This is a genomic window from Bradyrhizobium sp. 147 (assembly GCF_023073935.1).
In the GTDB taxonomy this organism is placed as follows: Bacteria; Pseudomonadota; Alphaproteobacteria; order Rhizobiales; family Xanthobacteraceae; genus Bradyrhizobium.
Genome location: NZ_JADPKL010000144.1, coordinates 1 through 55817 on the forward strand (window position 1 = coordinate 1; position 55817 = coordinate 55817).

The window sequence follows — 55817 nt, forward strand, 5'->3', positions numbered from 1 at the left end:
AACTCGCTTTCCACGGCATCTACACCTCCCGCAGAACAAAAGCGGAAAGTGTAACCCGTCTGTCCGGTACGAAATGTCACCTATGTCTCGGGCCGCTCACAACAGCTTGGACGTTTCATTCCGACACGTCGCGCTTCATCGACGACGATCGGCGCTTGTCCCGTGCTTTCGGCAAGACGGCCACACGTGGTCAGTGAAAACGATCGCAATGGTCTGAGCAGTGGCGCGCCCCTGCTGGCATGGTCGATGACCTGAGCCTGGCTCAGGCTCTTCGCTGGTTGAGATACCGAAGCGCGAGCCTGATGAAATTGTGCACCACCATTGACGTCTCGTCCGCCCTGAACACCAGAAACACGTCGGCTGTGGGCGGCGAGGGCCTGATCGGGCGGAATACGATGTCCGTGGTTGTGAACCGCTCAATCGACTGCGGCACGAGTGCCACACCAAAACCTGCGGCAATCAGACTTGGGATCGACTGGGCATCGACGACTTGCTGGGAAACCTTTGGGAGAAAGCCGGCGTCGACACAGCACTTCTGCACGTAGCGGGCGAAATCGGAGCTGTCCGGATCTAGGACGACGTGATCCTCGGAGGCGAGATCGCCGAGGGCGATGCGTCTGCGTTGCGCCAGCCGATGGCTGCGGGGCAGGGCCAGAACGACCTCTTCGCGCCACGCCAGCTTGCTGGTCAGGTCGCGCTCGGCGGGAACACCGCGAATGAGACAGATGTTGGTGGCACGGCTGAGGAGCGCGGCGATTTGCAGCGACGGCGCCTGCTCATGCACCGTCATCTTGACCAATGGCGCAACCTTCCGATAGGCCGCGAGCAGCTCGGCGAGACGACCGCGCAGGATGGAGCCGGTCGCCCCGACATCCAGCGTTCCGACCAAGCCGGCGCCGATCGACCGAACCTCGTCTTCCGTGGCTTTGACCTGCTGCAGGATCGCGCGCCCCCGCACCAGCATGGCTTCGCCGGCCTGCGTCAACTCGACCCTGCGGCTGGTCCTGTAGAGGAGCTGGGTGCCGAGTTCGGCCTCGAGCGCCTGGATATGTTGGCTGAGCGGCGGCTGCGAGAGGTTCAGCCGTCGGGCGGCAAGGGTGAAGCTGCGCTCTTCGGCCACCGCGATGAAGTACCGGAGCTGGCGCAGATCCATAGTGAAACCCTATCAATCGTGTCGTTCTATATATTGGACTCGGCAGCGAGGCTGGTCAACGAATGACCGATGGAGACCTCGCGCGTGCTGCCGCGACCGAACGGCTCCATCCGCGGCGACTTCACGTCGCCGCCAACGCTAAGAGTGGCGAAGGCTAAAGGCCGATTAAGCCAGACAAATGGAAGCCCAGGGAGCGAGGAAAGCCATGCCCAAGATTTTCAAGTCACTCTTCTTCCAAGTGGTCGTTGCACTCGCGGCCGGCATCGCTCTCGGCATGGCCTATCCGGACACTGCATTGCAGATGAAGCCGCTGGGCGACGGCTTTATCAAACTCATCAAGATGCTGGTGCCCGTCATCGTGTTTTGCGTGGTGGTGCAGGGAATATCGGCGGCCGGCGACCTTTCAAAGGTTGGAAGGGTGGGCATCCGCTCGCTTCTCTATTTCGAGATCGTCACCACCATCGCCTTGGTGTTCGGCATCGCGCTTGCTTACTATTTCCAGCCCGGCGCCGGAATGAACATCGATCCAAGGACGCTGGACGCCAAGGCGCTTAGCGGGTTCAGCCAGACCGCCGCTCAGGTCGCCGGCGGGGGCGTCTCCGAATTCCTGATGAAGCTCATCCCGTCGACCATCGTCGGAGCCTTCAGCTCCGGGGATGTTCTGCAGGTCCTGATCGTCTCGATCATGTTTGGTTGTGCCATGTCGTTGTGCGGCGAGCGCGCGAGGCCAGTCGTCGATTTCGTCGAGCGGGTGAACGAGATCATCTTCAAGATGATGAACTTCGTCGTCCGGCTCGCCCCGCTCGGCGTCTTCGGTGCGATCGCCTTCACTGTCGGCAAATATGGCATCGGTTCACTGAAGCAGCTCGGGGGGCTTGTTGCCCTGTTCTATCTGGCGGTGTTCTTCTTCGTGGTCGTCGTGCTCGGAACGATCATGCGGCTCTCGGGCTTCAGCCTGTTCAAGTTGCTGGTCTATCTGCGTGAAGAGCTGATGATCGTTCTCGGCACGGCCGCAGGCGACAGCGTGCTTCCGCAGACCATGCGCAAGCTCGAACAGCTCGGGATCAAGCGGTCGACGGTCGGTTTGGTCATTCCGACAGGGTACTCATTCAATCTGGATGCCTTCTCGATCTACTTGACCTTGGCGGCGGTCTTCATTGCACAGGCGACGAACACACCGCTCGCCACGGGCGATCTCCTGGCGATCCTCGGCGTCGCGTTGCTCACCTCCAAGGGAGCTCATGGCGTCCCGGGCTCGGCCATTGTCGTCCTCGCGGCGACGCTGGCAGCCATTCCGGCCATCCCGGCGATCGGACTGGTGCTGATCTTGTCGGTGGACTGGTTCATCGGAATCGCCCGCGCGCTCGGCAATTATGTCGGAAACTGCGTTGCCACGGTGGTCGTCGCCTCGTGGGAGGGGGACCTCGATCGCGCGAAGGCGCATCGCATTCTCGATGGTGAGATCGTTCCTTCAAGCGAGAACGTGCAAATCGATCCGGCCGGCCCGAACGCTCCCGTCGCGGGCCTGCAGACGCTTTGAACGCAGAGGCATGTGGTTGATATGGCAAAACTCTCGGTCGAGCCCTTGACGAGGCAAGCCTTCGCTCCGTTCGGAGAGGTCGTCGAAACGGAAGGGTTAACGCCCCTGTCGATCAACCAGGGATATGCCGTGCGCTACAACGACCTCGCCAATATCGATGTCGGTGCGGACGGCGGACAAATCAACTTCAGCTGGTTTGTCGCCTCTGCGCGGCCCGCGCCGATCGTAATTCGCTTGATGGAGCGCCATCCACTTGGAAGCCAGCTATTCATGCCCCTGAACGGAGGAAACTGGCTGGTCGTCGTTTGCACCGACCCACACACAGCCTCGAGTTATCGGGCGTTCGCTGCCAATGGCAACCAAGGCGTGAACTATGCCCGAAACTGCTGGCACCACCCGCTTCTGGTGGTCAAGGACGCAAGCTCGTTCCTTGTCGTCGATCGAAAGGGGGGTGGTAACAATCTCGAAGAATATTGGCTGGACGAGACGATGCAACTCGATCCCAAGACGGCCGCAAGCTGACCCCCCGTAACGTCCACGAGGCTCGATGATGTCATCGCAAACCTATCACATCCCGCAAGGGGGCCTTCCGCCCCAGACGGATCTTCTAAGTGGCCGGGCGGTCTTTACCAACGCCTACGCGGTCATCCCCAACGGCGTGCAGCGCGACATCGTCGTCAGCCACCTGCCGCACTGGGAGGACACGCGCGTCTGGGTGCTGGCGCGACCGCTCTCCGGATTCGCGGAGACGTTCTCCCATTATCTTATGGAGATCGCGCGGGATGGAGGAAGCGAAGTTCCCGAACCCGACAAAGACGCCGAGGGCGCGTTGTTCGTCGTGGGCGGCAGGTTGCTCCTCAAATTGGCGGACGAGGAGCATGAGCTCAGGCCCGGCGGCTTCGCCTATCTGCCACCCGGCTGCGCCTGGAGCATTCGCAACCGGGGCCAGAGCCCGGCGCAGCTTCACTGGATCCGCAAGCTGTATCAGCGCGTGCCCGGATTGGCGGAGCCCGAGGCGATTGTGACCCATGCAGACTCGGTTGAACCGGTACCGATGCCGGGCACTGAGGGAAGGTGGGCGACCACGCGCTTCATCGATCCGGCCGACATGCGGCATGACATGCACATCAATATCGTCACGTTCGAGCCGGGTGCGACGATCCCCTTTGCAGAGACGCACGTCATGGAGCACGGATTGTATGTCCTCGAGGGCAAGGCCGTGTACCGCCTTAATCGGGACTGGGTCGAAGTCGAGGCCGGAGACTATATGTGGCTGCGCGCCTTCTGCCCGCAGGCGTGCTACGCAGGAGGCCCCGGTCGGTTTCGCTATCTGCTTTACAAGGATGTCAACCGGCACATGAATCTGCGGCAGGGAGCTCCGCTGATTTAACCTTGAGTAACGTCGGTTTTGGGCAAGCCGGCTTTGGCTAGAACCGACGATCCGGGCCGGGCCGCAGACTTCCCACTCGGCGCGACGCCGAATATGTGGGCGCGCCCGGGCGATCAATCCGCTCAGGAACCATCGCCGCAAGCACGAGTTTCCCGGTCGGGCGGGGCGAAGGTCACACGAGGCCGACCGTGCAAGACGACATGCGTGTGCGCTCCACGGCGCAGATCGCGGGCCATCCCATTCATCCGATGCTGGTGCCGATCCCGATCGCGTGCTTCATCGGGGCGCTGCTGACCGACATCGCCTATGTCGCGAGCGCCGAGGTCATGTGGGCGAATTTTTCCGCCTGGCTTCTGCTCTTCGGCGTCATCTTCGGCGTGCTCGCGGCCATTGCAGGCCTCACTGATTTCCTCGGCAACCGACTGGTGCGGGCGCAGCCGCCGGCGTGGCCGCATCTGATCGGCAACGCTGTGGCGCTGATCCTTGCGATCTTCAATACGATGATTCACATGCGCGATGCCTGGACCTCGGTGTGGCCCACCGGGCTCGCTCTTTCGGTGATTACCGTGCTGATCCTGCCCGTCACCGGCTGGCTCGGCTGGGCCATGGTGTATCGCCACGGCGTCGGAGTTGCACGATGATGGCAAAGCTCACCCGCGCGCTGCTGTGCTCTTCGTTGCTGTGTCTGGCCGGCTGCAATGACGGCAATGGCGATCCCAAGGCGCAAATCGGCCCCAATCCGACGCTGCCGGATATCCAGCAATATCTGCTGCCGCCGGTCCACATCGCCCGCATCGTCGGCTGGAAGAAGGACGAGACACCGACCGTTGCGCAGGGCTTGCAGGCCAAGGCGTTCGCAACCGGGTTGCAGCATCCGCGATCCCTCTATGTGCTGCCCAATGGCGACGTGCTGGTGGTGGAGTCCAAGGCGCCGAAGGGCGCCTCGATCAAGCGCCCCAAGGAAATCGTGATGGGATATGTCGAGTCCTGGGCGACCTCGGGCGGCGGCGACAGCGGGCCGGGTAACCGCATCACGCTCCTGCGCGACAGCAATGGCGACGGCGTGCCTGACACCCAAAGCGTCTTCCTCGACCATCTCAACTCGCCGTTCGGCGTCGCGCTGGTTGGCAACGATCTCTATGTCGCCAACACCGACGCGATCGTGAAATATCCCTACACCGAGGGCGACACGAAGATCACCGCACCCGGCACGGTGCTGACGCCGCTGCCAGGCGGGCCGATCAATCATCATTGGACCAAGAGCCTGGTCGCTAGCCCCGACGGCTCAAAGCTCTATGCCGGCGTCGGCTCCAACAGCAACATCACCGAGAACGGCATGGAGGCCGAGCACAATCGCGCCGCCATCCTCGAGGTCGATCGTGCCAGTGGCCGCTGGCGCCTCTTCGCAAGCGGCCTGCGCAATCCGAACGGCCTCAGCTTCGAGCCACAGACCGGCGCATTGTGGACAGTGGTGAACGAGCGCGACGAGATCGGTCCCGATCTCGTGCCCGACTACATGACGTCCGTCAGGGACGGCGGCTTCTACGGCTGGCCTTACAGCTATTGGGGCCAGCACGTCGATCCCCGCGTCAAGCCGGAGCGGCCGGACCTCGTCGCTAAGGCGATCGTGCCGGACTATGCCCTGAGCTCGCATGTCGCCCCGCTGGGGATGGCTTTCTCCGCCGGCACCAGCCTGCCGGCCGCCTATCGCAACGGCGCTTTCGTCGGGGAGCACGGCAGTTGGAACCGGCAGGTGCTGAACGGCTACAAGGTCGTGTTCGTGCCTTTTGCGGACGGCAAGCCGAGCGGACCGGCGCAGGACGTTGTCACCGGCTTCCTCAACAGCGACAATCACGCGCGTGGACGCCCCGTTGGCGTTGCCATCGACAAGACCGGCGCGCTGCTGGTCGCCGACGACAGCGGCAACACCGTGTGGCGGGTGACGGCGGCGCATCCGCAGCTGACGCAACGTTAGGCGCGCCCGCGCGTTATCGGGCAGACGATCTCTGAACGCAAAGCCGGGAGTTTGGACAATGGGTCTTGCTCAATACGCCGTCGTGCCGGTGCAGGACGAATGGGGCGTGCTGCACGACGGGGACGTCAAGAGCCGATACGCTACCAAGGAAGCTGCATTCGAGTCGGCGGTTGCCGCGGCATCCTTGGCCCTTCGTGAGGGACATGAAGTCCATGTCAGCGTGCCCGGCCGTGACGCAGGCGAGACCGCGCTCGGTGTCTAGGGGCCGCGGAATAGCATCTAGAGGAGGCCACGATGACCAAGCCTCGTGAGCAGAATGGCGTCGAGCCGCCGCTGTCCGAAGACGACATCCAGCGCGATCAGCTCGGCCCGCGCGGCGTCCCGGATGCGCCAGACCCCGCCAAAATGACCCCGCAGCGCGAAAAGAAGACGCCGAAGCATATCGCGCCGGGCCACACGTCCTGACACGGGCGTGCTCTGCGGCTGGCGCCGCGGTGCCATTCGGAACCGATATTCCCGCAAGCTGAGTCTACCGGTAAAACGGGCTTGCTGGCGCGATCCGCGCCCGGCGGGCAGGCGATATCGGGAATGCGGTTCTTGAAGTCTGACAGCAGGCTAATCGGCGTCCTGCTGGTGCTCGCGATCACGCAGCTGGTCGGGTGGGGCACGATCGGGCTTCCCGCCATTGTCGGGCGCGATCTTGCAGCCGATCTGGGCATGAGCCTGCCGGCGGTATTCGCGGGGACATCCGTTCTTTACGTCGCGATGGGACTGTGCGCCCCCTGGCTCGCCAAGTCCTTTGCGCGGCATGGCGCGCGGCCGATCATGATGATCGGCACGGTCGTGACCGCGCCGGGCTTCGTGCTGCTGTCGCTGGCGCGCGAGCCGATGCTCTATTTCACGGCCTGGATCGTGCTCGGCATCGCCGGCAGCGCGACCTTGTCGACCGGCGCCTATATCATGCTGAACGAGGTCGCCGGTAGGCAGGCCAAGAGCGCGATCGGCGCGCTCATGCTGGTGACGGGACTGTCCAACAGCATCTTCTGGCCGGCCACCTCGTTCCTGAGCAGTCACCTCGGCTGGCGTGGAACATGCCTCGTCTATGCAGCCACGACGCTCCTCGTTTCGCTTCCGCTCTATGCGTTCGCGGCTCCGCGTCGGAGAGGCGCGGATAGCGATGGCGGTGCGCCGGCCGAACCTGTAGAGCCTGCAATTGCGCGGAGCACGTTCCGTCTCGTCGTTGCCGCGATCACCCTCAATGCCTTCGTCAATTTCGGCGTTTCCGCCATTCTCATCGAGCTGCTCCGCGCGGAGGGGCTGGCGCCAGCACAGGCCATTGCCTTTGGCTCGATGCTCGGTGTGATCCAGGTCAGCGCGCGCGGACTGGACTTCCTTGGAGGCGGGCGATGGGACGGCATCACGACCGGCCTCGTCGCAGGCACGGCATTGCCCGTGGCGATGCTGCTCCTGATGATCAGCGAGGGTACGACCTGGGCGGTCGCGGTCTTCATCCTGCTCTATGGCGCCGGCAGCGGCGCGATGGCGGTGGCGCGCGCGACCATCCCGCTGGTGTTCTACGATCAGGCCGAGTTCGCCAAGGCGATGTCGATGATCGCGCTGCCGCTCAATCTCGCCTCCGCAATCTCGCCGCCGCTCCTCGTCGGATTGCTCACGGAGTTTGGCAGCCGCGCTGCGCTCGGTCTCACCTTCGTCTGCTCCTGCGCAACCGTGCTGATCCTGGTCCTGCTCGGGCGGCGGCGGCCGCGAACCGCTGCTGCAGCCCTGACCTAAGACAATCTTCGCGGCGCGGAATTCGACATCAGGCCGATCCTGCTGCCGGGCGGGGATGGCCGTATGCCGCCAGTGCAGTGCTCGACGCCCGAAAATGGTGTATCCGCGGGGTGCGCGGCCAGAGCTCTCGAGCCGCCGCGCCAAGATCCCAGTTCCCCGGAGGAAATCGACATGTCGGCTTTGCCGCTTTCAGGCATCAAGATCCTTGACCTTACCCGCGTGCTCGCGGGGCCGCTGTCGGCGCAGATGCTGGGAGACCTCGGTGCGGAGGTCATCAAGATCGAGCGGCCGGGCACCGGCGACGACGCGCGCGCCTTCGGCCCGCCTTACCTGACCGATCCCGAGGGCAAGGCGAACAACAACAACTCGTTCTACCTCTGCGCCAACCGCAACAAGAAATCGGTCACCGTCAACATCGCCAAGCCCGAGGGGCAGGCGATCATCCGCGAGCTCGCCAAGGACGTCGACGTCTTCATGGAGAATTACAAGGTCGGCGATCTCAAGCGCTACGGCCTCGACTATGAATCGATCAAGGCGATCAATCCCGGCATCATCTATTGCTCGGTGACCGGCTTCGGCCAGACCGGCCCATACGCGCCGCGCGCCGGCTACGACGCGATTTTGCAGGCGATGGGCGGGTTGATGAGCGTCACCGGCCATATCGATGGCGAGCCGGGCGAGGGCCCGATGAAGGTCGGTCCTTCCATCGTCGACTACATGACCGGCATGAATTCATCGATCGGGATTCTCTCCGCGCTCTACCACCGTGACGCCAATGGCGGGGCGGGACAGCACATCGACGTCTGCCTGTTCGATACCGTCATCGCATCCCTGTCGCACTGGCTCCAGATCTACCTCGTCAACGGCAAGACCCCGCCGCGCCGCGGCACCTGGGGCAATGGCGGCATGCCGGCCGGCGTGTTCCGCTGCACCGATGGCGAGCTGATGCTGGTGGTCGGCAATGACGGCCAGTTCCAGCGCACCTGCGCCGTGCTCGGCGCGTCCGAGCTCGCCAGCGATCCGCGCTTCATCAAGAACAACGACCGCGTCGTGCACGGCAAGGAGATCATGGCGATCTTCGCCGGCCTGTTCCTGAAAAAGCCGGTAGCCTATTGGCTGGAAAAGCTGGAGCAGGCCGGCGTGCCCTCAGGGCCGATCAACAATTTCGAGCAGGTGTTTTCCGATCCGCACGTCCAGTCGCGCGGCATGCGGGTGAAGGTCAATCATCCCTTCGAGCCCGATCTGTCGCTGGTTCGCAACGCGCTCACTTTGTCGGAGACGCCGATCAACGACTATCGCGCGCCGCCGCTCTTGGGCGAGCATACTGAGGAGGTGCTCGCCGGCAAGCTCGGCTATGGTGCAGGCAGGATCGAGGAGCTGAAGCAGCACGGGATCATTTAGCGGTCGCTTCGCTCTGTCCGCGAGCCCAACTCGCATCGAGCAAGCCGGCGCGAGCCGGCTTGCGTGAAGCTTGTGCGCAATCCCCAGATAATCCCGATCCGTAGTCGCACAGGCTTTCGCTTCGCGCCCGATTCTGATCCGATCTTCCCACTTCAGCTCGGGAGGGAAACGAATGTCCTACACGATCGGGTTCCAGGCCAAGAACCAGAAGGGTATTCTGGCGACCGAGGCGGCCACCGCCAATCAGGCCGTCGCCATCATTGCCGCGCTGCGGCAAAGTTCCGATGAGATCAAGTTCATCCGTTCGCCCCAAGAAGGTGAGATGGGCATCGAGATGCTGCTGCTGCTGGCCAAGGAAGAGGCCGAGGAGATGCCGCAGCGGGCGTAACCCCCTGCACACGAAATTCCGACGTCTCCCGCAGCGGGAAGTGAGGCCGTATCGGCCCTGAGCGAGCCTGTTTGATCAGCGCGCGTTGCGTGCCAGCGCCGGCGCCGGCGCCTTCGTCTCGCTCCGGCCCGCCGTCAGCGCCATCGTCGCGACGCGGACGACGCGCGCGACCACGTCCTCGACGTTATCGAGGTCGCATTTGCCCTCCGACAGCTTCGTCAGCCGCTCGCTCTCACGGATGGTGTGGTGCGCCATGGCGAGCGCGAAGTTCAGGCCCCAATAGATATCGACCTCGCTGCGGTCGGGCAGGGACCTGCGCATCGCGCCGGCAAATTTGCGCAAATGGTCGATCTCGCGGTTCTTGATGCGGCGAATCGGCGGCACGGACTCGATCGAGGCGCGGATCATGAAGCGCGCCGCGGTCGAGCGCTGGTTCTCGGGGCCGAGGCAGCCGCGCAGGGTGGGTCCGACCAGCGCGCGCAAGATGACCTCAATCGGTGCGCAGCCGCCGCCCTGTTCTTCCGCCGCCTTCAATTCGCGCAGGCGCTCGCGATTGGTCGCGATCGAGCGCGAGACGAACAATTCCGCGATCAATTCATCCTTCGAGCCGAAATGATAGTTCACCGCGGCCAGATTCACATTGGCCGCCGCGACGATGTCGCGCAGCGTCACGTCGCCGAAGCCGCGATCGGCATAGAGCCGTTCGGCGGCGGCGAGAATGGCAGACCTCGTATGATCGCTGGCCATGGGTGCCCTGGATGAGGGGAGTTGCAATTCAAACAGTTGTATGAAACTATCGTTTGAAGGTCGGAATTGTCAATCCGCAATCGGGACTCGTTCGCAACTCGCGATTCCGTTCCGAACGGCCGCAAGGCGCGCGCATTCGCGCTTGCGGGCGGCGCGCGGCGGCAGGACAGTTCGGCGCCAGAGAAATTGTTCAAAAAGCAAAACGAGGAGCGTCCCATGGATTTCGATCTGTCGCCCAAGCAGAAGGAATGGCTCGACCGCGTGCGGTCTTTCATGACCAAGCACGTGCGCCCGGCGGTGCCGGTCTACGACCAGCAGGACAAGAGCGGCGACCGCTGGAAGGTGATTCCGATTCTGGAAGACCTCAAGAAGAAGGCCAGGGCGGAAGGCCTGTGGAACATGTTCATGCCGCCGTCCGAGCACGAGGACGACGAATTCCGCGGCGCGGGACTGACCAATCTCGAATACGCGCTGCTGTCGGAAGAGATGGGCCGCATCACCTGGGCTTCGGAAGTATTCAACTGCTCGGCGCCCGACACCGGCAACATGGAAGTCTTCATCCGCTACGGCACCAAGGAGCAGAAGCGCAAATGGCTGCGCCCGCTGATGGACGGCGAGATCCGCTCCGCCTTCCTGATGACGGAACCGGCGGTGGCCTCGTCGGACGCCACCAACATCGAGACCCGCATCGAGAAGGACGGTGATTACTACGTCATCAACGGCCGCAAATGGTGGTCGTCCGGCGTCGGCGATCCCCGCTGCAAGATCGCGATCCTGATGGGCAAGACCGATTTCAAGGCGGCCAAGCACCAGCAGCAGTCGCAGATCCTGGTTCCGCTCGACACGCCCGGCATCAAGGTCGAGAAGATGCTGCCCGTGTTCGGCTTCGACGATGCGCCGCACGGCCATGCTCAGGTGCTGCTCGAGAACGTGAGGGTGCCGAAGGAGAACATCCTGTTAGGGGAAGGCCGCGGTTTCGAGATCGCGCAGGGCCGGCTCGGCCCTGGCCGCATCCATCACTGCATGCGCACGATCGGCAAGGCCGAGGAGGCGCTGGAGAAGATGGTGAAGCGGCTCGCCTCGCGCACCGCCTTCGGCAAGAAGATCGTCGAGCACTCGGTGTGGGAGCAGCGCATTGGCGAGGCCCGCACCAATATCGAGATGACGCGTCTTCTGTGCCTCAAGGCGGCCGACATGATGGACAAGGTCGGCAACAAGACTGCGCAGGCCGAGATCGCCATGATCAAGGTCGCAGCTCCCAATATGGCGCTGAAGATCATCGACGAGGCGATCCAGGCCTTTGGCGGCGCGGGCGTGTCGGACGAGGCCGGCCTTGCCAAGGACTACGCCCACATTCGCACGCTGAGGCTCGCCGACGGTCCGGACGAGGTGCACAATCGCGCCATTGCCAGACTTGAACTTCGGAAGTATGCAAACTCTCCAAGTCACTAAAATTAAGCGGGAGAGCCGGACGGCGCTCCCGACTTGAAGAAACGACAGGGCATGATCCGCGTCGGATGACCGCTTGACGCAAGTGCGTCAGTGGTTACCGATTAGGATCATGCTCGACCTGAAATGGTCGGGACTGAAGAGGGAGCGTCACCGTGGCTGACGGCGTCAGGAAAGACGAGGAGTTCTCGGGCACCAAGCCAGTCGAGGAGCGGCATCGTTTCGACGAGCTGCGGCTCGAGGCCTGGATGCGCGACAACGTCGAAGGCTATGAGGGCCCGCTGGTCGTGCTCCAGTTCAAGGGCGGCCAGTCCAACCCGACCTACCGGCTCGACACGCCGAACCGTTCCTATGTGATGCGTCGAAAGCCATTCGGCAAATTGCTGCCTTCGGCGCACGCCGTCGATCGCGAATACCGCGTGATTGCAGCGCTTGGAAAGCAAGGCTTTCCGGTCGCACGCGCCTATGCGCTGTGCCAGGACGATAGCGTCATCGGCGCTGCCTTCTACATCATGTCGATGGAAGAGGGCCGCGTGTTCTGGGATCCAACGCTGCCGAGCCAGAATGCCGATGTGCGCCGAAAGATCTTCACCAGCAAGATCGAGACGCTGGCGAAGCTCCACATGTTCGATCCGGTTGCGATCGGCCTCGGCGACTTCGGTAAGCCCGGCAATTATTTCGCGCGCCAGATCGACCGCTGGACCAAGCAGTACCGCGCCTCCGAAACCCAGCACATTCCTGAGTTCGAGAAGGTGGCCGAATGGCTGCCCAAGACCGTGCCGGAGCAGGCGCGCGTCTCCATCGTCCACGGCGACTATCGCCTCGACAACATGATTTTCCACGCGACGGAACCGCGGGTGCAGGCGGTGCTGGACTGGGAGCTGTCGACGCTCGGCGATCCCATGGCCGACTTCACCTATCTGTTGATGCAGTGGATCATGCCGGGCCTCGAGGGCGTCGACCTCAAGGCGCTCAACATCCCGAGCCTGGAAGAGGCCGCGCAAATCTACTGCAACGTGACCAAGATGAGCGTGCCGGACCTCAACTGGTACTTCTCCTACAATCTGTTCCGCCTCGCTGGTATCACGCAGGGTATCGCCGGCCGTATCCGCGACGGCACCGCCGCCAACGCCAAGGCGCTGGAGTCGGCCAAGCGCACCGTGCCGCTGTCAAAGGCCTCATGGGACTACGCGCAGAAGGCGGGCGCGGTATAGGAAGGGCGAAGGCGCGGCCGCTGGCCGCGCTTTTTTGTTTGCGTCGCCGTCCCCAAACACGCGATGTCAGTGCCCGCGAAGGCGGGCAATCAAGTATTCCAGAGGCAGCACCGCCTGGACCGAGATGTCGCGGCGTACTGGATGCCGAGCACGGCTTGATGGTTGGCCAGATCGAGGCCGGCTGCTTGTGCCGGTGGACTATTCGCCGTCGCAAAGCCTGCTAGGTTAATCCGCCCCGTGGAGCCCGTGCATGATCGATCTGACCACCCTGCTCACCTACATCATCATCGTGCTCGGCTTTGTGTTCATCCCTGGACCAGCCACGCTCCTCACCATGGCGCGCGCGGCCAGTTCCGGAACGAAGGTTGGCATTGCGACAGGGGCGGGGATCGCTGCGGGAGACATCGTCCACACAACGATGGCGATCGTCGGCCTCTCGGCGATCATCGCTACGTCGGCACTCTTGTTCAGCATCGTCAAATATGCGGGGGCAGCCTTCCTCATTTACCTCGGCATTCGCGCGATGCTGGAAAAGGCTCCACTGGGAATCAGCGCCCGGACCTTGGCGATCACTGCGGGTCAAGCGTTCCGACAGGCGATCCTGGCGGAGGTGCTGAATCCGAAGACCGCGCTGTTCTTTCTCGCCTTCCTGCCGCAGTTCGTCCGGTCGGACAACGGGCCGGTCGTGCTTCAGCTTGGAATTCTGGGAGCCATATTCGTGTTGCTCGGCCTCGTCAGCACCGTCGTATTCGCCGTCGGTGCGGGACGTCTTGGCAACCTCGTTCGCCGCCACCCGGCCATTGTCAGGTGGCAAGGCAAGTTGGTCGGCGCAGTTTACTGCGCCGTCGGTGTGCGGCTGGCCTTGCAGGAGCGCTGATGTTGTAGGGCCCGGTGAGCGAAGCAATAGCCGGGACGGCGGTCTCGCATCTCGCTTCGCTCATGCCGGCGGTTCCGTATGCTAGCGCTCTACTCCCTCACACAATGCGCAATCAGCCTCTCCACGAACGCCGCGCACTTCTCCAGCTCCGCCATCTCGACGAACTCGTCCGGCGTATGCGCCTGCGCGATCGATCCCGGGCCGATCACCACCGAGGGAATATCGGCCATGCTGGCGAACAGGCTCGCCTCGGTGCCGAACGCGACCTTGGCGTGGTCGTTGCGCCCTGCAAGGCTCTTGGCCAGCGTGACGATGGCCGCGTCGGCGGCCGTGTCGAGCGCGGGATAGTCGAGGATTTCCTCGAAATCGATGCCGCACTCCGGATGCTGTTTGTTCATCAGGGGCTCGAGCTCGGCCTTGGCCCAGGCGACGATCGCATCGGTCACCTCTTTGGACTCGGTGATGCCGATGCCGCGGCATTCGAAATCCACCGTGCAAGTATCCGGCACGATGTTCAGCGCGGCGCCGCCATGCACGATGCTGGTGAGCAGCGTCGAGTGCGGAACGTCGTAAAGGCTGTCCGTTGATCGCGCGGCCGCGAGTTTTACCGCGCGACGACGGATTTCGGTGATCAGTTCTGCGGCATATTCGATCGCGTTGACGCCGTCGGGCGCGATCGAGGAATGGCGGGCGAGGCCGCGAAACGTGGCGCGGACACCGTGCTTGCCTTTGTGGCCGATGATGACCTTCATCTCGGTCGGCTCGCCGACAAAGCAGCCGAGCGGTTTTACGCGTTTCTTCGCCACCTCGCGCAGCATCGGCCGCACGCCGACGCAGCCGATCTCCTCGTCATAGGAGATCGCCAGATGAATCGGCGTCTTGAGCTTCGCCTCCACGATCTCCGGCACCATCGCGAGGCACACCGCGACAAAGCCCTTCATGTCGGTGGTGCCGCGGCCGTAGAGCCTGCCGTCACGCTCGACGAGCTTGAACGGATCGTGGCTCCAGTCCTGGCCGACCACGGGCACGACATCGGTGTGGCCCGACAGCACCAGGCCGGGACGGTCCTCCGGTCCAATGGTGACCCACAGCGAGGCTTTCTCGCCGGTCTCATCGACGATGCGCTCGCCCTTGATGCCGAACGCGGCGAGATAGCTTTCGATATGGGTGATCAGAGGCAGGTTGGTGCGGTCGCTGACGGTGTCGAAAGCAACGAGGTCGGCGAGCAGCTTGCGGATGCGGTCGGGTCTTGAGCTTGGCATTTTCAGGATCTTGTCAGGAGATTGCGGAAGCCGAGGCAGCTTGCAGGAACATACCAGCGCGGCGGCGGGATGGGCAAATGCACCCACAGCTGTCATTCCGGGCTCGCGACTTCGTCGCCCCGGAATGACGAGGGGAAGGCTACAAGGCCTTGTGTTGCGTGATGGGCAAAACACGCCAGCGCTGGGTCAACGTGCGCCATCCAAAATATTCCGCTTTACCGAAATTCGGAAATCGCGTATGTGTCGCGGCAACCCGGCCCAAGCAAGAGGGGCGTATCGCGATCGTCACGACACGCGGGCCGGGCGGCGGTGGACGCAGGTTACATCGGCGCGAAGAACTTCGCAGGGCGGAGAGCCGTGAGCGAAGAGCTTCGCGCACTCGACCGGTGTGATCGGCGTACGGCGAAATCGTGTGGTCCTGGCGCCCGGGGTCTGTGCGCCAAGTCTTGCGGTGATGTGAGCGGCCCAACCGGACCGCGGCATCAGTCATCGGCAAGGCGACGGGGGCAATAGTGCATCGCTCCCCGAGGAGAGCGCGACATAAGCCGTTCCAACCATCCGCGCAGGGAAGGCCGGGTGTCTCCGGTTGCCCTGTTGTCCGCTATGCATGAAGCACACGCAACCTGCTCTTGGCATGGCGGTCCATGGGAGCCAACCGGCTCCCGGTCTTCCCTGCGCCCTCTTTCAATTATGAGGGCAAGGCACCGAAGCAAAGCTCGGGCGAACAAGCCGCGAGGATGCGAAGGTGTGTCTGCAATGAAGACGCGGGCTAAGGAGTAGCACTCTCACTCCCAACTTGGTCATTGCGAGCGCAGCGAAGCAATCCAAAAATGTATCCGCGGAAAGATTCTGGATTGCTTCGCGGAGCCTGTCACCGGACCGCGCTTCGCGCGGACCCGTTGGCTCGCAAAGACGACGTTGAGCCAGCTGTGCGCAAAAACTCCGGGTTCTTGTTAAACCGGCTTGCCCGTATACGGCATCGATGCCGTCAGGCCGCCGTCGACCGGGAATGCCTGACCATTCACGTACGAGGCCTCGTCGCTGGCCAAAAACAGTCCCATCGCCGCGAGCTCGTGCGGCTGGCCGGGACGCTTGAGCGGGTTGAGCTGGCCGATCTTGTCTTGAGTGCCGCGCTCCTTGGCGCGGTCGAAGATCGGTTTGGTCATGCCGGTCTCGATCAGGCCAGGGCACACCGCGTTGATGCGCACGCCGGTGCCGGTGAGCGAATAGGCTGTGGTCTGCACCAGGCTGATCACGCCCGCCTTGCTCGCCGCATAGGGATGTCCGCTGGCGCCGGCCTTGAGGCCGGCGACGGACGCCGTCAGCACGATCGCGCCGGACTGCTGCTTGACCATGTGCGGCATCGCGTATTTCACGGCGAGGAAGGGCCCGATGAGGTTGACGCGCAAAATCTCCTGCCAGTGCTCCACCGTCTGCTCGGCGAGCGGGATGAGCCCGCCCGAGACGCCGGCATTGGCCCAGATCACGTCGAGCCGGCCGTGCGCCTTCACCGCCTTGTCGATCATCGCGACGACGTCCGTCTCGGAGCCGGCATCCGCGATCATGGCTTCCGCGATGCCGCCGGCCTTCTTGACCTCCTCGACGGTCTCCTTCACCGCTTCGGTGCGATCGACGGCGATGAGCTTTGCGCCTTCCCTGGTGAAAAGCAGCGCAGCGGCGCGGCCGATGCCGCTGCCGGCGCCGGTGATGATGACGGATTTGCCTTGCAAGCGGCCCATGCGCTTCTCCCTTTGGCTCGCACGCGGCCCTTGCCGCGCGACGGAATTTCAAACAACATTTCAAACGGCAAAGTGTCTTGAGACACGTTCGCTACTGACGTACAGCGACATAACGCGGGATGGAAGGGTTTCGATGGCAGGCGCAGACAGGCCGAATGTGGTCACGACACGGTGGTGGTGGGTCCGGCACGCGCCGGTGCGCAATGACGGCGGCAACATCTACGGCCAGTCCGACATCGCCTGCGACATCAGCGACACCTATGTATTCAACGCTGTTGCCAAGGTGCTGCCACGCAACGCAGTCTGGTATTCGAGCAATCTAATGCGCACACATCAGACGGCCGCGGCGATCTGGGCAACAGGCTTTCCACGGCCTGCGTCGATGAAATGGGAAGCGGATCTCGCCGAGCAGAATCTCGGCCGTTGGCAGGGCATGAACCGCGCCGAGTTCATCGCGAGCCGCCCCGTCGGCGCCAGCTGGTTCGCCGACATCAATGAGCCTGCGCCCGGCGGCGAAAGTTTCATGGACCTCTATAATCGCACGCGACGCACCATCGAACGGATCAATGTGGAAGCGGCCGGGCAGGACATCATCGCGGTCGCGCATGGTGGCACCATCAAGGCGGCCGTCGGCCTTGCGCTCGGCGGCTTGCCGGAGCAGGGACTCGCATTCGATATCGACAATTGCTCGGTGACGCGGCTCGATCATTTCGCAAGCCCCGAGCGCACGGTCTGGCGGTTGCCGATGGTGAACCAGCAGCCGTGGATCGCCGATGCTGCGCACGCAGCGATGCACCAGCCTGCGGGACCGGAAGTCAAGAAGCTTGCGTGAGCCGTTGTCCCGCCGCGCGCCTGCGGCGTAAGGTTCAAAGCCAAGTCAAATCATACTCTCGGAGAGAAACATGACCTTGTTCGACATGAAGGGGAAAGTTGCCGTCATCACCGGCTCGACCCGCGGCATCGGGCTCGCGATCGCCGAGCGCATGGCCGAGCACGGCGCCAAGGTGGTGATCTCCTCGCGCAAGGCCGACGTTTGCGAGCAGGTGGCCAATAGCATCAACGATAGATTCGGCAAGGGCACCGCGGTCGCGATCGCCGCCAACATCTCCTCAAAAGAGAATCTGCAAAACCTCGTCGACGAGAGCAACCGCGCTTTCGGCAAGATCGACGTGCTGGTCTGCAACGCGGCGTCGAACCCGTACTACGGTCCGCTCGCCGGCATCTCCGACGATCAGTTCAGAAAAATCCTCGACAACAATATCGTCGCCAACAATTGGCTGATCTCGATGGTGGTGCCGCAGATGATCGAGCGCAAGGACGGCTCGATCATCATCGTCTCGTCAATCGGCGGCCTCAAGGGCTCGACCATCCTCGGTGCCTACGCGATCTCGAAAGCCGCCGACATGCAGCTCGCGCGCAATCTCGCCTGCGAATACGGCAAGCACAATATCCGCGTGAACTGCATCGCGCCCGGCCTGATCAAGACCGATTTTGCGAAAGCGCTTTGGGACAATCCGGAGAATCTGAAAGCCTCGACCTCGCGCTCGCCTCTCTTGCGCATCGGCATGCCCGACGAGATCGCGGGCGCGGCGGTGTTCCTGGGCTCTGCGGCCGGCGACTTCATGACCGGGCAGACCATGGTGATCGACGGCGGCGCGACGATCAGTTGAAGCTTTGGCGTCATCCCGGGGCACGCGAAGCGTGAACCCGGGATCTCGAGATTCTCAAGGTGCGCAATTGCGCACCATAGTTCGATGCTTTGCATCGAACCCGGAATGACCCTTCGGGTCACTCCACCGCCGCGTAAACCAGATCCCGCACCAGCGTGCGCGTATAGTCGCGTTGGCCTGGGCCTTGGCTCATGAACACCGCGAACAGATCCTCCTTCGGATCGATCCAGAAGAACGTGCCCGCAATGCCGCTCCAGAAATACTGGCCTATGCTGCCGGGGAAGGGCGCAATGCCGGCCTCACGGCGCACGGCAAAGCCGAGACCGAAGCCGTGGCCGGGCGACAGCAGCGTGCCATTTGTTGCAACATGCGGCCCGAGATGATCGGACGCCATCAGCTCCAGCGTCTTGCGGCCGATGATCCTGTTGCCGTCGAGCGTGCCGCCGTTGCGCAGCATCAGGCAGAAGCGGGCATAATCCATCGTGGTCGAGACCAGCCCGCCGCCACCGGACTGCATCACCGGCTGCTCGAGCATGTTGAAGAGCGCGACCTTGTCGCCGGTCCAGGGATCGGCCGCGAACGGTTCGGCGAGGCGGCCGGCATTGGTCTCGGACGTCGCAAAGCCGGTCTCGGCCATCTGCAAGGGCGCGAGGACGCGTTCGGCAAGGTACGCGCCGAGCGATTTGCCGCTGACGACTTCGATGATGCGGCCGAGGATGTCGGTGGAGCGGCTGTAGTTGAACTCGTCGCCGGGATGGCAGATCAACGGAAAGCTCGCCACCAGCGCGGCGTGCTCGGCATTGGTGATCTTGCGGCTGCGGACGCGGGACTCCTGGTAGAGCTTGTGCACGGGGCCGTCGCCCTGGTGCTCGTAGGTCAGGCCCGAGGTGTGACGGAGCAGGTCCTGCACCGTCATCGGCCGCCTCGGCGGAACCAGGTCGAGCCGGCCGCCGCTGACCACGCCGACCTTTTGCTCGGCGAACTCCGGAATGAACTTGGCGACCGCGTCGCTGAGAAGGAGATGGCCATCCTCGATCAGCGCCATGATAGCGACCGAGACAATCGGCTTGGTCATCGAGAAGATCCGGAAGATCGAATCGCGCGCCATCGGCGCCGCACCCGCCGGGCTCTGCCGTCCTAGCGCCTCGAACCAGCCGATTTCGCCGCGGCGGGCCACCAGCACGGTGACGCCGGGAACGGTTCCCTTGTCGATCTCGCGCTTGAATGCGTCCGACATGGCCCGGAGGCGGGGACGCGACAGCCCGAGCGTCTCGGGGCGGGCTTCCGGCAGAGGCGGGGTCTGCGGCGCGATCGTGGCGTGTTGGGCGGCTGTGGCGGTCATGGGCGCTCCCGGTTGCTCTTGATTATCTGGAATGGACTGTGGCCCCAAAACCCCGGCACAAACAAGCGAAGCCGGCGCGGTTCACCCTTGCAAACCGGCCGTCCCCTGTGCTTGAAAGCGGCCCTGATCCTAAGGCGACGCGGGGTCTGTAGGAGTGTAGCTCAATTGGTAGAGCACCGGTCTCCAAAACCGGGGGTCGCAGGTTCGAGCCCTGCCACTCCTGCCAGCAAAATCAATTAGGCGGCTCGATCCGCTCGCTTGCGGCGCAAGCCGTCCCCATATCTTGACCTTTGGCCCCATCCGCAGTATTTACCCCGCACTCGCAGCCGGCCCGTTAGACGCGGATTTCCGGCGCGGCTTTGAATCCCCGAACAATCGAGCCCGGTTTCCGGCTCATCCTTCAGACGAGGGCTGGGCCAAAGGCGGCTGTTCGGATCCCTTTGAAATCAGTAGCCGTCTTGCGACGGACGTTGGACATCAAACGATGGCAGTCAGCCCGTTCAAGTTCTTGCAGGAAGTGCGCTCGGAGACCGCCAAGGTCACCTGGCCGACCCGTCGTGAGACCACGATCACCACCATCATGGTGTTCGTCATGGTCGCCGTGGCCTCGGTCTTCTTCTTCGCCGCAGACCAGATCATCCGTTACCTCATCACCTTCCTTCTGGGCATCCACTGATGGCAACAGCAACCGCTCAAGTGTCCGACAAGCGCTGGTACATCGTCCACGCCTATTCGAACTTCGAGAAGAAGGTCGCCGAATCGATCCGCGAGCAGGCCAAGCAGCGCGGGCTCGAGGAGCTGTTCGAGCTGGTACTGGTGCCGACCGAGAAGGTCACGGAAGTGCGCCGCGGCCGCAAGATCGACGCCGAGCGCAAGTTCTTCCCCGGCTATGTGCTGGTGAAGATGAAGCTGACCGACGAGGCGTTCCATCTGATCAAGAACACGCCGAAGGTGACGGGATTCCTCGGCGCCGAGAACAAGCCGATGCCGATCTCGGAAGCCGAGGCTATGCGCATCCTGCATCAGGTGCAGGAGGGCGTGGAACGGCCGAAGGCGTCGGTCTCGTTCGAAATCGGCGAGAACGTGCGCGTTGCCGACGGCCCGTTCGCCTCGTTCTCGGGTGTGGTCGAGGAAATCGACGAGGCGCGCTCGCGCGTGAAGGTCGCGGTGTCGATCTTCGGCCGCGCCACGCCGGTCGAACTGGAATTCGGTCAGGTCGAGAAGGTCTGACCGGGTAGGCGTGAGACTTCGGTCTTGCGCAGCAAGAGGCCGTGGGAGGGAGAGGGCGGTTGCCAGCCGCATCCGACCCAGACCACGAACCTGAAACCGCCGGCGGATATGCCGGCACAACAGGAGTGATACATGGCAAAGAAAGTGACCGGATACCTGAAGCTTCAGGTCCCGGCCGGTGCGGCGAATCCTTCGCCCCCGATCGGTCCCGCGCTCGGTCAGCGCGGTCTCAACATCATGGAGTTCTGCAAGGCGTTCAACGCGCAGACCCAGAAGGAAGAGAAGAACACCCCAATCCCGGTGGTCATTACCATCTATGCGGACCGTTCCTTCACTTTCGAGATGAAGACGCCGCCGATGTCCTACTTCCTCAAGCAGGCCGCCAAGATCCAGTCCGGCTCGAAGGCGCCGGGCCGTGACAAGGCGGGCAAGGTGACCAAGGCGCAGGTGCGCGAGATCGCCGAGAAGAAGATGAAGGACTTGAATTGCGACAGCATCGAATCGGCCATGAAGATGGTCGAGGGCTCCGCCCGTTCGATGGGTCTGGAAGTTGCGGGGTAAGCGGTCATGGCAATCGGAAAGCGTTTGAACAAAGCCCGCGAAGGTATTGACCGCGAAAAGCTTTACCCGCTCGCGGACGCCATCAAGATGGTCAAGGAACGCGCCAAGGCGAAGTTCGACGAGACCATCGAGGTCGCGATCAATCTCGGCGTCGATCCGCGTCACGCCGACCAGATGGTTCGCGGCGTCGTGACCCTGCCGAACGGCACCGGCCGTACGCTCCGCGTCGGCGTGTTCGCCCGTGGCGCCAAGGCCGACGAGGCCAAGGCGGCGGGTGCTGACGTCGTCGGCGCCGAGGACCTGGTCGAGAAGGTGCAGAACGGCTCGATCGATTTCGACCGCTGCATTGCAACCCCCGACATGATGCCGCTGGTCGGCCGCCTCGGTAAGGTGCTCGGCCCGCGCGGCCTGATGCCGAACCCGAAGATCGGCACCGTGACCATGGATGTCACCGGCGCGGTGAAGGGTGCCAAGGGTGGCTCGGTCGAGTTCCGTGTGGAGAAGGCCGGCATCCTGCAGGCCGGCGTCGGCAAGGCGTCGTTCTCCGAGGAGAAGCTGGTTGAGAACATCAAGGCCCTGGCAGACGCCGTCTCCAAGGCGAAGCCGGCCGGCTCCAAGGGCACCTACATCCAGCGCGTTGCGGTGTCCTCGACGATGGGCCCCGGCGTGAAGGTCGAGCCGGGCACCATCCTCGGCTAGGGCTTGCCTCGGCTGAGATTTGCAAAATCCATGAGGGGCGGAATTGGGCAACCGATTCCGCCCCTCGTCGTTTGTGACCGCGTTCACGGGAAACAAGAACAATGGCTGACAAGGTCCTGATCTACTCCCGCTTTCCCAAGACGATGATGGTGCGTTTCGCCGAGCGCTTCGAACTGCTCGACACTGGCGGCAAGCCCGCGCGCGAGGTGTTTTCGGCTGACGAGCTCGGCGGCATCCGCGCGGTACTGACGGCAGGCGGCACCCCGCTGGGAGCGGAGGCGATGGACCTGTTTCCCAAGCTCGGTGCGATTGTCTGCTACGGCACCGGCTATGACGGCGTCGACTTGGAGGCGGCCGCCGCGCGCAAGGTTGCGGTCGGCCACAGTCCGGGCGCCAACGCAGCTTCGGTCGCCGATATTGCGATGACCCTGATGCTGGCGACGACGAGGCGGATCCTGGTTGCCGACCAATATGTCCGCAGCGGCGATTGGGCGGCGTCAAAACCCTCGCCGATGATGCGGCCACAGACGGGCATGCCCGGCCGCCGCATCGGCGTCTACGGCATGGGTGAGATCGGCCGCAAGATCGCGGCGCGCTGCGCCGCTTTCGAGAGCGAAGTCGGCTATTTCAGCCGCACCAAATACGATTTGCCATATCAATATTTCCCGTCACTGGAAGAACTCGCCGACTGGTGCAGCGTGCTGATGATTGCGGTCCGGGCCGGAGCCGAGACCCAGCACGTCGTCAGCGCCGACATCCTGAGGCGCCTTGGCGCGGACGGGTATGTCGTCAATATCTCCCGCGGCTCGGTCATCGACGAGAAGGCCCTGGTCGCGGCGCTGACGGACAAGACCATCGCCGGCGCCGGCCTCGACGTCTATGAGAGGGAACCGCACGCGCCCGACGCGCTGACCGCGCTGCCCAATGTGGTGCTCGCCCCTCATCTCGGCGGCCATACCCTCGAATCGCACGTCGCCATGCAGAATTGCGTGCTGGCCAACCTGACCGCATTTTTCGATGGCAGGCCGCTGCCCTATGAGGTCAAAAAGGCCTGAAGCGATCCTTCTCTGCCCTAATTGGTCAAACGCTTGCGGCAACGGATTGGAACTGGTGTGAATTTTGCTCTTGGCAAGCCGGCTCCGAGCGGTTAAAGAGCCGCTTCCGGACGTGCCGACCTCGGCTGGCGCGTTCGTGCTCGCATTCCGAAAACCCGACACGACAGGAGATCATTCCTTTCCAGGACGTCCGTAAGGATTTTCCGGACAAGGAAAGAGAGCCCTTCATTTGGTGGAATGCGGACAGAGGTCGGACGGTTCGCCGGCTGACCTTGTCCTGTCCAAGACTGCAGGCGCCCGCGGGGAATTTCGATTTCTCAACGGCTTAATCGCATGGCCTGCATAGACGGGTGAAGACCGGATTTCACTTCGCGCCCCAGCTTCAAACTGGTTTCGCGAAACGGGGTCTGGTTCGGACCTCGACACGCCGTGGGCCTCATGGGCTCCCGGAGGGCAGGCTTTGAATTGTCGTCTTGCCCGGCGTGTCCGATGGGTTTGGCCCGGAGGTTCAGGTTTGGGCGGGAGGATGGGTGCAACCCGGCGGTCCCGCTTCTCGCGATGACCGCCAACCGGAGAGAGCTTGCTGTGGAACGAGCGGCAAAAAAGGAAGCGGTCGAACAGCTCAACGAGGTCTTCAAGACCACGAGCGTCGCGATCGTTGCTCAATATTCCGGCCTCACCGTTGCCCAGATGCAGAAGCTGCGCACGCAGATGAAGCAGGCTGGCGCCTCGGTGAAGGTCTCGAAGAACCGTCTCGCCAAAATTGCTCTTGAAGGCACTGACGTCGTTGCCATCGGCCCCATGCTGAAGGGGCCGACCGTGATCGCGACTTCCAACGATCCGGTAGCGGCGCCAAAGGTCGCCATCGAATTCGCCAAGGCGAACGAAAAGTTCGTCATCGTCGGCGGCTCGATGGGCAAGACCGTCCTGAATGTCGACGGGGTGAAGGCGCTTGCCTCGCTGCCGTCGCTTGACGAACTGCGCGGCAAGATCGTCGGCCTCATCGTGGCCCCGGCGACCAAGCTCGCTCAGCTCGCCAACGCGCCCGCGGGCAAGCTCGCGCGCGTCATCCAGGCTCATGCCTCAAAGGGCGAAGCGGCCTGACGCCCTTCGCAAAACTCAAACCCGAACCAGACTTACACGTAAGGAAACTGAACAATGGCTGACTTGCAGAAGATCGTTGACGACCTCTCGAGCCTCACCGTGCTCGAAGCTGCCGAACTCGCGAAGCTCCTCGAAGAGAAGTGGGGTGTTTCGGCTGCCGCGGCTGTCGCCGTGGCTGGCCCGGCCGCTGGCGGCGCCGCTGCCGCTCCGGCGGAAGAGAAGACCGAGTTCACGGTCGTTCTCGCCAGCGCTGGCGACAAGAAGATCGAGGTCATCAAGGAAGTCCGCGCCATCACCGGTCTCGGCCTGAAGGAAGCAAAGGACCTCGTCGAGGGTGCTCCGAAGCCGCTGAAGGAAGGCGTGAACAAGGAAGAAGCCGAGAAGATCAAGGCGCAGATCGAGAAGGCTGGCGCCAAGGTCGAGCTCAAGTAAGCGCAGCTTGCTGGTGAGGTCCCGGGCGAGCATCAGCGCGACCCGGGGTCTTGGTCCGCTCCTCATCAAAGGGGTGAGCCGGATGCAAAAGGCGTGCGACGGAACGTCCCGACGCAGGCCGAACACGAAAAAGTGTGGGGATTTGAGGGTTTACCCCTCGAATCTCCACTATTGTCGCCCCATATCGGGTCGGCAGCACGAAAGCGCGGTGGGCAGGGACGGATTTCCCTGTAAGCCGTTGGGAGAGCAGGCTATTTCGGGCTTTTGCAGTCCGTGAAGACAATCGTTGTGACGGGCGGGCGCGCTTCTGCGCCCCGCGCGTCGTTTTGCGTTTTGAAGGTCTGAAGAACAGATTCAGGACATTCCCGCCTGAACTGAGCTTCTGGCCCCCAAGACGGGTTCGAAAAAATTCAACCCGGGAGCGGCGGCAGCCGCGTTCCGGACGGCGCGCCCAAGCGGGCGACGAAATGAGAGGCCACGATGGCGCAGCAGACATTCACCGGTCGCAAACGCGTTCGCAAGTTCTTCGGACACATCAAGGAAGTCGCCGAGATGCCGAACCTCATCGAGGTTCAGAAGGCGTCGTATGACCAGTTCCTGATGGTCGACGAACCGCCGGGCGGCCGTCTTGACGAGGGTCTGCAGGCGGTGTTCCGCTCGGTCTTTCCGATCTCCGACTTCTCGGGCACCTCGATGCTGGAATTCGTCCGCTACGAGTTCGAGCAGCCGAAATACGACGTCGACGAGTGCCGCCAGCGCGGCATGACCTTCGCGGCTCCGCTCAAGGTAACGCTGCGCCTCATCGTATTCGATATCGACGAGGAAACCGGCGCGAAGTCGGTGAAGGACATCAAGGAGCAGGACGTCTACATGGGCGACATCCCGCTCATGACGATGAACGGCACCTTCATCGTCAACGGCACCGAGCGCGTCATCGTCTCGCAGATGCACCGTTCGCCCGGCGTGTTCTTCGACCACGACAAGGGCAAGACCCATTCCTCGGGCAAGCTGCTGTTCGCCGCCCGCGTGATCCCGTACCGCGGCTCCTGGCTCGACATCGAGTTCGACGCCAAGGACATCGTCTATGCGCGTATCGACCGTCGCCGCAAGATTCCGGTGACGTCGCTGATGTTCGCGCTCGGCCTCGACGGCGAGGCGATCCTGTCCACGTTCTACAAGAAGATCCTCTACAAGCGGACCAAGGAAGGCTGGCGCGTTCCGTTCGACGCCAATCGCTTCCGCGGCTACTCGACCGTCAACGATCTGGTCGACGCCGATACCGGCAAGGTCGTGCTCGAGGCCGGCAAGAAGCTCACCGTCCGTGCCGCCCGCCAGCTCCAAGAGAAGGGGCTGAAGGCGCTGCGCATGGCCGATGAGGAACTGGTCGGCAACTACGTCGCCGAAGACCTCGTCAATCCGAAGACGGGCGAGATCCACGCTGAAGCCGGCGAGGAAATCACCGACAAGCTGATGAAGGCGCTCAACGAGCAGGGCTACAAGGAGCTGCCGCTGCTCGACATCGACCACGTCAATGTCGGCCCCTACATTCGCAACACGCTCTCGGCCGACAAGAACATGACGCGTGAGGACGCGCTGTTCGACATCTACCGTGTCATGCGTCCGGGCGAGCCGCCGACGCTGGAATCGGCGCAGGCCATGTTCCAGTCGCTGTTCTTCGACGCCGAGCGCTACGACCTCTCCGCGGTCGGCCGCGTCAAGATGAACATGCGCCTCGACCTCGATGCGCCCGATACTCAGCGTACCCTGCGCAAGGAAGACATCCTCTCCGTCATCAAGACGCTGGTGGATTTGCGCGACGGCAAGGGCGAGATCGACGACATCGACCATCTCGGCAACCGCCGCGTGCGTTCGGTCGGCGAGCTCATGGAGAACCAGTACCGCATCGGCCTCCTGCGCATGGAGCGCGCGATCAAGGAGCGCATGTCCTCGGTCGACATCGACACGGTGATGCCGCAGGACCTGATCAACGCCAAGCCGGCGGCCGCCGCCGTGCGCGAGTTCTTCGGCTCCTCGCAGCTCTCGCAGTTCATGGACCAGACCAACCCGCTCAGCGAGATCACCCACAAGCGACGCCTGTCGGCGCTCGGACCGGGCGGTCTGACCCGCGAGCGTGCCGGCTTCGAGGTGCGCGACGTGCATCCGACGCATTACGGCCGCATCTGCCCGATCGAGACGCCGGAAGGCCCGAACATCGGCCTGATCAACTCGCTCGCGACCTTCGCGCGCGTGAACAAGTACGGCTTCGTCGAGACGCCGTACCGCAAGGTCAAGGACGGCCGAGTCACCGACGAGGTCGTGTACCTCTCGGCGATGGAGGAGGGCCGCTACACGGTCGCGCAGGCCAACGTGCCGCTCGACCCGAAGGGCCGTTTCACCGAAGACCTCGTGGTCTGTCGTCACGCCGGCGAAGTCTTGCCGGTGACGCCCGACAAGGTCGACTACATGGACGTGTCGCCGAAGCAGCTCGTTTCGGTGGCCGCGGCGCTGATCCCGTTCCTCGAGAACGACGACGCCAACCGCGCGCTGATGGGCTCGAACATGCAGCGCCAGGCGGTGCCGCTGGTTCGCGCCGAGGCGCCGTTCGTCGGCACCGGCATGGAAGGCGTGGTTGCGCGTGACTCGGGTGCCGCGATCGCGGCGCGCCGTTCGGGCGTGATCGACCAGATCGACGCGACCCGCGTCGTCATCCGCGCCACCGAAGATCTCGATCCGACCAAGTCGGGCGTCGATATCTACCGGCTGATGAAGTATCAGCGCTCCAACCAGTCGACCTGCATCAACCAGCGTCCGCTGGTGAAGGTCGGCGACGTCGTCAAGAAGGGCGACATCATCGCCGACGGTCCCTCGACCGATCTCGGCGAGCTCGCTCTGGGGCGCAACGTGCTGGTCGCGTTCATGCCGTGGAACGGCTACAACTTCGAAGACTCGATCCTGCTCTCCGAACGGATCGTGAAGGAAGACGTCTTCACCTCGATCCACATCGAGGAGTTCGAGGTGATGGCCCGCGACACCAAGCTCGGGCCCGAGGAAATCACCCGCGACATTCCGAACGTCTCGGAAGAAGCGCTGAAGAACCTCGACGAAGCCGGTATCGTCTACATTGGTGCGGAAGTGCGCGCCGGCGACATCCTGGTGGGCAAGATCACGCCGAAGGGTGAAAGCCCGATGACGCCGGAAGAGAAGCTCCTGCGCGCCATCTTCGGCGAGAAGGCTTCCGACGTTCGCGACACCTCGCTGCGCGTTCCTCCGGGCGTGCAGGGCACCATCGTCGAAGTGCGCGTGTTCAACCGTCACGGCGTCGACAAGGACGAGCGTGCGCTGGCGATCGAGCGGGAAGAGATCGAGCGTCTGGCCAAGGACCGCGACGACGAGCAGGCGATCCTCGACCGCAACGTCTACAACCGTCTTGCCGAGCTGCTCGAAGGGCGGCAGGGCATCGCCGGTCCGAAGGGCTTCAAGAAGGACACCAAGATCACCCGTGCGGTGCTCGAGGAGTACCCGAAGTCGCAGTGGTGGCTGTTCGCTTCGCCGAACGACAAGCTGATGGCCGAGATCGAGGCCATGCGGAAGCAGTACGACGAGTCGAAGAAGGGGCTGGAACAGCGCTTCCTCGACAAGGTCGAGAAGCTTCAGCGCGGCGACGAATTGCCGCCCGGCGTGATGAAGATGGTCAAGGTGTTCGTCGCGGTGAAGCGCAAGATCCAGCCCGGCGACAAGATGGCCGGTCGCCACGGCAACAAGGGCGTGGTGTCCAAGATCGTGCCGATCGAGGACATGCCGTTCCTCGAAGACGGCACGCATGCCGACATCGTGCTCAATCCGCTGGGCGTGCCCTCGCGCATGAACGTCGGACAGATTCTCGAGACCCATCTCGGCTGGGCCTGTGCCGGCCTCGGCAAGCGGATCGGCCAGACGGTCGATGCTTACCTGTCGAAGCAGGACATCAAGCCGCTGAAGGAAACCTTGAAGAAGGTCTATGGCGAGGACGAGACGATCAAGTCGCTCAACGACAGCGAACTGATCGAGCTCGGCCACAATCTGAGCCGCGGCGTGCCGATTGCGACGCCGGTGTTCGACGGCGCCAAGGAAGCCGACATCGAGGAGATGCTGAAGCTCGCCGGTCTCGACGCTTCGGGGCAGTCGACCGTCTATGACGGCCGTACCGGCGATCCGTTCGATCGCAAGGTGACGGTCGGCTACATCTACATGCTCAAGCTGCACCATCTCGTCGACGACAAGATCCACGCGCGTTCGATCGGTCCGTACTCGCTCGTCACCCAGCAGCCACTGGGCGGCAAGGCGCAGTTCGGCGGCCAGCGCTTCGGCGAAATGGAGGTGTGGGCGCTCGAGGCTTACGGCGCGGCGTACACGCTCCAGGAGATGCTGACGGTGAAGTCGGACGACGTCGCCGGCCGCACCAAAGTGTACGAGGCGATCGTGCGCGGCGACGACACGTTCGAGGCCGGTATTCCGGAATCGTTCAACGTGCTGGTCAAGGAAATGCGCTCGCTCGGCCTCAACGTCGACCTGCACAACTCCAAGATGGGACCGGCGCCGACGTCGGAAGCGGCCGAGTAATTCGACCTGTCGTGCCCGGCCTTCGCGGCCGGGCATTGGCGCCCCGCCTGAGGCCTTGAGGGCAGGGCGCCCCGCTAAGTGATTTTCGAATTTGCGGCCGGAGGCGACCGGCACGCGAGGAGAAGACGATGAACCAAGAAATTATGAATCTCTTCAACCCGACGACGCCGGCTCAGGTCTTCGACCAGATCCGGATCTCGATCGCGTCTCCAGAGAAGATTCTGTCCTGGTCCTACGGCGAGATCAAGAAGCCGGAGACCATTAACTACCGTACCTTCAAGCCCGAGCGCGATGGCCTGTTCTGCGCCCGAATCTTCGGGCCGATCAAGGATTACGAGTGCTTGTGCGGCAAGTACAAGCGCATGAAGTACAAGGGCATCATCTGCGAGAAGTGCTCGGTCGAGGTGACGCTGTCGCGCGTCCGGCGCGAGCGCATGGGCCATATCGAGCTCGCAGCCCCCGTCGCCCATATCTGGTTCCTGAAGTCGCTGCCCTCGCGCATCGGCCTCCTGCTGGACATGACGCTGAAGGATCTCGAGCGGATCCTCTACTTCGAATATTACGTCGTGCTGGAGCCGGGCCTCACCGCGCTGAAGGACCGTCAGCTCTTGTCGGAAGACGAGTATCTGAAGGCGCAGGACGAGTACGGCCAGGATTCCTTCACCGCCATGATCGGCGCGGAAGCGATCCGCGAGCTGCTCAAGGGCATGGACCTCGAGAAGCTCGAGGCCTCGTTGCGCCTCGAGATGCAGGAGACCGACTCCGACATCAAGCACAAGAAGCTCGCCAAGCGCCTGAAGATCGTGGAAGCGTTCCGCCATTCCGGCAACAAGCCGGAATGGATGATCATGACCGTGGTCCCGGTGATCCCGCCGGACCTGCGTCCGCTGGTGCCGCTGGACGGCGGCCGCTTTGCGACCTCGGACCTCAACGACCTCTACCGCCGCGTCATCAACCGCAACAACCGCTTGAAGCGGCTGATGGAGCTGCGCGCGCCCGACATCATCATCCGCAACGAGAAGCGCATGCTTCAGGAAGCGGTCGATGCGCTGTTCGACAACGGCCGCCGCGGCCGCGTCATCACCGGCGCCAACAAGCGCCCGCTGAAGTCGCTCGCCGACATGCTCAAGGGCAAGCAGGGTCGCTTCCGTCAGAACCTGCTCGGCAAGCGCGTCGACTATTCGGGTCGTTCGGTGATCGTGGTCGGTCCCGAGCTGCGTCTGCATCAGTGCGGCCTGCCGAAGAAGATGGCGCTCGAGCTCTTCAAGCCGTTCATCTATTCGCGGCTCGACGCCAAGGGTCTGTCCACCACCGTGAAGCAGGCCAAGAAGCTGGTCGAGAAGGAGCGGCCCGAGGTCTGGGACATCCTGGACGAGGTGATCCGCGAGCATCCGGTGCTGCTCAACCGCGCACCGACGCTGCACCGCCTCGGCATCCAGGCGTTCGAGCCCGTGCTGATCGAGGGCAAGGCGATCCAGCTGCACCCGCTGGTCTGCTCCGCGTTCAACGCCGACTTCGACGGCGACCAGATGGCCGTGCACGTTCCGCTGTCGCTCGAAGCGCAGCTGGAAGCGCGCGTGCTGATGATGTCGACCAACAACATCCTGCATCCGGCGAACGGCCAGCCGATCATCGTGCCGTCGCAGGACATCGTGCTGGGTCTGTACTACGTCTCGATCATGCGCGAAGGCCTGCCCGGCGAGGGCAAGGTCTTCGGCGACATGGCCGAGCTCGAGCACGCGCTACACGCCAAGGTCATCCACCTCCACACCAAGATCAAGTATCGGTGGGAAGGCATGGACGAGACCGGCAAGGTCTCCAGGCGCTGGATCGAGACCACCGCCGGCCGCGTGATGCTGGGCAATCTGCTGCCGAAGAATCCGCGGATCTCGTACGAGATCATCAACAAGCTGATGACCAAGCGCGAGATCTCGGGCGTGATCGACCAGGTCTACCGTCATTGCGGCCAGAAGGAGACGGTGATCTTCTGCGACCGCATCATGGCGCTCGGCTTCTACAACGCGTTCAAGGCCGGCATCTCGTTCGGCAAGGACGACATGGTCGTGCCGCACGGCAAGTGGAAGATCGTCGATACTACCCGTACGCTGGCGAAGGATTTCGAGCAGCAGTACAACGACGGCCTGATCACTCATGGCGAGAAGTACAACAAGGTCGTCGACGCCTGGTCGAAGGCCACGGAAGAAATCGCCAAGGCGATGATGAAGGAGATCTCCGCCACCAAGAAGACGGCGAGCGGAGCCGACGCCGACATCAACTCGATCTACATGATGGCTCACTCCGGTGCCCGCGGTTCGCCGGCCCAGATGCGCCAGCTCGCCGGCATGCGCGGCCTGATGGCCAAGCCGTCGGGTGAGATCATCGAGACGCCGATCATCTCGAACTTCAAGGAAGGCCTCTCGGTGCTCGAGTACTTCAACTCGACCCACGGCGCCCGCAAGGGCCTCGCGGACACCGCGTTGAAGACCGCGAACTCCGGCTACCTGACCCGTCGTCTAGTCGACGTGGCGCAGGACTGCATCATCACGCAGAGCGACTGCGGCACCAAGCTCGGCATCAAGATGCGTGCCATCGTCGATGCCGGCACCGTGGTCGCCTCGCTCGGTTCGCGCATCCTCGGACGCACGGCCTGCGAAGACGTGCGTGACAGCTCGGGCAAGGTGATCATCAAGCGCGACACGCTGATGGAAGAGAGCCATCTGGATGCCATCCAGCAGGGTGGCGTGCAGGAGGTGAAGATCCGCTCGGCACTGACCTGCGAGCTCGTCAACGGCATCTGCGGTAAGTGCTACGGCCGCGATCTCGCCCGCGGCACGCCGGTCAACCACGGCGAAGCGGTCGGCGTCATCGCGGCGCAGTCCATCGGCGAGCCGGGCACCCAGCTCACCATGCGCACCTTCCACATTGGCGGTGCGGCGCAGCTCAACGAGCAGTCCTTCGTCGAAGCTAACTTCGACGGCAAGATCGTGATCAGGAACAAGGCCATCGCCCGCAACAGCGAAGGTCACCTGATCGCGATGGTGCGCAACATGGTGGTGGCGATCGTCGATGCCGACGGTACCGAGCGTGCGACGCACCGTATCCAGTACGGCTCGCGCCTGCACGTCGACGAGGGTGACAACGTCAAGCGCGGCCAGCGCATTGTCGAGTGGGATCCCTATACCCGTCCGCTCCTCACCGAGGTCGAGGGCACCATCGGCTTCGAGGATCTGGTCGAAGGACAGTCGATCTCGGAAACGCTGGACGAGGCCACCGGCATCGCCAAGCGCGTGGTCATCGACTGGCGTTCGACCCGCGGCGGTTCGGACCTGCGTCCGGCCATCGTGGTCAAGGGCAAGGACGGCAAGGTGCTCAAGCTCGCCCGTGGCGGCGATGCCCGCTACATGCTGTCGGTCGACGCCATTCTCTCGGTCGACATCGGAGCCAAGGTTCAGCCGGGCGACATCCTCGCCCGTATCTCGACCGAAAGCGCCAAGACGCGCGACATCACCGGCGGTCTGCCGCGGGTGGCGGAGCTGTTCGAGGCACGGCGTCCGAAGGATGCGGCGATCATCGCCGAGATCGCGGGCACCATCCGGTTCGGCCGCGACTACAAGAACAAGCGTCGCATCTCGATCGAGCCGATGGACAAGACCGAGGAGCCGCGCGAGTACCTGATCCCGAAAGGCAAGCACATCCACCTTCAGGACGGCGACGTCGTCGAAAAGGGCGACTTCATCGTGGAAGGCAACCCGGCGCCGCACGACATCCTGGCGATCAAGGGCATCGAGGAACTCGCGGCCTATCTGGTCAACGAGATCCAGGAGGTCTACCGGCTCCAGGGCGTGCTCATCAACGACAAGCACATCGAGGTGATTGTTCGCCAGATGCTCCAGAAGGTGGAAGTCACCGACCAGGGCGACACGGACATGATCTCGGGCGAGCAGGTCGACAAGATCGAGTTCGACGCGCTGAACGAGAAGGCCAGGGAAGAGGGCAAGAAGCCCGCCACGGGAACGCCGGTTCTGCTCGGCATCACCAAGGCGAGCCTCCAGACCCGCTCGTTCTTCTCGGCTGCCTCGTTCCAGGAGACCACCCGCGTCCTCACGGAAGCGGCGGTCAACGGCAAGATCGATCCGCTCGAGGGTCTCAAGGAGAACGTCATCGTCGGCCGGCTGATCCCGGCAGGCACCGGCGCCTCCATGGCCAAGATCCGCGAAGTCGCCATGAAGCGCGACAAGCTGATCCTCGACGAGCGCGAGAAGCAGGCGGCCGTCGTGTCGCCGGCCCCAGAAGCGGAGCCGATGGCGCTGCCGCCGGCGGAATGATGCTTCATCCGTAGGAATACCGAGGACAATGAAAAGGCCGGCTTTTGCCGGCCTTTTTGCTGCTTTCCCTGTTTATTGCGATGCGGGATCAGCTCTTGTTCATCTTTCCTTCAGCCGCAAAAGCGCTTCTGCTAGGAGAGCTTAGGCCGGTGGTCCCGTGTCGGGGGCAGGGCCGGAGACCACGGAACTCACATGCTTGATCTTGCAATCGTAGGCGGCGGCCCCGGCGGGCTGATGAGCGCTTGGTATCTGAAGCGCAAGCTCGGCGACCTCTGCCGCGTCACCATCTTCGAGGCATCCGATCGGCTCGGCGGCAAGATCGTCACGCGCAAATTCGATTCTGCGCCCGCGATGTACGAGGCCGGCGTGGCCGAGATCTACGACTACTCGATGACCGGCCCCGATCCGCTGCGCGAGCTGATCCAGCATTTCGGGCTGCAGACCATTCCGATGGATGCCGAGCAGGTGCAGTTCGGCGGCGAGCTCCTCAACGACGTCGCGGGCATGCGCCGTAAATTCGGCGCCAAGACCGCGGCCGCGATCGAAGCATTCCGCAAGCGCTGTACCGAGGTGATGTCGCCGATCGAATATTACGAGGGCGTCGGCGCGCACGACAACGAGAACCCCTGGGCCTACAAGACCGCCGAGCAGGTGCTCGACGAGGAGGTCGAGGACGAGACGGCAAAGCGTTTCTTCAAGGTCATGGCGCGCTCGGACATTGCGACCGAGAGCCACAACACCAACGGCCTCAATGCGCTCAAGAACTATCTGATGGACGTCGACGGCTATATCGGCCTCTATTCCATCCAGAACGGCAACGAGCAGCTGATCGAGTGCCTGCAGTCGGAAGTCAATGCCGACATTCAGCTCAACCACCGGGTGCTCACCGTCGGCAAGGCGCCGACCGGTCGCTACCAGCTCAAGATGATGAACGGCAGGGGGCCCGAGACGCGCGATTTCGATCTCGTGCTGATGTGCCTGCCGCATTCCTGGCTCGCCACCGTCGGCTGGGAAGGCGAGCAGCTGCGCAAGTCGATGGTCAAGCACGTCTCTTACTTCGACCGCCCCGCGCATTACCTGCGCGTCTCGATCCTGTTCGACGAGCCGTTCTGGGGCGAGAAGATTTCCGGCGCCTGGTTCATGTCGGAGGCCTTCGGCGGCTGCTGCGTCTACAACGAGGGCGCGCGCCATGACGTCGGCAAGCATGGCGTCTTGAACTGGCTCATTGCCGGCTCTGACGCGCTGGCCTTTGCCAATCTGTCGGACCAGGAGCTGATCGACGCGGCGCTGAAATCGCTGCCGGCATTCCTCGGCAACGCGCGTTCGCATTTCATGGAAGGCAAGATCCACCGCTGGCTGTCGTCGGTGAACGCGTTGCCGGGCGGTCTGCCGGTGCGCGACGTGATGACCAATCACCGGCCCGAGCCGAAGGAGCATCCCGGCATCGTCGTGGTCGGCGACTATCTGTTTGACTCGACGTTGAACGGTCTGCTCGACTCCTCGGATGCGGCGACCGACATCATTCTGACCGAGATGATGCGGCTGCGCCGCGAGCGCGCGCAGGAGGACAAGCCGCGCTCCGACAAGATCGACCGCGATTATTTCGAGAACTATCGCGGCCTCGGTCCCTATCACGAGGCGTGGCGCCACTTCACCGATCCCGATTATCTCACCAAGCTGGTCGGCATCGTCTGGGGCGAGGCGAAGGGCGCCAAGCTGCTGGTCGCGGGCTCCGCCAGCGGCGAGCTGGTCGGTGCACTGCGCGATCGCGGCATCGATGCATGGGGAATCGAGAACAACCGCGCCATTCATGCCAAGACGCCGAAGGCACTGAAGAAGTACAACAAGCTCGGCTCGATCACAGACATGCCGTTCAAGGAGGGTGCGTTCGACTTCGTGTTCGAGACCAGCCTCTGCCACGTTTCCCCGAAACAGGTGGCCCGCGCGATCCGCGAGCTGAATCGTGTGGTCAAGACCGGCGTCGTGTTCGGCTCGATCACCTCGGACATGGCGCCGGCACTGATCGACCGCTACGACCTGCTGCGCGGGGTCAAGAAGCTCGGCACCTGGTGGGAATGGTCCGAACTGTTCTTCGGCAACGGCTTCGATCTGTCGATGCACCGCAAGGACTGCACCGATGCGCTCTGGGAGGCCACGCTCGCCGCCAACAAGGGGCCGGGCCAGTGGTATGCCGACGCTGACAGCTTGCGCTATTCCTTCTTCGACAAGGTCAAGGACGAGGACGACGACTAGCAAGCCGCGCCCCCCGGATCTGCCAATTGTTTTGCCGAATTCATCTTGATCGCATAGAATCGGTGCAATAGCGGTTGCCGCTATTCCTGCTTTCTCTGCGGTCATGCCGGCCGTCAGCATCGGTTGGTTTCATGGCGTCCAAGCCCCTCTCGCCCGACAAACAGAAGCCCGCCGCGGAAGAGGCGGCCGAGCGCGACGACAAGCTCGCCCCCAGCGCCAAGCCGGACCTCGAGGACGATGAGGAAGACGAAGGCAAGGGGAAGGATGAGCTGGAGCTCGATGAGGACGATGAGGACGAGGATCTCGTCATCTTTACTGCGCGCGAGGCTGCCGGCGCGCTCGCCACCATCGTCGGGTTCGTCAGGCCCTATCTGACCAATTACAAGCGCATGCTGTCATTCGTGGCGTTCGGCGTCTTGGTCGAGACGCTGTTCAACGTCATCATGCCGCTCAGCCTGAAGTACCTCATCGACGACGCGCTCGGCGAGGAGGACTTCCAGGCTCTCTACAAGATCCTCGGCGTGCTCGCGGTCGCCGGCATCTTCACCTCGATCGTCGCGGTCTGGTACGAGCGCTGGGACGCGCGGCTCGCTGCCTGCATCATTTCCGATGTGCGCAAACGCCTGTTCGAGCACGTCCAGGATCTGCCGGCCGCCTATTTCGGCCGCACCAAGCGCGGCGAGATCCTGTCGCGCTTTTCCGTCGATCTCTCGGCCTTCGAAGGTTCGGTCAAGACCTTTGCAAATAGCGCAGCGCTGCCGTTCCTGGAACTGATCGCCGGCATCATCCTGATGGTGTTCCTGAACTGGCAGCTCGCGGCGGTCGCGCTGCTGGTGTTCCCGATCACGCTGATCGGCCCGCGCATCCTCACTCCGAAGGCGGTGCAGGCCAATTACGAGCAGAAGCTCAACGAGAGTGCGCTGCTCGGCATGGTGCAGGAGAACGTGGCGGCCCAGGCCGTGATCAAGGCGTTCAGCCTGCAGCGCAAGATGTTCGGCTTCTTCACCTTCCGCAACGACGAGACGCGCAACAAGATCGCCTCCGCCGCGTTCCTGTCGACCATGGTGGAGCGGACGGTCACCATCTCGGTGCTGCTCCTGCACCTGGTCGTGCTCGCGATCGGCGCATATCTGGCGACCAAGGGCCAGATCACGATCGGCACCTTCGTCACCTTCGAGAGCGCGTTCTGGGAAGTCTCCTACAACATCGCCCATGTGATGCATTTCATCCCGGTGTCGATCTCCTCGGCCGCCGCGATCCGGCACATTCAGGAACTGCTCGACGAACCGACGCGCGGCGCCGATCGCCCCGGCGCGCCCGACCTGCCACGCATCACCCACGACATCACCTTCGACCGTGTGACGTTCCAATACGAAGGCAGCCAGACGCCGGTGCTGGACAATCTCAGCCTCAAGCTCAATGCCGGCAAGCGCATTGCCATCGTCGGTCCGTCCGGCTCCGGCAAGAGCACGCTGCTCAATCTGATCCTCCGGCTCTACGTGCCCGACGAAGGCCGCCTCACCATCGACGGCGTCGACGTCCGCAAGGTGACGCTGGATTCGCTGCGCCGGAGCATGGCGGTGGTGTTTCAGGAGAACATGCTGTTCAACATGTCGATCCGCGAGAACATCCGGCTCGGCAAGGAGGGCGCAACCGATGAGGAGGTGGAGGAGGCGGCCAAGAAGGCCGAGATCCACCGCTACATCATGGGCCTGCCGCAGCGATACGACACCCCGGTCGGCGAGCGCGGCGATACGCTTTCGGGCGGCCAGCGCCAGCGCATCGCGATTGCGCGCGCGATCATCCGTAATCCGTCGGTGCTGCTGCTGGATGAAGCCACCTCGGCGCTCGACCAGACCACGGAAGCCGCGATCAACCGCACGCTGCTGAAGGTCGCCAAGGGCCGCACCATGATCTGGTCGACCCACCGCCTGACCTCGGTGGTCGAGATGGACGAGATCATCGTGATATCAGGGGGCAAGGCGATTGAGCGCGGCTCCCATGCCGAGCTGCTCGCCGGCAACGGCACCTATCGCAAGCTGTGGAACGACCAGGTCCACCAGCCCCATGGCGCGGTGGCTTACGCCGACGACGGCAGCGACGATGATGACGAGGATGAAGACCTCGAGGACGATGAGGACGACGAGGAGGAGTGACCGGGGTCGTTCGGCTGCAAAGGAATCGCCGTGCGCGATCCATGTCGCCTCGCCCAAGAACGCGGACCCCGGCACCGAGTCGGTGATTCCCTGATGCACGGCGTTCGGCCGACGCGAAGCCGCAGATTTTCGGCGCTTGGATTGGCCGCGCCGGCCCCTTGCGGCTCGACCAACGCCAGCCGAAAATTCAGGCGAGACGGGGCATCGTGGCAAGCCTCGGAAGGCTGGAAAGCCTGCCACGAGCCAGCGGATTGGTGTGTGGGCGGGAAAACACGCTCACTTTGGTAATAAAGCTACATTTAGTCCGGGTATAATTGTCTTCGGACCTAGCAAATCGAGCGCTTCATTCCCATGTCAGGCAGGGGCGGTGAGGTGGCCGAGGGGCTATTTCTGCAGGCGCCTGAAGCGCTTTGTGACTGTCGTTTCACCTTGACTTGATCGATTCTCACTTATAGAAAGCGCCTCACTTAACGACAGGCGGTGAGCATCGCCAGCGTCGGAACGGGCCACCCGTTTGATCCCTCAGGGGGTCGCCAAGGCGGGCACCAACCTCGACGAATGCCGCTCAAACGCTGTCGATCATAGCTAGGCAATGCCAGTGCGATTTTAGTTCTCTTGAGCACGTTCTCATGAGATCGAACTCGGATGCATGACCTCAGTGCGCGGGCCACGGCATTGTGCTGACCGGTCCAATACTGCGGTCCTCTGTGGCGTCGAAGCGCTTTCCGCTCGGTGATGGAGCGGTTGGCGCAATTTCGCTTTGTGCGGATTGATCTGCGCAAGGCGGCTCCGTCGGGCCGGTAGCTCGAAAGAATTTGCGGTCCCGGCAACGGGCCGCGGCAAGACAGCGGACCCGGAAGGGGCCGCGGCAGAACAAAGGGTAAGGCCAGGATGCCGACGATCAACCAGCTGATCGCTCAACCGCGGGAAGTGCAGAAGTCGCGCAAGAAGGTGCCGGCGCTGCAGCAGTCGCCGCAGAAGCGTGGTGTTTGCACCCGCGTCTACACCACCACTCCGAAGAAGCCGAACTCGGCGCTTCGTAAGGTCGCCAAGGTGCGCCTGACCAACGGCTTCGAGGTGATCGGCTACATCCCCGGCGAAGGTCATAACCTCCAGGAGCACTCGGTGGTCATGATCCGCGGCGGCCGCGTCAAGGACTTGCCCGGCGTGCGCTACCACATCCTCCGCGGCGTTCTGGATACCCAGGGCGTCAAGAACCGTAAGCAGCGTCGTTCGAAGTACGGCGCCAAGCGTCCGAAGTAAGCGGGAACCTCGTCCATGTCTCGTCGCCATTCTGCTGAAAAGCGTGAAGTCCTTCCCGATCCGAAGTTCGGGAACATCATCGTCACGAAGTTCATGAACTCGGTGATGTATGCCGGCAAGAAGTCGGTCGCCGAGGGCATCGTCTACGGTGCGTTCGGTATCATCGAAACCAAGACCAAGCAGAACCCGCTTGGCGTGTTCGAGCAGGCGCTCGAGAACGTCATGCCGACGATCGAAGTGCGTTCCCGCCGCGTCGGCGGCGCGACCTACCAGGTTCCGGTCGAGGTTCGCTCGACCCGCCGGCAGGCTCTGGGCATTCGCTGGCTGATCGCGGCCGCGCGCGAGCGCAACGAGAAGACGATGACCGAGCGGCTCTCGGCGGAGCTTTTGGATGCGTCGAACAACCGGGGGAACGCCGTCAAGAAGCGCGAAGACGTGCACCGCATGGCGGAAGCCAACCGCGCCTTCTCGCACTATCGCTGGTAACGGCGAAACAAACGGACTCGCAAGGAACACCCCATGCCCCGCCAACATGCCATCGAGGACTACCGTAATTTCGGTATCATGGCGCATATCGACGCCGGCAAGACGACGACGACCGAGCGTATCCTCTATTACACCGGCAAGAGCCACAAGATCGGCGAAGTGCACGAAGGTGCCGCGACGATGGACTGGATGGAGCAGGAGCAGGAGCGTGGCATCACGATCACCTCGGCTGCGACTACCGCGTTCTGGAACGGCAAGCGCCTGAACATCATCGACACGCCCGGCCACGTCGACTTCACCATCGAAGTCGAGCGCAGCTTGCGCGTGCTCGACGGCGCCGTCTGCGTGCTCGACTCGAACCAGGGCGTCGAGCCCCAGACCGAGACGGTCTGGCGCCAGGGCGACAAGTACAAGGTTCCGCGCATCGTCTTCGCCAACAAGATGGACAAGATCGGTGCGGACTTCTTCAAGTGCCTGGCTGACATCGTCGATCGCCTCGGCGCCAAGCCCGTCGCGATCCAGCTTCCGATCGGTGCCGAGAACAACTTCAAGGGTCTCGTCGACCTCGTGAAGATGAAGGGCGTCGTCTGGAACGATGAATCGCTCGGCGCGAAATTCGACTATGTCGACATTCCGGAAGAGCTCGTCGACCAGGCCAAGGAATACCGCGAGAAGATGGTGGAAGCCGCCGTCGAGCTCGACGACGACGCCATGGCCGCTTATCTCGACGGCAAGGAGCCGGACGAGGCGACGTTGAAGCGGCTGATCCGCAAGGCGGTGCTGACCGGCGCGTTCTATCCCGTGCTGTGCGGCTCGGCCTTCAAGAACAAGGGCGTGCAGCCGCTGCTCGACGCCGTCGTCGACTATCTGCCGTCGCCGCTCGATGTGCCCGCGATCAAGGGCACCGACGACAAGGGCAACGAAGTCGTGCGCAAGGCGGACGACAAGGAGCCGTTGGCGCTGCTCGCGTTCAAGATCATGGACGACCCGTTCGTCGGCACCATCACCTTCTGCCGCATCTACTCCGGCGTTCTGCAGAGCGGCACCGGCGTCGTGAACTCGACCCGCGAGAAGAAGGAGCGCATCGGGCGCATGCTGTTGATGCATGCGAACAACCGCGAGGACATCAAGGAAGCCTATGCCGGCGACATCGTCGCGCTGGCCGGCCTGAAGGAAGCGCGCACCGGTGACACGTTGTGCGATCCCGACAAGCAGGTGATCCTGGAGAAGATGGAATTCCCCGAGCCGGTTATCGAGATCGCGATCGAGCCGAAGTCCAAGGCTGACCAGGAGAAGCTGGGCGTGGCGCTGGCCAAGCTCGCCGCGGAGGATCCGTCCTTCCGCGTGTCGACCGACCACGAGTCCGGCCAGACCATCCTCAAGGGCATGGGCGAACTTCATCTCGACATCAAGGTCGACATCCTCAAGCGCACCTACAAGGTCGACGCCAACATCGGTGCGCCGCAGGTGGCGTTCCGTGAGCGCATCACCAAGCGGGTGGAGCACAGCTACACCCACAAGAAGCAGACCGGCGGTACCGGCCAGTTCGCGGCCGTGTCGTTCATCGTCGAGCCAAACGAGCCCGGCAAGGGCTTCGAGTTCGAATCGAAGGTCGTCGGCGGCGCGGTGCCGAAGGAATACATCCCCGGCGTCGAGAAGGGCCTGGAGAGCGTGCTGTCATCGGGCGTGGTCGCTGGCTTCCCCGTGGTCGACGTCAAGGTGACGCTCGTCGACGGCAAGTATCACGACGTCGACTCGTCGGCGCTCGCCTTCGAAATCGCCTCGCGCGCCTGCTTCCGCGAAGCGCTCCAGATGGGCAAGTCCGTCCTGCTCGAGCCGATCATGAAGGTCGAAGTGGTGACCCCGGAAGACTACACCGGCTCGGTCATCGGCGACCTGAACTCCCGGCGCGGTCAGATCCAGGGTCAGGACATGCGCGGCAACGCCAACGTCATCAATGCGATGGTGCCGCTCATGAACATGTTCGGTTACGTGAACAATCTGCGCTCGATGAGCCAGGGTCGCGCGACCTTCACCATGCAGTTCGACCACTACGCAGAAGCGCCGGCCAACGTGTCGGCAGAAGTCCAGAAGAAGTTTGCCTGATTGTCGTCGGTCTCAAGCTGACGATTGAACGGAGAGTCAAATGGCCAAAGCAAAGTTTGAACGTAACAAGCCGCACTGCAACATCGGCACCATCGGTCACGTCGACCATGGCAAGACGTCGCTGACCGCGGCGATCACCAAGATCCTCGCCGAGACCGGCGGCGCGACGTTCACCGCGTACGACCAGATCGACAAGGCGCCGGAAGAGAAGGCGCGCGGCATCACCATCTCGACCGCCCACGTCGAGTACGAGACGAAGAACCGCCACTACGCCCACGTCGACTGCCCCGGCCACGCCGACTACGTCAAGAACATGATCACCGGCGCCGCCCAGATGGACGGTGCGATCCTGGTCGTGTCGGCCGCTGACGGCCCGATGCCGCAGACCCGCGAGCACATCCTGCTCGCCCGTCAGGTCGGCGTGCCCGCGCTCGTCGTGTTCCTCAACAAGTGCGACATGGTTGACGATCCGGAGCTGCTCGAGCTCGTCGAACTCGAAGTTCGCGAGCTGCTCTCGAAGTACGAATTCCCCGGCGACAAGATTCCGATCATCAAGGGTTCGGCGCTCGCCGCTCTCGAAGATTCCGACAAGAAGCTCGGCCACGACGCCATCCTCGAGCTGATGCGCAACGTCGACGAGTACATCCCGCAGCCGGAGCGTCCGATCGACCAGCCGTTCCTGATGCCGGTTGAAGACGTGTTCTCGATCTCAGGCCGCGGCACCGTCGTGACCGGCCGTGTCGAGCGCGGCGTCGTCAAGGTTGGCGAGGAAATCGAGATCGTCGGTCTGCGCGCGACCCAGAAGACCACCGTCACCGGCGTCGAAATGTTCCGCAAGCTGCTGGATCAGGGCCAGGCCGGCGACAACATCGGCGCGCTGCTCCGCGGCACCAAGCGCGAGGACGTCGAGCGCGGCCAGGTTCTGGCCAAGCCCGGTTCGGTCAAGCCGCACACCAAGTTCAAGGCCGAGGCCTACATCCTCACCAAGGAAGAGGGCGGTCGCCACACCCCGTTCTTCACCAACTACCGTCCGCAGTTCTACTTCCGCACCACCGACGTGACCGGTGTCGTGCACCTGCCGGAAGGCACCGAGATGGTGATGCCGGGCGACAACATCGCGATGGAAGTGCACCTGATCGTGCCGATCGCGATGGAGGAGAAGCTCCGCTTCGCGATCCGCGAAGGCGGCCGCACCGTCGGTGCCGGCGTCGTCGCCTCGATCATCGAGTAAACAAGCGAATAGGGAATGGTGAGTGGCGAATAGGGAATTCTATTTCGCTGCTCGCTACTCGCCACTCTACTCAAAGAAAGCACGGCAATGAACGGCCAAAACATTCGTATCCGTCTCAAGGCGTTCGACCATCGTATCCTCGATACGTCGACCCGTGAGATCGTGAACACGGCGAAGCGCACCGGCGCGCAGGTCCGCGGACCCATTCCGCTGCCCACCCGCATCGAGAAGTTCACCGTCAACCGTTCGCCCCACGTCGACAAGAAGAGCCGCGAACAGTTCGAGATGCGCACTCACAAGCGCCTGCTCGACATCGTCGATCCGACCCCGCAGACCGTCGATGCTTTGATGAAGCTCGACCTTGCCGCCGGTGTCGACGTCGAGATCAAGCTCTAAGATTTTGGATCCCGTTCGCGTCAAGCGGACAGAAAGAACAGGAAGCAAGCCGATGCGCTCCGGAGTGATCGCACAAAAGGTCGGGATGACGCGGGTCTTCACGGAGGCCGGCGAACATATTCCCGTGACCGTGCTGAAGCTCGGCAATTGCCAGGTCGTAGGCCACCGCACCGAAGAGAAGAATGGTTACGTCGCGCTCCAGCTCGGTTCTGGCAGCCGCAAGACCGTTTACATGCCCAAGGCCGAGCGCGGTCAGTTCGCCGTCGCCAAGGTCGAGCCGAAGCGCCGGGTCGAGGAATTCCGCGTCACCGCGGATGCCATGATCCCGGTCGGCGCCGAGATCCAGGCCGATCACTTCGTCGTCGGCCAGTTCGTCGACGTGACCGGCACCTCCGTCGGTAAGGGGTTTGCCGGCGGTATGAAGCGCTGGAACTTCGGCGGTCTGCGCGCCACGCACGGTGTGTCGATCTCGCACCGCTCGATCGGTTCGACCGGTGGCCGTCAGGACCCCGGCAAGACCTGGAAGAACAAGAAGATGCCCGGCCACATGGGTGTCGATCGCATCACCACGCTCAATCTTCGTGTCGTCCAGACCGATGTCGAGCGCGGCCTGATCCTCGTCGAAGGCGCCGTTCCCGGCTCCAAGGGCGGCTGGATCCGCGTGCGCGACGCCGTCAAGAAGCCGCTGCCGAAGGAAGCTCCGAAGCCCGGCAAGTTCAAGGTTGCTGGCGAAGCGGAAGCCGCCCCGGCTGCGCAGGAGGCGTGAGATGGAATTGAAGGTCACGACCCTCGAAGGTAAGGAAGCCGGCTCGGTCCAGCTTTCCGACGCCATTTTCGGCCTTGAGCCGCGCGAGGACATCATCGCGCGCTGCGTGCAGTGGCAGCTCAACAAGCGCCAGGCCGGCACGCACAAGGCCAAGGGCCGCGCCGAGATCTGGCGCACCGGCAAGAAGATGTACAAGCAGAAGGGCACCGGCGGTGCTCGTCACGGCTCGGCCCGCGTGCCGCAGTTCCGTGGCGGCGGCCGTGCCTTCGGCCCGGTGGTGCGCTCGCACGCCACCGACCTGCCGAAGAAGGTCCGCGCGCTCGCGCTGAAGCATGCGCTCTCGGCCAAGGCCAAGGACGGCGATCTCGTCGTGATCGAGAAGGCCGCGCTGGAAGCCGCCAAGACCAAGGCGCTGCTCGGTCACTTCTCGGGCTTGGGACTCACCAACGCGCTGATCATCGACGGTGCCGAGCTCAACAACGGATTTGCCGCGGCCGCGCGTAACATCCCGAACATGGACGTGCTGCCGATCCAGGGCATCAACGTCTATGACATCCTGCGCCGTCAGAAGCTCGTTCTGACCAAGGCCGCCATCGATGCGCTGGAGGCGCGCTTCAAATGACGAAGAACATCGAGCCTCGCCACTACGACGTGATCCTGTCGCCGGTCGTGACCGAAAAGGCGACGATCGCCTCGGAGCACAACAAGGTGCTGTTCAAGGTGGCCGCGAAGGCGACCAAGCCGCAGATCAAGGAAGCGATCGAGAAGCTGTTCGACGTCAAGGTCAAGAGCGTCAACACGCTGGTCCGCAAGGGCAAGACCAAGGTCTTCCGCGGCAATCTCGGCTCGCAGTCGAACAGTAAGCGCGCGATCGTGACCCTCGAAGAGGGCCACCGGATCGACGTCACCACCGGTCTGTAAGGTCGTACGACGATGGCACTGAAGACATTCAATCCCACGACGCCGGGCCAGCGCCAGCTGGTCATGGTCGATCGTTCGGCCCTCTACAAGGGCAAGCCGGTCAAGGCGCTCACCGAGGGTAAGCACTCCTCGGGCGGCCGCAACAACACCGGCCGTATCACCGTGCGTTTCCGCGGCGGTGGTCATAAGCAGACGCTGCGCACCGTCGACTTCAAGCGCGACAAGGTCGATGCGCCGGCGACGGTTGAGCGGCTCGAATATGATCCGAACCGCACCGCGTTCATCGCGCTGGTCAAGTACCAGGACGGCACCCAGGCCTATATCCTGGCGCCACAGCGTCTGGCCGTCGGTGATTCCGTCGTTGCCGGCAACTACGTCGACGTGAAGCCGGGCAACGTCATGCCGCTCGGCAACATGCCGGTCGGCACGATCATCCACAACATCGAAGTCAAGATCGGCAAGGGCGGTCAGCTCGCCCGTTCCGCGGGCACCTACGCCCAGCTCGTCGGTCGCGACCAGGACTACGTGATCATCCGCCTGAACTCGGGCGAGCAGCGCCTGGTGCACGGCCGTTGCCGTGGCACGATCGGCGCCGTGTCGAACCCGGATCACATGAACACCTCGATCGGCAAGGCCGGCCGCAACCGTTGGCTGGGCCGCAAGCCGCACAACCGCGGCGTTTCGATGAACCCGATCGACCATCCGCACGGCGGTGGTGAAGGTCGTACCTCGGGCGGTCGCCACCCGGTCACTCCGTGGGGCAAGCCGACCAAGGGCAAGAAGACCCGCACCAACAAGTCGACCAACAAATTCATTCTCCTAAGCCGCCACAAGCGGAAGAAGTAAGGAACGCCGGACATGGTTCGTTCAGTCTGGAAAGGCCCGTTCGTCGAGGGTTCTCTGCTCAAGAAGGCAGATGCCGCGCGCGCGTCCGGCCGTCACGACGTCATCAAGATCTGGAGCCGTCGCTCGACGATCCTGCCGCAGTTCGTCGGCCTGACCTTCGGTGTCTACAACGGCCAGAAGCACGTGCCGGTGGCCGTCAACGAGGAAATGGTCGGTCACAAGTTCGGCGAGTTCTCGCCGACCCGGACCTTCCATGGCCACTCCGGCGACAAGAAAGCCAAGAAGGCTTGAGGATTAAACGATGAGCAAACCTAAGCGCGAACGGAGCCTCGCCGACAACGAGGCCAAGGCGGTCGCCCGGATGCTGCGGGTAAGCCCGCAGAAGCTCAACCTGGTCGCCCAGCTCATTCGCGGCCGGAAGGCGTCTGCCGCGCTCGCCGACCTGCAGTTTTCGCGCAAGCGGATCGCGGTCGATGTGAAGAAGTGCCTGGAATCGGCTATCGCCAATGCCGAGAACAATCACGACCTCGACGTCGATGATCTCGTCGTGGCGCAGGCTTTCGTCGGCAACGGCCTCGTGATGAAGCGCTTCGCCGCCCGCGGCCGTGGCCGCTCGGGCCGTGTCTACAAACCATTTTCGCAGCTGACGATCATCGTTCGTCAGGTCGAAGCCGAAGCAGCAGCCGCTTAAAGGCGCAGGAGAACACGATGGGTCAAAAGATCAATCCGATCGGTCTGCGTCTCGGCATCAACCGGACCTGGGATTCTCGCTGGTTCGCCGGCAAGCAGGAATACGGCAAGCTGCTGCACGAGGACGTCAAGATCCGCGAGATCCTGCACAAGGAACTCAAGCAGGCCGCCGTCGCCCGCATCGTGATCGAGCGTCCGCACAAGAAGTGCCGCGTCACCATCCACTCGGCCCGTCCGGGCGTGGTGATTGGCAAGAAGGGCGCCGACATCGACAAGCTGCGCAAGAAGGTCGCGGACATTACCTCGTCCGACGTCGTCATCAACATCGTCGAGATCCGCAAGCCGGAGCTCGACGCGACGCTGGTGGCCGAGTCGATTGCGCAGCAGCTCGAGCGCCGCGTGGCGTTCCGCCGCGCCATGAAGCGCGCTGTGCAGTCGGCGATGCGTCTCGGCGCGGAAGGCATCCGCATCAATTGCTCGGGACGGCTTGGCGGTGCGGAAATCGCGCGCATGGAGTGGTACCGCGAAGGTCGCGTGCCGCTGCACACGCTGCGCGCCGACATCGACTACGGCGTTGCGACCGCGTTCACAACCTTCGGCACGTGCGGCGTCAAGGTCTGGATCTTCAAGGGCGAGATCCTCGAGCACGATCCGATGGCCCAGGACAAGAGAATGGCCGAAGGCGAGACGGGCGGCAGTGGTGATCGTGGTGGCCGTCAGCGCCGCGATTCGGCTGCAGCCTGAGCCAGCACAGGAATTTGAGGGCTTAAAGCCATGATGCAACCTAAGAAAACGAAGTTCCGGAAGGCGCATAAGGGCCGCATCCACGGCGTTGCGTCTTCGGGCGCGACGTTGGCTTTCGGCCAGTACGGCCTGAAGGCGACCGAGCCTGAGCGCGTCACCGCGCGCCAGATCGAAGCCGCCCGCCGCGCGCTGACCCGCCACATGAAGCGCGCCGGCCGCGTCTGGATCCGCGTGTTTCCCGACGTTCCGGTATCGAAGAAACCGGCCGAAGTCCGCATGGGCTCCGGCAAGGGTTCGCCGGAACTGTGGGTCGCGCGCGTCAAGCCGGGCCGGGTGCTGTTCGAGATCGACGGCGTCAACACCCAGACCGCGCGCGAGGCGCTGACCCTGGCGGCCGCCAAGCTGCCGATCAAGACGCGCTTCGTCGAACGAATTGCGGAGTAATGGCCATGGCCCAGATGAAGATCGAAGACATCCGCGCGATGAGCCCCGACCAGCAGGATGATGCCATCCTGAACCTGAAGAAGGAGCGCTTTAACCTGCGCTTCCAGCGCGCCACCGGGCAGCTCGAGAACACCTCGCGCCTGCGCGAGGCTAGGCGCGACATCGCCCGGATCAAGACCGTCGCCGCGCAGACGCGCGCGAAGAAGAAGTAAGAGGCTTACGAAGATGCCGAAACGTACTTTGCAGGGCGTGGTCGTCAGCGACAAGCAAGCCAAGACCATCGTGGTGCGCGTCGACCGCCGCTTCACGCACCCGATCTACAAGAAGACGATCCGCCGTTCGAAGAACTATCACGCGCACGACGAGAGCAACCAGTTCAAGCCGGGCGACGTGGTGTGGATCGAGGAATCGAAGCCGATTTCGAAGTTGAAGCGCTGGGTCGTGATCCGGGGCGAGCACAAGAAAAGCGCCTGATCTTTTGGCTTTAGCCGACTGACTTCAGGGAAATGTTGAGCGCCGGCTGGGCTGGCGCAAAGAGAAGAGGACGAGGTGCATCAATGATTCAGATGCAGACCAACCTCGACGTGGCCGACAATTCTGGCGCACGCCGTGTCATGTGTATCAAGGTGCTCGGAGGATCCAAGCGCCGCTACGCCACGATCGGCGACATCATCGTCGTCTCGATCAAGGAAGCCATCCCGCGTGGCAAGGTGAAGAAGGGCGACGTGATGAAGGCCGTCGTGGTGCGCGTCCGCAAGGACATCCGCCGCGCCGACGGTTCGGTGATTCGCTTCGACCGCAACGCGGCCGTCCTGATCAATAACCAGGCCGAGCCGGTCGGAACCCGCATCTTCGGGCCCGTGCCGCGCGAGCTGCGCGCCAAGAACCACATGAAGATCATTTCGCTCGCGCCGGAGGTGCTGTGATGGCTGCGAAGATCCGCAAGGGCGACAAGGTCGTCGTGCTGACCGGTCGCGACAAGGGCCGGACCGGCGAGGTGTTCGAGGTACGTCCCGACGCCGGCACTGCGCTCGTGCGCGGCATCAACATGGTCAAGCGTCACCAGAAGCAGACGCAGGCCCAGGAGGGCGGCATCATCTCGAAAGAGGCGCCGATCCAACTGTCCAACATCGCGTATGTCGGCAAGGACGGAAAGCCGACCCGCGTCGGATTCAAGATTCTGGCGGACGGCAAGAAGGTCCGCATCGCCAAGAGCTCGGGAGCTGAGATCGATGGCTGAGGCCGCTTACACGCCGCGCCTGCGCGCGGAATATGATGCGAAGATCCGCACGGCGCTGACCGAGAAGTTCGGTTACGAGAACGTCATGCAGGTTCCGCGTCTGGACAAGGTCGTGCTAAATATGGGCGTTGGCGATTCCGTCAACGATCGCAAGAAGGCCGAGACCGCCGCTGCCGAATTGACCCAGATCGCCGGCCAGAAGGCGATCGTGACCTATTCGCGCGTCGCGATCGCGACCTTCAAGCTGCGTGAGAATCAGCCGATCGGCTGCAAGGTCACACTGCGCAAGGCGCGCATGTACGAGTTCATCGATCGCCTGGTGACGGTCGCGCTGCCGCGCGTCCGCGACTTCCGCGGCCTGAACCCGAAGAGCTTCGACGGCCGCGGCAACTACTCGCTCGGCATCAAGGAGCACATCATTTTCCCCGAGATCGACTTCGACAAGGTCACGGAAGCCCGCGGTATGGACATCACCGTCTGCACCACGGCCAAGACCGACGAAGAGGCGAGGGCCTTGTTGACCGCTTTCAATTTCCCGTTCCGGCAGTGAGACGCTGACCTAAAGCCTCTCAAACGCGGATACCCAGGAGCCAAGCATGGCAAAGAAGAGTTCAGTCGAGAAGAACAACCGGCGCAAGCGGATGGTGAAGAACGCCGCCGCCAAGCGCGAGCGGTTGAAGGCGATCATCGCCGACAAGAAGCTGCCGATGGAAGAGCGCTTCGCTGCGACGTTGAAGCTGGCGGAAATGCCGCGTAACTCGTCGGCGACCCGGATCCGTCTGCGTTGCGAGCTGTCCGGCCGTCCCCGCTCGAACTACCGCAAGAACAAGCTGTCCCGTATCGCACTGCGCGACCTTGGCTCCAAGGGCATGGTCCCGGGCCTCGTGAAGTCGAGCTGGTAAGGAGGGTCGTTTAGATGTCTACGCACGATCCAATCAGCGATCTGATCACCCGCATCCGCAACGCGCAGATGCGCTCCAAGACCAAGGTCTCCACGCCTGGCTCGAAGATGCGCGAGAACGTGCTCGAGGTGCTGAAGTCCGAGGGCTACATCCGCGGTTACGCCACGCTCGAGCATCCCTCGGGCCGCAGCGAGATCGAGATCGAGCTGAAGTATTTCGACGGCGAGCCCGTCATCCGCGAGATCGAACGGGTCTCCAAGCCGGGACGTCGTGTCTACGCCTCGGTGAAGGCTCTGCCGCGGGTCAACAACGGACTCGGCATTTCGGTGTTGTCGACGCCGAAGGGGATTATGGCCGACCACAGCGCGCGCGACGCGAATGTGGGCGGCGAAGTCCTCTTCACGGTGTTCTGAGAAGGATTTTTGATCCATGTCACGTGTTGGCAAAAGGCCTGTAGCGGTTCCGTCGGGCGTTACCGCGACCGTTGAAGGGCAGACCGTCAAGATGAAAGGGCCCAAGGGCCAGCTTCAGTTCGTCGTCCATGACGACGTCGAGGTGAAGCTCGAGAGCGGCGAGATCAAGGTCAAGCCGCGGTTCGAGACCAATCGCGCGCGGGCGCTTTACGGCACCGCTCGCGCTCAGGTCGCGAACCTCGTCGAGGGCGTCACCAAGGGCTTCGAGAAGAAGCTCGAGATCACCGGCGTCGGCTACCGCGCCGCGATGCAGGGCAAGAACCTGCAGCTCGCGCTCGGTTACAGCCACGACGTGATCTATCCGATCCCGGAAGGGATCACGATTACCGTGCCGAAGCCGACCGAGATCACGGTGACCGGCAGCGACGTCCAGCGCGTTGGTCAGGTCGCAGCCGAGATCCGCGGCTATCGCCCGCCGGAGCCCTACAAGGGCAAAGGCGTGAAGTATGTTGGCGAATTCATCTTCCGCAAGGAAGGCAAGAAGAAGTAACGGAGCCGGTCATGTCGAAAGCCAAGGTTACGAATGCCCGGCGCAAGCGGAGTGTGCGGCTGAAGCTGCGCCGCTCCGGGGGTGGCCGCCCGCGCCTGTCGGTGTTCCGCTCGTCCAAGCACATCTACGCCCAGGTCATCGACGACCTCAAGGGCGAGACGCTGGCCTCTGCCTCTTCGCTCGAGAAGTCGATGCGGGACGGCGGCAAGACCGGCGCCGACATCGATGCGGCGAAGGCGGTCGGCAAGCTGCTGGCGGAGCGCGCTGCCGAGAGGGGCGTCAAAGAAGTCGTGTTCGATCGCGGCAGCTATCTCTATCACGGGCGCGTCAAGGCTCTTGCCGACGCCGCGCGTGAGAGCGGGCTGAGCTTCTAACAGAATTTGAGGATTGAGGCGCAAGCCTCTGAAGGATTGGAAAAACCATGGCAGCTGAACGCGAACAACGTGGTGGACGCGATCAACGCGGCGGCGGACGTGAACGCAGGGAGCGCGAGGAGCGCGACAGCGAGTTCGTCGACAAGCTCGTCCACATCAACCGCGTGGCCAAGGTCGTCAAGGGCGGCAAGCGCTTCGGTTTCGCAGCGCTGGTCGTGATCGGCGATCAGAAGGGCCGCGCCGGCTTCGGTCACGGCAAGGCGCGCGAAGTGCCTGAGGCGATCCGCAAGGCGACCGAATCCGCCAAGCGCAACCTGACTCGCGTGTCGCTGCGCGAGGGCCGCACGCTCCATCACGACATCGCCGGCCGTCATGGCGCGGGCCGTGTCTACCTGCGTGCCGCTCCGGCCGGCACCGGCATCATCGCCGGTGGCCCGATGCGCGCCGTCTTCGAGACGCTCGGCGTCCAGGACGTGGTGGCGAAGTCGATCGGCTCGTCGAACCCGTACAACATGGTTCGTGCGACCTTCGACGCGCTGAAGCATCAGGATTCGCCGCGCTCGGTTGCTGCGCGCCGCAACATCAAGGTGTCCACCCTCCAGTCCCGTCGTATCGGCGGTGACGCCGAGGCGGCTGCCGAGTAACGGAAGCTTTCGGAGTAGACTCCCATGGCCAAGGCCGCAAAGACGATCAAGCTCGAGCAGACCGGCAGCGCGATCCGCCGCCATCACTCGCAGCGCTCGACGCTGATCGGGCTCAAGCTCAACAAGATCGGCCGCACCAGCGAACTGCCGGATACCCCGGCGGTCCGCGGCATGATCGAGAAGGTTCACCATCTCGTCCGCATCGTCGACGAGAAGTAAGAAACGGCGCAGGATCCCGAAAAGCGGGCACCCGGTTTTCGGTGAAGATCGTGCGCAAGACACAAGGAGAAGGGCGATGAAGCTCAGCGATATCGCCGACAACGCCGGCTCGCGCAAGAAGCGTATGCGCGTCGGCCGCGGCATCGGTTCGGGCAAGGGCAAGCAGTCGGGCCGCGGCGGCAAGGGCCAGACCGCGCGTTCGGGCGTGCGCATCAAGGGTTTCGAAGGCGGCCAGATGCCGATGCATCGCCGTCTGCCGAAGCGCGGCTTCAACAACATCTTCCGCGTCGAGTTCGCCGAGATCAATCTCGACCGGCTCCAGGAAGCGGTCGATGCCAAGAAGATCGACGCCGGCAGCGTCGTGAACGTCGAGGCGCTGGTGAAGGGCGGCGTGCTGCGCCGCGCCAAGGGCGGCCTGCGGCTGCTCGGCCGCGGCGAACTCAAGTCCAAGCTCAACATCGAAGCGCACGGCGCCTCAAAGACCGCGATCGCGGCGGTCGAGAAGGCCGGCGGTTCGGTGAAGATCCTCGCCCCTGCCAAGGAAGAAGGCAAGGCGGCGTAACAACTGCGTCATTGGCCCGCGCCTCGCGGGCCTTTACGCATGCGGGACGATGGACTTATCGAAGCCGAGCCCCAGATAATGTCCGGCGTCCGCTAAAGCATGATCGGGACCCGAAAGACCGCGTTAGCGCAAAGTGTGAAGCGGTTTTCCGAGAAGATCATGCTGAAAACGACAACCTAGAGCGCCATGATGAGGCATCCTGATCTCATCGCGCTTTAGAGTAGCCCGGCCGCGGGCATGACGGCGCAACAGGCGGCGGGAGAAAGTCCAAGATGGTCTCTGCAGCGGAACAACTGGCAGCCAACCTCAATTTCGGCGCGTTCGCCAAGGCCGACGAACTGAAGAAGCGCATCTGGTTCACCCTGGGTGCGCTGCTCGTTTATCGGCTCGGCACCTACATCCCGCTGCCCGGCATCGATCCCAACATCTGGGAGCAGGTGTTCCGGTCCCAGGCGGGCGGCATCCTCGGCATGTTCAACATGTTCGCCGGCGGTGGCATCCACCGCATGGCGATCTTCGCGTTGAATATCATGCCGTATATCTCGGCCTCGATCATTATCCAGCTCCTGACCACCGTCTCACCTCAGCTTGAGGCGCTGAAGAAGGAAGGCGAGGCCGGCCGCAAGACGCTCAACCAGTACACCCGCTATCTCACCGTCATCCTGGCCGCATTCCAGTCCTACGGCATCGCGGTGGGCCTCGAGGGCGCCGGCAACGTCGTCAGCGAGCCTGGCCTATTCTTCCGCCTGTCCACGGCGATCACACTGACCGGCGGCACCATGTTCCTGATGTGGCTCGGCGAGCAGATCACCTCGCGCGGCATCGGCAACGGCATCTCGCTGATCATTCTCGCCGGCATCGTGGCCGAGCTGCCCGCGGCGCTCGCCAACATGCTCGAGCTCGGCCGTCAGGGGGCGATGTCGACCGGTCTGATCCTGGTCGTCATCATCATGGCGGTCGCCGTGATCGCCTTCATCGTGTTCATGGAGCGCGCGCAGCGCCGCCTGCTGATCCAGTATCCGAAGCGTCAGGTCGGCAACAAGATGTTCGAGGGCCAGTCCTCGCATCTGCCGCTCAAGCTCAACACTTCGGGCGTGATCCCGCCGATCTTCGCGTCCTCGCTGCTGCTGCTGCCGACCACGGTGGCGAACTTCAACGCCGGCAGCGGACCGGAATGGTTCCAGTGGATCACCACCCAGCTCGGCCACGGCCGTCCGCTGTTCCTGATCATGTATCTGGCGCTGATCGTTTTCTTCGCCTTCTTCTACACCGCGATCGTGTTCAACCCGACCGAGACCGCGGACAATCTGAAGAAGCACGGCGGCTTCATTCCGGGCATCCGTCCCGGCGAGCGCACCGCCGAATATATCGACTACGTGCTGTCACGCATCACCGTGCTCGGCGCGATTTATCTGGCGATCGTCTGCTTGATTCCGGAGATCCTGATCTCCTACGCCTCGGTGCCGTTCTACTTCGGCGGCACCTCGCTGCTGATCGTCGTCAGCGTCACCATGGACACGGTGGCGCAGGTGCAGGGCTATCTGCTGGCGCATCAGTACGAAGGCCTGATCCGCAAGTCGAAGCTGCGCGGCCGCCGCCGCTAAGCGCGGCGTCCCCTGAAGGCGGCGCGATTACGCCGCCGATTCGCTCCGCCACCAACTTGCGGCGCTTGCACGGCAGCAGCCATTCGGTCGCATCGGCAGAGCTGTACTCACAGCAGCACAATCACTGATTTCAAAGCCCTTCTTGGCGTCAGCCCATCCGCTCCCCTATGATATGGGTAGCGGTGCAGCGCCGATTATGGTTTGCACTGTCCTTGATCTTCAAACACAGGTGCGCGACGTATCGCTCACCAATCCGGGGGGGCGTACGCCGATGAGAATTATACTTCTGGGACCGCCGGGGTCGGGCAAGGGGACCCAGGCGCAGCTGCTGGTGCAGCGCTATGGCATCGTCCAGCTCTCGACCGGCGAGATGCTGCGCGCGGCCGTTGCGGCAGGAACGCCGGTCGGGCTGAAGGCCAAGGAGATCATGGCCAGCGGCGGCCTCGTGCCCGACGAGGTCGTGGTCGGAATCATCTCCGACCGCATCGACCAGCCGGATGCCAAGAACGGTTTCATCCTCGACGGTTTCCCACGCACCGTGCCGCAGGCCGAGGCGCTGGACGAACTGCTCAAGCGCAAGCATCTCAAGCTCGATGCCGTGATCGAGCTGCGTGTCAACGAGAGCGCGCTCCTGAACCGCGTCGAGACCCGCGTCGCCCAGATGCGCGAGCGCGGGGAGGAGGTCCGGGTCGACGACACCCCGGAGGTCCTGACCAAGCGCCTCGCCAGCTACCGCAGCCAGACGGAACCGCTGATTCACTACTATTCCGAGCGGCGGAAGCTCTCGACCATCGACGGCATGATGGCCATCGACGAGGTCACCCGTGCCATCCACCGCCAGCTCCTGGCGCTCGGGGCGGTCGAGCCCAAGAGCCACGGCAAGACGCATGCCCGCAGTGCGGCCAAGGCTGCGCCGGCCAAGAAGGCCAAGGCAGCGAAGACAGCGGCCAAAAAGCCGGCAAAAACGGCCAAAAAGACAACCAAATCCGCAAAAAAGACCGCCAAGAAGGCCCTGAAGGGCGCCGGCAAGGCCGCCCGGAAGACAGCAAAGAAGGCGACCAGGA

59 protein-coding genes and 1 tRNA gene (1 of these 60 running past the window's edge) are annotated in these 55817 nt (G+C 63.2%); 55 read left to right on the forward strand and 5 right to left on the reverse strand.

What is annotated here, in order from left to right:
• Positions 1-197, forward strand: a 197-nt coding sequence (locus IVA87_RS34570; RefSeq protein WP_247337560.1) for a hypothetical protein, incomplete at its 5' end; no start/stop codon positions are given.
• Between the two features lie 65 nt (positions 198-262).
• Here IVA87_RS34570 and IVA87_RS34575 read toward each other — a convergent pair.
• On the reverse strand, positions 263-1153 hold the full coding sequence (locus IVA87_RS34575; protein ID WP_247298215.1) for a LysR substrate-binding domain-containing protein: 891 nt from the start codon (positions 1151-1153) through the stop codon (positions 263-265).
• A gap of 205 nt (positions 1154-1358) precedes the next feature.
• On the opposite strand from IVA87_RS34575, the gene IVA87_RS34580 reads away from it, so the two are divergent.
• The 10 genes from IVA87_RS34580 to IVA87_RS34625 all read left to right on the forward strand — a co-directional run bounded on the left by IVA87_RS34580 (position 1359) and on the right by IVA87_RS34625 (position 9638).
• Positions 1359-2693 (forward strand): C4-dicarboxylate transporter DctA, encoded by a 1335-nt coding sequence (locus tag IVA87_RS34580; RefSeq protein ID WP_247337562.1) that lies wholly within the window; start codon positions 1359-1361, stop codon positions 2691-2693.
• Between the two features lie 21 nt (positions 2694-2714).
• On the forward strand, positions 2715-3215 hold the full coding sequence (locus tag IVA87_RS34585) for an ureidoglycolate lyase (RefSeq protein ID WP_247298217.1): 501 nt from the start codon (positions 2715-2717) through the stop codon (positions 3213-3215).
• Between the two features lie 28 nt (positions 3216-3243).
• Positions 3244-4083: a bifunctional allantoicase/(S)-ureidoglycine aminohydrolase gene (locus IVA87_RS34590; protein ID WP_247298270.1), complete on the forward strand. Its 840-nt coding sequence runs from the start codon at positions 3244-3246 to the stop codon at positions 4081-4083.
• Between the two features lie 188 nt (positions 4084-4271).
• Positions 4272-4724 (forward strand): DUF2231 domain-containing protein, encoded by a 453-nt coding sequence (locus IVA87_RS34595; RefSeq protein WP_247337564.1) that lies wholly within the window; start codon positions 4272-4274, stop codon positions 4722-4724.
• The gene (locus IVA87_RS34600; RefSeq protein WP_247337566.1) at positions 4721-6058 is read left to right on the forward strand and encodes a sorbosone dehydrogenase family protein; all 1338 of its coding nucleotides are present in this window, start codon (positions 4721-4723) and stop codon (positions 6056-6058) included. Before IVA87_RS34595 ends, IVA87_RS34600 begins: the two co-directional genes overlap by 4 nt.
• A gap of 58 nt (positions 6059-6116) precedes the next feature.
• Positions 6117-6320 carry a DUF2188 domain-containing protein gene (locus IVA87_RS34605; protein WP_247337568.1) on the forward strand — a complete coding sequence of 68 codons (204 nt, stop codon included), beginning with the start codon at positions 6117-6119 and terminating at the stop codon, positions 6318-6320.
• Positions 6321-6352: 32 nt separating this feature from the next.
• Complete coding sequence (locus tag IVA87_RS34610) at positions 6353-6523, forward strand: hypothetical protein (protein WP_247337570.1); 171 nt, start codon at positions 6353-6355, stop codon at positions 6521-6523.
• A 123-nt stretch (positions 6524-6646) separates the two neighbouring features.
• Positions 6647-7849 (forward strand): MFS transporter, encoded by a 1203-nt coding sequence (locus IVA87_RS34615; RefSeq protein ID WP_247337571.1) that lies wholly within the window; start codon positions 6647-6649, stop codon positions 7847-7849.
• Positions 7850-8020: 171 nt separating this feature from the next.
• Positions 8021-9250: a CaiB/BaiF CoA-transferase family protein gene (locus tag IVA87_RS34620; protein WP_247337573.1), complete on the forward strand. Its 1230-nt coding sequence runs from the start codon at positions 8021-8023 to the stop codon at positions 9248-9250.
• 172 nt (positions 9251-9422) lie between these two features.
• The gene (locus IVA87_RS34625) at positions 9423-9638 is read left to right on the forward strand and encodes a hypothetical protein (protein ID WP_247298256.1); all 216 of its coding nucleotides are present in this window, start codon (positions 9423-9425) and stop codon (positions 9636-9638) included.
• A 75-nt stretch (positions 9639-9713) separates the two neighbouring features.
• Here the strand turns inward: IVA87_RS34625 and IVA87_RS34630 are convergent, their stop codons facing one another.
• Positions 9714-10385, reverse strand: coding sequence for a TetR/AcrR family transcriptional regulator (locus IVA87_RS34630; RefSeq protein WP_247337575.1), 672 nt, complete (start codon positions 10383-10385; stop codon positions 9714-9716).
• Positions 10386-10601: 216 nt separating this feature from the next.
• On the opposite strand from IVA87_RS34630, the gene IVA87_RS34635 reads away from it, so the two are divergent.
• From IVA87_RS34635 to IVA87_RS34645, 3 genes are all read left to right on the forward strand, one after another.
• Positions 10602-11837, forward strand: a complete 1236-nt coding sequence (locus tag IVA87_RS34635; protein WP_247337577.1) for an acyl-CoA dehydrogenase family protein — start codon at positions 10602-10604, stop codon at positions 11835-11837.
• Positions 11838-11989: 152 nt separating this feature from the next.
• On the forward strand, positions 11990-13048 hold the full coding sequence (locus IVA87_RS34640) for a phosphotransferase family protein (RefSeq protein ID WP_247337579.1): 1059 nt from the start codon (positions 11990-11992) through the stop codon (positions 13046-13048).
• A gap of 250 nt (positions 13049-13298) precedes the next feature.
• A complete protein-coding gene (locus IVA87_RS34645; protein ID WP_247337580.1) occupies positions 13299-13925 on the forward strand; it encodes a LysE family translocator in 627 nt (208 codons plus the stop codon).
• An 89-nt stretch (positions 13926-14014) separates the two neighbouring features.
• On the opposite strand, the gene argE is transcribed toward IVA87_RS34645, so the two are convergent.
• Positions 14015-15187: an acetylornithine deacetylase gene (gene argE / locus IVA87_RS34650; protein ID WP_247337615.1), complete on the reverse strand. Its 1173-nt coding sequence runs from the start codon at positions 15185-15187 to the stop codon at positions 14015-14017.
• A 953-nt stretch (positions 15188-16140) separates the two neighbouring features.
• Complete coding sequence (locus IVA87_RS34655; protein ID WP_247337582.1) at positions 16141-16926, reverse strand: SDR family oxidoreductase; 786 nt, start codon at positions 16924-16926, stop codon at positions 16141-16143.
• Positions 16927-17059: 133 nt separating this feature from the next.
• Between IVA87_RS34655 and IVA87_RS34660 the strand changes: the two genes are divergently transcribed.
• Together IVA87_RS34660 and IVA87_RS34665 are read left to right on the forward strand one after the other, a co-directional pair.
• Positions 17060-17758, forward strand: coding sequence for a histidine phosphatase family protein (locus tag IVA87_RS34660; protein WP_247307066.1), 699 nt, complete (start codon positions 17060-17062; stop codon positions 17756-17758).
• 70 nt (positions 17759-17828) lie between these two features.
• On the forward strand, positions 17829-18596 hold the full coding sequence (locus tag IVA87_RS34665) for an SDR family oxidoreductase (protein WP_247307067.1): 768 nt from the start codon (positions 17829-17831) through the stop codon (positions 18594-18596).
• Between the two features lie 118 nt (positions 18597-18714).
• Here the strand turns inward: IVA87_RS34665 and IVA87_RS34670 are convergent, their stop codons facing one another.
• A complete protein-coding gene (locus tag IVA87_RS34670) occupies positions 18715-19938 on the reverse strand; it encodes a serine hydrolase domain-containing protein (RefSeq protein ID WP_247337583.1) in 1224 nt (407 codons plus the stop codon).
• Positions 19939-20088: 150 nt separating this feature from the next.
• On the opposite strand from IVA87_RS34670, the gene IVA87_RS34675 reads away from it, so the two are divergent.
• The 39 genes from IVA87_RS34675 to IVA87_RS34865 form a co-directional block, all read left to right on the forward strand.
• Positions 20089-20164 (forward strand) — tRNA-Trp (locus tag IVA87_RS34675).
• Positions 20165-20422: 258 nt separating this feature from the next.
• Positions 20423-20614: a preprotein translocase subunit SecE gene (gene secE / locus IVA87_RS34680; RefSeq protein WP_027564420.1), complete on the forward strand. Its 192-nt coding sequence runs from the start codon at positions 20423-20425 to the stop codon at positions 20612-20614.
• On the forward strand, positions 20614-21168 hold the full coding sequence (gene nusG / locus IVA87_RS34685) for a transcription termination/antitermination protein NusG (protein WP_018647229.1): 555 nt from the start codon (positions 20614-20616) through the stop codon (positions 21166-21168). The genes secE and nusG overlap by 1 nt, the downstream gene beginning before the upstream one ends.
• A 132-nt stretch (positions 21169-21300) precedes the next feature.
• The gene (gene rplK / locus IVA87_RS34690) at positions 21301-21729 is read left to right on the forward strand and encodes a 50S ribosomal protein L11 (RefSeq protein WP_012045056.1); all 429 of its coding nucleotides are present in this window, start codon (positions 21301-21303) and stop codon (positions 21727-21729) included.
• Between the two features lie 6 nt (positions 21730-21735).
• Positions 21736-22428: a 50S ribosomal protein L1 gene (gene rplA / locus IVA87_RS34695; protein ID WP_018647230.1), complete on the forward strand. Its 693-nt coding sequence runs from the start codon at positions 21736-21738 to the stop codon at positions 22426-22428.
• A 101-nt stretch (positions 22429-22529) separates the two neighbouring features.
• The gene (locus IVA87_RS34700; protein ID WP_247337585.1) at positions 22530-23483 is read left to right on the forward strand and encodes a 2-hydroxyacid dehydrogenase; all 954 of its coding nucleotides are present in this window, start codon (positions 22530-22532) and stop codon (positions 23481-23483) included.
• Positions 23484-24068: 585 nt separating this feature from the next.
• Complete coding sequence (gene rplJ, locus IVA87_RS34705; protein ID WP_247279356.1) at positions 24069-24587, forward strand: 50S ribosomal protein L10; 519 nt, start codon at positions 24069-24071, stop codon at positions 24585-24587.
• A gap of 54 nt (positions 24588-24641) precedes the next feature.
• Positions 24642-25019, forward strand: a complete 378-nt coding sequence (gene rplL / locus IVA87_RS34710) for a 50S ribosomal protein L7/L12 (RefSeq protein WP_124157674.1) — start codon at positions 24642-24644, stop codon at positions 25017-25019.
• A 480-nt stretch (positions 25020-25499) separates the two neighbouring features.
• Complete coding sequence (gene rpoB, locus IVA87_RS34715) at positions 25500-29618, forward strand: DNA-directed RNA polymerase subunit beta (protein ID WP_247337586.1); 4119 nt, start codon at positions 25500-25502, stop codon at positions 29616-29618.
• Between the two features lie 128 nt (positions 29619-29746).
• Entirely contained in the window at positions 29747-33943 is a 4197-nt protein-coding gene (gene rpoC, locus IVA87_RS34720; RefSeq protein WP_247307074.1) for a DNA-directed RNA polymerase subunit beta', read from the forward strand.
• 192 nt (positions 33944-34135) lie between these two features.
• Positions 34136-36196 carry an FAD-dependent oxidoreductase gene (locus IVA87_RS34725; protein ID WP_247337588.1) on the forward strand — a complete coding sequence of 687 codons (2061 nt, stop codon included), beginning with the start codon at positions 34136-34138 and terminating at the stop codon, positions 36194-36196.
• Positions 36197-36327: 131 nt separating this feature from the next.
• Positions 36328-38352 (forward strand): ABC transporter ATP-binding protein, encoded by a 2025-nt coding sequence (locus tag IVA87_RS34730; protein ID WP_247337590.1) that lies wholly within the window; start codon positions 36328-36330, stop codon positions 38350-38352.
• Positions 38353-39243: 891 nt separating this feature from the next.
• Complete coding sequence (gene rpsL, locus IVA87_RS34735) at positions 39244-39615, forward strand: 30S ribosomal protein S12 (RefSeq protein ID WP_007603006.1); 372 nt, start codon at positions 39244-39246, stop codon at positions 39613-39615.
• 15 nt (positions 39616-39630) lie between these two features.
• Positions 39631-40101 carry a 30S ribosomal protein S7 gene (rpsG, locus tag IVA87_RS34740; protein WP_035709569.1) on the forward strand — a complete coding sequence of 157 codons (471 nt, stop codon included), beginning with the start codon at positions 39631-39633 and terminating at the stop codon, positions 40099-40101.
• A gap of 33 nt (positions 40102-40134) precedes the next feature.
• Positions 40135-42207, forward strand: coding sequence for an elongation factor G (fusA, locus tag IVA87_RS34745; RefSeq protein WP_247337592.1), 2073 nt, complete (start codon positions 40135-40137; stop codon positions 42205-42207).
• A 40-nt stretch (positions 42208-42247) separates the two neighbouring features.
• On the forward strand, positions 42248-43438 hold the full coding sequence (gene tuf / locus IVA87_RS34750; protein ID WP_211406468.1) for an elongation factor Tu: 1191 nt from the start codon (positions 42248-42250) through the stop codon (positions 43436-43438).
• 87 nt (positions 43439-43525) lie between these two features.
• The gene (rpsJ, locus tag IVA87_RS34755) at positions 43526-43834 is read left to right on the forward strand and encodes a 30S ribosomal protein S10 (protein ID WP_002712302.1); all 309 of its coding nucleotides are present in this window, start codon (positions 43526-43528) and stop codon (positions 43832-43834) included.
• 52 nt (positions 43835-43886) lie between these two features.
• Positions 43887-44600 (forward strand): 50S ribosomal protein L3, encoded by a 714-nt coding sequence (gene rplC / locus IVA87_RS34760; protein WP_247306305.1) that lies wholly within the window; start codon positions 43887-43889, stop codon positions 44598-44600.
• Between the two features lies 1 nt (position 44601).
• Complete coding sequence (gene rplD / locus IVA87_RS34765) at positions 44602-45222, forward strand: 50S ribosomal protein L4 (RefSeq protein WP_018647243.1); 621 nt, start codon at positions 44602-44604, stop codon at positions 45220-45222.
• The gene (locus IVA87_RS34770; protein WP_008136362.1) at positions 45219-45521 is read left to right on the forward strand and encodes a 50S ribosomal protein L23; all 303 of its coding nucleotides are present in this window, start codon (positions 45219-45221) and stop codon (positions 45519-45521) included. The genes rplD and IVA87_RS34770 overlap by 4 nt, the downstream gene beginning before the upstream one ends.
• Positions 45522-45533: 12 nt before the next feature.
• Positions 45534-46367, forward strand: coding sequence for a 50S ribosomal protein L2 (gene rplB / locus IVA87_RS34775; RefSeq protein WP_247337593.1), 834 nt, complete (start codon positions 45534-45536; stop codon positions 46365-46367).
• Positions 46368-46379: 12 nt separating this feature from the next.
• Positions 46380-46658: a 30S ribosomal protein S19 gene (gene rpsS / locus IVA87_RS34780; RefSeq protein ID WP_008136357.1), complete on the forward strand. Its 279-nt coding sequence runs from the start codon at positions 46380-46382 to the stop codon at positions 46656-46658.
• A gap of 10 nt (positions 46659-46668) precedes the next feature.
• On the forward strand, positions 46669-47058 hold the full coding sequence (gene rplV / locus IVA87_RS34785) for a 50S ribosomal protein L22 (RefSeq protein ID WP_035729589.1): 390 nt from the start codon (positions 46669-46671) through the stop codon (positions 47056-47058).
• A gap of 17 nt (positions 47059-47075) precedes the next feature.
• Entirely contained in the window at positions 47076-47801 is a 726-nt protein-coding gene (gene rpsC, locus IVA87_RS34790) for a 30S ribosomal protein S3 (RefSeq protein WP_247279364.1), read from the forward strand.
• Positions 47802-47831: 30 nt separating this feature from the next.
• On the forward strand, positions 47832-48245 hold the full coding sequence (gene rplP / locus IVA87_RS34795; RefSeq protein WP_018647247.1) for a 50S ribosomal protein L16: 414 nt from the start codon (positions 47832-47834) through the stop codon (positions 48243-48245).
• A gap of 5 nt (positions 48246-48250) precedes the next feature.
• On the forward strand, positions 48251-48457 hold the full coding sequence (rpmC, locus tag IVA87_RS34800; RefSeq protein ID WP_011088144.1) for a 50S ribosomal protein L29: 207 nt from the start codon (positions 48251-48253) through the stop codon (positions 48455-48457).
• 13 nt (positions 48458-48470) lie between these two features.
• Complete coding sequence (rpsQ, locus tag IVA87_RS34805; RefSeq protein WP_008549247.1) at positions 48471-48719, forward strand: 30S ribosomal protein S17; 249 nt, start codon at positions 48471-48473, stop codon at positions 48717-48719.
• Between the two features lie 83 nt (positions 48720-48802).
• Positions 48803-49171 (forward strand): 50S ribosomal protein L14, encoded by a 369-nt coding sequence (gene rplN, locus IVA87_RS34810; protein ID WP_008549246.1) that lies wholly within the window; start codon positions 48803-48805, stop codon positions 49169-49171.
• Positions 49171-49485 carry a 50S ribosomal protein L24 gene (gene rplX / locus IVA87_RS34815; RefSeq protein ID WP_011088142.1) on the forward strand — a complete coding sequence of 105 codons (315 nt, stop codon included), beginning with the start codon at positions 49171-49173 and terminating at the stop codon, positions 49483-49485. The genes rplN and rplX overlap by 1 nt, the downstream gene beginning before the upstream one ends.
• A complete protein-coding gene (gene rplE / locus IVA87_RS34820) occupies positions 49478-50035 on the forward strand; it encodes a 50S ribosomal protein L5 (RefSeq protein WP_247279365.1) in 558 nt (185 codons plus the stop codon). Before rplX ends, rplE begins: the two co-directional genes overlap by 8 nt.
• Positions 50036-50081: 46 nt before the next feature.
• Positions 50082-50387 (forward strand): 30S ribosomal protein S14, encoded by a 306-nt coding sequence (gene rpsN / locus IVA87_RS34825; protein WP_018647251.1) that lies wholly within the window; start codon positions 50082-50084, stop codon positions 50385-50387.
• A 14-nt stretch (positions 50388-50401) separates the two neighbouring features.
• Positions 50402-50800 carry a 30S ribosomal protein S8 gene (gene rpsH, locus IVA87_RS34830; protein ID WP_008549240.1) on the forward strand — a complete coding sequence of 133 codons (399 nt, stop codon included), beginning with the start codon at positions 50402-50404 and terminating at the stop codon, positions 50798-50800.
• A 16-nt stretch (positions 50801-50816) separates the two neighbouring features.
• Complete coding sequence (gene rplF / locus IVA87_RS34835; RefSeq protein WP_247337595.1) at positions 50817-51350, forward strand: 50S ribosomal protein L6; 534 nt, start codon at positions 50817-50819, stop codon at positions 51348-51350.
• A gap of 11 nt (positions 51351-51361) precedes the next feature.
• Positions 51362-51724, forward strand: a complete 363-nt coding sequence (gene rplR / locus IVA87_RS34840) for a 50S ribosomal protein L18 (RefSeq protein ID WP_247337597.1) — start codon at positions 51362-51364, stop codon at positions 51722-51724.
• A gap of 47 nt (positions 51725-51771) precedes the next feature.
• On the forward strand, positions 51772-52368 hold the full coding sequence (gene rpsE, locus IVA87_RS34845; protein WP_247306313.1) for a 30S ribosomal protein S5: 597 nt from the start codon (positions 51772-51774) through the stop codon (positions 52366-52368).
• A 24-nt stretch (positions 52369-52392) separates the two neighbouring features.
• A complete protein-coding gene (rpmD, locus tag IVA87_RS34850; protein WP_011088137.1) occupies positions 52393-52587 on the forward strand; it encodes a 50S ribosomal protein L30 in 195 nt (64 codons plus the stop codon).
• A gap of 76 nt (positions 52588-52663) precedes the next feature.
• Positions 52664-53149: a 50S ribosomal protein L15 gene (rplO, locus tag IVA87_RS34855; RefSeq protein ID WP_247337598.1), complete on the forward strand. Its 486-nt coding sequence runs from the start codon at positions 52664-52666 to the stop codon at positions 53147-53149.
• Positions 53150-53421: 272 nt separating this feature from the next.
• Positions 53422-54753: a preprotein translocase subunit SecY gene (secY, locus tag IVA87_RS34860; protein WP_247279369.1), complete on the forward strand. Its 1332-nt coding sequence runs from the start codon at positions 53422-53424 to the stop codon at positions 54751-54753.
• A 271-nt stretch (positions 54754-55024) separates the two neighbouring features.
• Positions 55025-55817: the 5' portion of an adenylate kinase gene (locus IVA87_RS34865; RefSeq protein WP_247337600.1), read on the forward strand. 77 nt of this gene lie beyond the right edge of the window; only the first 793 of its 870 coding nucleotides appear in the window; its start codon is at positions 55025-55027; the stop codon falls past the right edge of the window.

Coding starts and splice junctions, on each gene's coding strand:
- IVA87_RS34575 (WP_247298215.1), bottom strand. CDS start 1,153: ATGGATCTGCGCCAGCTCCGGTACTTCATCGCGGTGGCCGAAGAGCGC.
- IVA87_RS34580 (WP_247337562.1), top strand. CDS start 1,359: ATGCCCAAGATTTTCAAGTCACTCTTCTTCCAAGTGGTCGTTGCACTC.
- IVA87_RS34585 (WP_247298217.1), top strand. CDS start 2,715: ATGGCAAAACTCTCGGTCGAGCCCTTGACGAGGCAAGCCTTCGCTCCG.
- IVA87_RS34590 (WP_247298270.1), top strand. CDS start 3,244: ATGTCATCGCAAACCTATCACATCCCGCAAGGGGGCCTTCCGCCCCAG.
- IVA87_RS34600 (WP_247337566.1), top strand. CDS start 4,721: ATGATGGCAAAGCTCACCCGCGCGCTGCTGTGCTCTTCGTTGCTGTGT.
- IVA87_RS34605 (WP_247337568.1), top strand. CDS start 6,117: ATGGGTCTTGCTCAATACGCCGTCGTGCCGGTGCAGGACGAATGGGGC.
- IVA87_RS34610 (WP_247337570.1), top strand. CDS start 6,353: ATGACCAAGCCTCGTGAGCAGAATGGCGTCGAGCCGCCGCTGTCCGAA.
- IVA87_RS34615 (WP_247337571.1), top strand. CDS start 6,647: ATGCGGTTCTTGAAGTCTGACAGCAGGCTAATCGGCGTCCTGCTGGTG.
- IVA87_RS34620 (WP_247337573.1), top strand. CDS start 8,021: ATGTCGGCTTTGCCGCTTTCAGGCATCAAGATCCTTGACCTTACCCGC.
- IVA87_RS34625 (WP_247298256.1), top strand. CDS start 9,423: ATGTCCTACACGATCGGGTTCCAGGCCAAGAACCAGAAGGGTATTCTG.
- IVA87_RS34630 (WP_247337575.1), bottom strand. CDS start 10,385: ATGGCCAGCGATCATACGAGGTCTGCCATTCTCGCCGCCGCCGAACGG.
- IVA87_RS34635 (WP_247337577.1), top strand. CDS start 10,602: ATGGATTTCGATCTGTCGCCCAAGCAGAAGGAATGGCTCGACCGCGTG.
- IVA87_RS34645 (WP_247337580.1), top strand. CDS start 13,299: ATGATCGATCTGACCACCCTGCTCACCTACATCATCATCGTGCTCGGC.
- argE (WP_247337615.1), bottom strand. CDS start 15,187: ATGCCAAGCTCAAGACCCGACCGCATCCGCAAGCTGCTCGCCGACCTC.
- IVA87_RS34655 (WP_247337582.1), bottom strand. CDS start 16,926: ATGGGCCGCTTGCAAGGCAAATCCGTCATCATCACCGGCGCCGGCAGC.
- IVA87_RS34660 (WP_247307066.1), top strand. CDS start 17,060: ATGGCAGGCGCAGACAGGCCGAATGTGGTCACGACACGGTGGTGGTGG.
- IVA87_RS34665 (WP_247307067.1), top strand. CDS start 17,829: ATGACCTTGTTCGACATGAAGGGGAAAGTTGCCGTCATCACCGGCTCG.
- IVA87_RS34670 (WP_247337583.1), bottom strand. CDS start 19,938: ATGACCGCCACAGCCGCCCAACACGCCACGATCGCGCCGCAGACCCCG.
- secE (WP_027564420.1), top strand. CDS start 20,423: ATGGCAGTCAGCCCGTTCAAGTTCTTGCAGGAAGTGCGCTCGGAGACC.
- nusG (WP_018647229.1), top strand. CDS start 20,614: ATGGCAACAGCAACCGCTCAAGTGTCCGACAAGCGCTGGTACATCGTC.
- rplK (WP_012045056.1), top strand. CDS start 21,301: ATGGCAAAGAAAGTGACCGGATACCTGAAGCTTCAGGTCCCGGCCGGT.
- rplA (WP_018647230.1), top strand. CDS start 21,736: ATGGCAATCGGAAAGCGTTTGAACAAAGCCCGCGAAGGTATTGACCGC.
- IVA87_RS34700 (WP_247337585.1), top strand. CDS start 22,530: ATGGCTGACAAGGTCCTGATCTACTCCCGCTTTCCCAAGACGATGATG.
- rplL (WP_124157674.1), top strand. CDS start 24,642: ATGGCTGACTTGCAGAAGATCGTTGACGACCTCTCGAGCCTCACCGTG.
- rpoB (WP_247337586.1), top strand. CDS start 25,500: ATGGCGCAGCAGACATTCACCGGTCGCAAACGCGTTCGCAAGTTCTTC.
- rpoC (WP_247307074.1), top strand. CDS start 29,747: ATGAACCAAGAAATTATGAATCTCTTCAACCCGACGACGCCGGCTCAG.
- IVA87_RS34725 (WP_247337588.1), top strand. CDS start 34,136: ATGCTTGATCTTGCAATCGTAGGCGGCGGCCCCGGCGGGCTGATGAGC.
- IVA87_RS34730 (WP_247337590.1), top strand. CDS start 36,328: ATGGCGTCCAAGCCCCTCTCGCCCGACAAACAGAAGCCCGCCGCGGAA.
- rpsL (WP_007603006.1), top strand. CDS start 39,244: ATGCCGACGATCAACCAGCTGATCGCTCAACCGCGGGAAGTGCAGAAG.
- rpsG (WP_035709569.1), top strand. CDS start 39,631: ATGTCTCGTCGCCATTCTGCTGAAAAGCGTGAAGTCCTTCCCGATCCG.
- fusA (WP_247337592.1), top strand. CDS start 40,135: ATGCCCCGCCAACATGCCATCGAGGACTACCGTAATTTCGGTATCATG.
- tuf (WP_211406468.1), top strand. CDS start 42,248: ATGGCCAAAGCAAAGTTTGAACGTAACAAGCCGCACTGCAACATCGGC.
- rpsJ (WP_002712302.1), top strand. CDS start 43,526: ATGAACGGCCAAAACATTCGTATCCGTCTCAAGGCGTTCGACCATCGT.
- rplC (WP_247306305.1), top strand. CDS start 43,887: ATGCGCTCCGGAGTGATCGCACAAAAGGTCGGGATGACGCGGGTCTTC.
- rplD (WP_018647243.1), top strand. CDS start 44,602: ATGGAATTGAAGGTCACGACCCTCGAAGGTAAGGAAGCCGGCTCGGTC.
- IVA87_RS34770 (WP_008136362.1), top strand. CDS start 45,219: ATGACGAAGAACATCGAGCCTCGCCACTACGACGTGATCCTGTCGCCG.
- rplB (WP_247337593.1), top strand. CDS start 45,534: ATGGCACTGAAGACATTCAATCCCACGACGCCGGGCCAGCGCCAGCTG.
- rpsS (WP_008136357.1), top strand. CDS start 46,380: ATGGTTCGTTCAGTCTGGAAAGGCCCGTTCGTCGAGGGTTCTCTGCTC.
- rplV (WP_035729589.1), top strand. CDS start 46,669: ATGAGCAAACCTAAGCGCGAACGGAGCCTCGCCGACAACGAGGCCAAG.
- rpsC (WP_247279364.1), top strand. CDS start 47,076: ATGGGTCAAAAGATCAATCCGATCGGTCTGCGTCTCGGCATCAACCGG.
- rplP (WP_018647247.1), top strand. CDS start 47,832: ATGATGCAACCTAAGAAAACGAAGTTCCGGAAGGCGCATAAGGGCCGC.
- rpmC (WP_011088144.1), top strand. CDS start 48,251: ATGGCCCAGATGAAGATCGAAGACATCCGCGCGATGAGCCCCGACCAG.
- rpsQ (WP_008549247.1), top strand. CDS start 48,471: ATGCCGAAACGTACTTTGCAGGGCGTGGTCGTCAGCGACAAGCAAGCC.
- rplN (WP_008549246.1), top strand. CDS start 48,803: ATGATTCAGATGCAGACCAACCTCGACGTGGCCGACAATTCTGGCGCA.
- rplX (WP_011088142.1), top strand. CDS start 49,171: ATGGCTGCGAAGATCCGCAAGGGCGACAAGGTCGTCGTGCTGACCGGT.
- rplE (WP_247279365.1), top strand. CDS start 49,478: ATGGCTGAGGCCGCTTACACGCCGCGCCTGCGCGCGGAATATGATGCG.
- rpsN (WP_018647251.1), top strand. CDS start 50,082: ATGGCAAAGAAGAGTTCAGTCGAGAAGAACAACCGGCGCAAGCGGATG.
- rpsH (WP_008549240.1), top strand. CDS start 50,402: ATGTCTACGCACGATCCAATCAGCGATCTGATCACCCGCATCCGCAAC.
- rplF (WP_247337595.1), top strand. CDS start 50,817: ATGTCACGTGTTGGCAAAAGGCCTGTAGCGGTTCCGTCGGGCGTTACC.
- rplR (WP_247337597.1), top strand. CDS start 51,362: ATGTCGAAAGCCAAGGTTACGAATGCCCGGCGCAAGCGGAGTGTGCGG.
- rpsE (WP_247306313.1), top strand. CDS start 51,772: ATGGCAGCTGAACGCGAACAACGTGGTGGACGCGATCAACGCGGCGGC.
- rpmD (WP_011088137.1), top strand. CDS start 52,393: ATGGCCAAGGCCGCAAAGACGATCAAGCTCGAGCAGACCGGCAGCGCG.
- rplO (WP_247337598.1), top strand. CDS start 52,664: ATGAAGCTCAGCGATATCGCCGACAACGCCGGCTCGCGCAAGAAGCGT.
- secY (WP_247279369.1), top strand. CDS start 53,422: ATGGTCTCTGCAGCGGAACAACTGGCAGCCAACCTCAATTTCGGCGCG.